Annotated in this window: 53 protein-coding genes and 1 pseudogene (1 of these 54 running past the window's edge); 18 read left to right on the top strand and 36 right to left on the bottom strand. The window is 57.0% G+C overall.

What is annotated here, in order from left to right:
* On the top strand, positions 1–249 hold the 3' portion of the coding sequence (locus QEP11_RS14605; RefSeq protein ID WP_284337386.1) for a CinA family protein. The gene continues 243 nt to the left of window position 1, outside the view; the window shows 249 of its 492 coding nt (coding positions 244–492); its start codon lies beyond the left edge, outside the window; its stop codon occupies positions 247–249.
* A gap of 34 nt (positions 250–283) precedes the next feature.
* Here the strand turns inward: QEP11_RS14605 and QEP11_RS14600 are convergent, their stop codons facing one another.
* From QEP11_RS14600 to QEP11_RS14540, 13 genes are all read right to left on the bottom strand, one after another.
* Positions 284–2,452: a TadG family pilus assembly protein gene (locus QEP11_RS14600; protein ID WP_284337385.1), complete on the bottom strand. Its 2,169-nt coding sequence runs from the start codon at positions 2,450–2,452 to the stop codon at positions 284–286.
* Positions 2,453–2,462: 10 nt separating this feature from the next.
* Entirely contained in the window at positions 2,463–2,921 is a 459-nt protein-coding gene (locus QEP11_RS14595) for a TadE/TadG family type IV pilus assembly protein (RefSeq protein ID WP_284337384.1), read from the bottom strand.
* A 1-nt stretch (position 2,922) separates the two neighbouring features.
* Complete coding sequence (locus QEP11_RS14590; RefSeq protein ID WP_284337383.1) at positions 2,923–3,420, bottom strand: TadE/TadG family type IV pilus assembly protein; 498 nt, start codon at positions 3,418–3,420, stop codon at positions 2,923–2,925.
* Positions 3,421–3,437: 17 nt separating this feature from the next.
* Entirely contained in the window at positions 3,438–3,782 is a 345-nt protein-coding gene (locus tag QEP11_RS14585; RefSeq protein WP_284337382.1) for a DUF3613 domain-containing protein, read from the bottom strand.
* A complete protein-coding gene (locus QEP11_RS14580; RefSeq protein WP_284337381.1) occupies positions 3,782–4,675 on the bottom strand; it encodes a tetratricopeptide repeat protein in 894 nt (297 codons plus the stop codon). Before QEP11_RS14580 ends, QEP11_RS14585 begins: the two co-directional genes overlap by 1 nt.
* 14 nt (positions 4,676–4,689) lie before the next feature.
* Positions 4,690–5,676 (bottom strand): type II secretion system F family protein, encoded by a 987-nt coding sequence (locus tag QEP11_RS14575; RefSeq protein ID WP_284337380.1) that lies wholly within the window; start codon positions 5,674–5,676, stop codon positions 4,690–4,692.
* A 17-nt stretch (positions 5,677–5,693) separates the two neighbouring features.
* Positions 5,694–6,650: a type II secretion system F family protein gene (locus QEP11_RS14570; protein ID WP_284337379.1), complete on the bottom strand. Its 957-nt coding sequence runs from the start codon at positions 6,648–6,650 to the stop codon at positions 5,694–5,696.
* A 39-nt stretch (positions 6,651–6,689) separates the two neighbouring features.
* Positions 6,690–8,006 carry a CpaF family protein gene (locus QEP11_RS14565; RefSeq protein ID WP_284337378.1) on the bottom strand — a complete coding sequence of 439 codons (1,317 nt, stop codon included), beginning with the start codon at positions 8,004–8,006 and terminating at the stop codon, positions 6,690–6,692.
* A complete protein-coding gene (locus tag QEP11_RS14560) occupies positions 8,007–9,419 on the bottom strand; it encodes an AAA family ATPase (RefSeq protein WP_284337377.1) in 1,413 nt (470 codons plus the stop codon). It lies immediately after the preceding gene.
* Between the two features lie 8 nt (positions 9,420–9,427).
* A complete protein-coding gene (locus QEP11_RS14555) occupies positions 9,428–10,795 on the bottom strand; it encodes a type II and III secretion system protein family protein (protein WP_284337376.1) in 1,368 nt (455 codons plus the stop codon).
* Between the two features lie 19 nt (positions 10,796–10,814).
* Positions 10,815–11,846: a Flp pilus assembly protein CpaB gene (gene cpaB / locus QEP11_RS14550; RefSeq protein WP_284337375.1), complete on the bottom strand. Its 1,032-nt coding sequence runs from the start codon at positions 11,844–11,846 to the stop codon at positions 10,815–10,817.
* A 102-nt stretch (positions 11,847–11,948) separates the two neighbouring features.
* Positions 11,949–12,464 (bottom strand): A24 family peptidase, encoded by a 516-nt coding sequence (locus tag QEP11_RS14545; RefSeq protein WP_284337374.1) that lies wholly within the window; start codon positions 12,462–12,464, stop codon positions 11,949–11,951.
* 7 nt (positions 12,465–12,471) lie between these two features.
* Positions 12,472–12,651, bottom strand: a complete 180-nt coding sequence (locus QEP11_RS14540; RefSeq protein WP_284337373.1) for a Flp family type IVb pilin — start codon at positions 12,649–12,651, stop codon at positions 12,472–12,474.
* Between the two features lie 376 nt (positions 12,652–13,027).
* On the opposite strand from QEP11_RS14540, the gene QEP11_RS14535 reads away from it, so the two are divergent.
* A complete protein-coding gene (locus tag QEP11_RS14535) occupies positions 13,028–14,185 on the top strand; it encodes a L,D-transpeptidase Cds6 family protein (protein WP_284337372.1) in 1,158 nt (385 codons plus the stop codon).
* A gap of 98 nt (positions 14,186–14,283) precedes the next feature.
* Positions 14,284–15,441, top strand: coding sequence for a L,D-transpeptidase family protein (locus QEP11_RS14530; RefSeq protein WP_284337371.1), 1,158 nt, complete (start codon positions 14,284–14,286; stop codon positions 15,439–15,441).
* Positions 15,442–15,507: 66 nt separating this feature from the next.
* On the opposite strand, the gene QEP11_RS14525 is transcribed toward QEP11_RS14530, so the two are convergent.
* Positions 15,508–16,986 carry a SulP family inorganic anion transporter gene (locus QEP11_RS14525; RefSeq protein ID WP_284337370.1) on the bottom strand — a complete coding sequence of 493 codons (1,479 nt, stop codon included), beginning with the start codon at positions 16,984–16,986 and terminating at the stop codon, positions 15,508–15,510.
* Positions 16,987–17,348: 362 nt separating this feature from the next.
* Positions 17,349–18,173 (bottom strand): UPF0149 family protein, encoded by an 825-nt coding sequence (locus QEP11_RS14520; protein ID WP_284337369.1) that lies wholly within the window; start codon positions 18,171–18,173, stop codon positions 17,349–17,351.
* A gap of 184 nt (positions 18,174–18,357) precedes the next feature.
* Here QEP11_RS14520 and QEP11_RS14515 point away from each other — a divergent pair, with 184 nt between their 5' ends.
* From QEP11_RS14515 to QEP11_RS14505, 3 genes are all read left to right on the top strand, one after another.
* Positions 18,358–20,073 (top strand): FMN-binding glutamate synthase family protein, encoded by a 1,716-nt coding sequence (locus tag QEP11_RS14515; protein WP_284337368.1) that lies wholly within the window; start codon positions 18,358–18,360, stop codon positions 20,071–20,073.
* A gap of 49 nt (positions 20,074–20,122) precedes the next feature.
* Entirely contained in the window at positions 20,123–20,935 is an 813-nt protein-coding gene (locus QEP11_RS14510; protein ID WP_284337367.1) for a BUD32 family EKC/KEOPS complex subunit, read from the top strand.
* Between the two features lie 242 nt (positions 20,936–21,177).
* Positions 21,178–22,281: a calcium:cation antiporter gene (locus QEP11_RS14505; protein WP_284337366.1), complete on the top strand. Its 1,104-nt coding sequence runs from the start codon at positions 21,178–21,180 to the stop codon at positions 22,279–22,281.
* Between the two features lie 76 nt (positions 22,282–22,357).
* Here QEP11_RS14505 and QEP11_RS14500 read toward each other — a convergent pair whose 3' ends face one another.
* Positions 22,358–23,674, bottom strand: coding sequence for a dicarboxylate/amino acid:cation symporter (locus QEP11_RS14500; RefSeq protein WP_284337365.1), 1,317 nt, complete (start codon positions 23,672–23,674; stop codon positions 22,358–22,360).
* A gap of 216 nt (positions 23,675–23,890) precedes the next feature.
* Between QEP11_RS14500 and QEP11_RS14495 the strand changes: the two genes are divergently transcribed.
* From QEP11_RS14495 to QEP11_RS14480, 4 genes are all read left to right on the top strand, one after another.
* Positions 23,891–26,539, top strand: coding sequence for a hybrid sensor histidine kinase/response regulator (locus QEP11_RS14495; RefSeq protein WP_284337364.1), 2,649 nt, complete (start codon positions 23,891–23,893; stop codon positions 26,537–26,539).
* 89 nt (positions 26,540–26,628) lie between these two features.
* Positions 26,629–26,904: a hypothetical protein gene (locus tag QEP11_RS14490; RefSeq protein ID WP_284337363.1), complete on the top strand. Its 276-nt coding sequence runs from the start codon at positions 26,629–26,631 to the stop codon at positions 26,902–26,904.
* A 177-nt stretch (positions 26,905–27,081) separates the two neighbouring features.
* Positions 27,082–27,387, top strand: a complete 306-nt coding sequence (locus QEP11_RS14485; RefSeq protein ID WP_284337362.1) for a hypothetical protein — start codon at positions 27,082–27,084, stop codon at positions 27,385–27,387.
* A 185-nt stretch (positions 27,388–27,572) separates the two neighbouring features.
* Positions 27,573–28,679, top strand: coding sequence for an acyltransferase family protein (locus QEP11_RS14480; RefSeq protein ID WP_284337361.1), 1,107 nt, complete (start codon positions 27,573–27,575; stop codon positions 28,677–28,679).
* A 206-nt stretch (positions 28,680–28,885) separates the two neighbouring features.
* On the opposite strand, the gene QEP11_RS14475 is transcribed toward QEP11_RS14480, so the two are convergent.
* Positions 28,886–29,524, bottom strand: a complete 639-nt coding sequence (locus QEP11_RS14475; RefSeq protein ID WP_284337360.1) for a response regulator — start codon at positions 29,522–29,524, stop codon at positions 28,886–28,888.
* Between the two features lie 1,025 nt (positions 29,525–30,549).
* Between QEP11_RS14475 and QEP11_RS14470 the strand changes: the two genes are divergently transcribed.
* A complete protein-coding gene (locus QEP11_RS14470) occupies positions 30,550–30,870 on the top strand; it encodes a heavy metal-binding domain-containing protein (protein WP_284337359.1) in 321 nt (106 codons plus the stop codon).
* An 11-nt stretch (positions 30,871–30,881) separates the two neighbouring features.
* Here QEP11_RS14470 and sugE read toward each other — a convergent pair whose 3' ends face one another.
* The 3 genes and pseudogenes from sugE to QEP11_RS14455 all read right to left on the bottom strand — a co-directional run bounded on the left by sugE (position 30,882) and on the right by QEP11_RS14455 (position 32,960).
* On the bottom strand, positions 30,882–31,202 hold the full coding sequence (sugE, locus tag QEP11_RS14465; protein ID WP_284337358.1) for a quaternary ammonium compound efflux SMR transporter SugE: 321 nt from the start codon (positions 31,200–31,202) through the stop codon (positions 30,882–30,884).
* A 209-nt stretch (positions 31,203–31,411) separates the two neighbouring features.
* Positions 31,412–31,933 carry a nucleoside deaminase gene (locus QEP11_RS14460; RefSeq protein ID WP_284337357.1) on the bottom strand — a complete coding sequence of 174 codons (522 nt, stop codon included), beginning with the start codon at positions 31,931–31,933 and terminating at the stop codon, positions 31,412–31,414.
* Positions 31,930–32,960, bottom strand: a pseudogene (locus QEP11_RS14455) (ABC transporter substrate-binding protein). The gene QEP11_RS14460 and the pseudogene QEP11_RS14455 overlap by 4 nt, the downstream one beginning before the upstream one ends.
* 422 nt (positions 32,961–33,382) lie before the next feature.
* On the opposite strand from QEP11_RS14455, the gene QEP11_RS14450 reads away from it, so the two are divergent.
* Together QEP11_RS14450 and QEP11_RS14445 are read left to right on the top strand one after the other, a co-directional pair.
* On the top strand, positions 33,383–34,381 hold the full coding sequence (locus QEP11_RS14450; protein ID WP_284337356.1) for an isopenicillin N synthase family dioxygenase: 999 nt from the start codon (positions 33,383–33,385) through the stop codon (positions 34,379–34,381).
* Between the two features lie 110 nt (positions 34,382–34,491).
* A complete protein-coding gene (locus QEP11_RS14445; RefSeq protein WP_284337355.1) occupies positions 34,492–35,151 on the top strand; it encodes a hemerythrin domain-containing protein in 660 nt (219 codons plus the stop codon).
* A 71-nt stretch (positions 35,152–35,222) separates the two neighbouring features.
* Here QEP11_RS14445 and QEP11_RS14440 read toward each other — a convergent pair whose 3' ends face one another.
* From QEP11_RS14440 to QEP11_RS14365, 16 genes are all read right to left on the bottom strand, one after another.
* A complete protein-coding gene (locus QEP11_RS14440) occupies positions 35,223–36,335 on the bottom strand; it encodes a 3-deoxy-7-phosphoheptulonate synthase (protein WP_284337354.1) in 1,113 nt (370 codons plus the stop codon).
* Positions 36,336–36,447: 112 nt separating this feature from the next.
* Complete coding sequence (locus QEP11_RS14435; protein ID WP_284337353.1) at positions 36,448–36,942, bottom strand: putative toxin-antitoxin system toxin component, PIN family; 495 nt, start codon at positions 36,940–36,942, stop codon at positions 36,448–36,450.
* A complete protein-coding gene (locus tag QEP11_RS14430) occupies positions 36,939–38,219 on the bottom strand; it encodes a THUMP domain-containing class I SAM-dependent RNA methyltransferase (protein ID WP_284337352.1) in 1,281 nt (426 codons plus the stop codon). Before QEP11_RS14430 ends, QEP11_RS14435 begins: the two co-directional genes overlap by 4 nt.
* Positions 38,220–38,339: 120 nt before the next feature.
* Complete coding sequence (gene rbsD / locus QEP11_RS14425; protein WP_284337351.1) at positions 38,340–38,738, bottom strand: D-ribose pyranase; 399 nt, start codon at positions 38,736–38,738, stop codon at positions 38,340–38,342.
* Positions 38,735–39,649 (bottom strand): ribokinase, encoded by a 915-nt coding sequence (gene rbsK, locus QEP11_RS14420; RefSeq protein WP_284337350.1) that lies wholly within the window; start codon positions 39,647–39,649, stop codon positions 38,735–38,737. The genes rbsD and rbsK overlap by 4 nt, the downstream gene beginning before the upstream one ends.
* 19 nt (positions 39,650–39,668) lie before the next feature.
* Positions 39,669–40,655 carry an ABC transporter permease gene (locus QEP11_RS14415; RefSeq protein WP_284337349.1) on the bottom strand — a complete coding sequence of 329 codons (987 nt, stop codon included), beginning with the start codon at positions 40,653–40,655 and terminating at the stop codon, positions 39,669–39,671.
* Between the two features lie 18 nt (positions 40,656–40,673).
* Complete coding sequence (locus tag QEP11_RS14410) at positions 40,674–42,245, bottom strand: sugar ABC transporter ATP-binding protein (RefSeq protein ID WP_284337348.1); 1,572 nt, start codon at positions 42,243–42,245, stop codon at positions 40,674–40,676.
* Positions 42,246–42,255: 10 nt separating this feature from the next.
* Positions 42,256–43,200 (bottom strand): sugar ABC transporter substrate-binding protein, encoded by a 945-nt coding sequence (locus QEP11_RS14405; protein WP_284337347.1) that lies wholly within the window; start codon positions 43,198–43,200, stop codon positions 42,256–42,258.
* Between the two features lie 177 nt (positions 43,201–43,377).
* Positions 43,378–44,955 carry an RNA polymerase factor sigma-54 gene (locus QEP11_RS14400; RefSeq protein ID WP_284337346.1) on the bottom strand — a complete coding sequence of 526 codons (1,578 nt, stop codon included), beginning with the start codon at positions 44,953–44,955 and terminating at the stop codon, positions 43,378–43,380.
* 58 nt (positions 44,956–45,013) lie between these two features.
* Positions 45,014–45,784: an LPS export ABC transporter ATP-binding protein gene (gene lptB, locus QEP11_RS14395; protein WP_284337345.1), complete on the bottom strand. Its 771-nt coding sequence runs from the start codon at positions 45,782–45,784 to the stop codon at positions 45,014–45,016.
* Complete coding sequence (gene lptA, locus QEP11_RS14390; protein ID WP_284337572.1) at positions 45,784–46,422, bottom strand: lipopolysaccharide transport periplasmic protein LptA; 639 nt, start codon at positions 46,420–46,422, stop codon at positions 45,784–45,786. Before lptA ends, lptB begins: the two co-directional genes overlap by 1 nt.
* A 118-nt stretch (positions 46,423–46,540) precedes the next feature.
* Positions 46,541–47,188, bottom strand: coding sequence for a thiol:disulfide interchange protein DsbA/DsbL (locus QEP11_RS14385; protein WP_284337344.1), 648 nt, complete (start codon positions 47,186–47,188; stop codon positions 46,541–46,543).
* Between the two features lie 58 nt (positions 47,189–47,246).
* Positions 47,247–47,903: an SPOR domain-containing protein gene (locus QEP11_RS14380; protein ID WP_284337343.1), complete on the bottom strand. Its 657-nt coding sequence runs from the start codon at positions 47,901–47,903 to the stop codon at positions 47,247–47,249.
* A 32-nt stretch (positions 47,904–47,935) separates the two neighbouring features.
* Positions 47,936–49,645, bottom strand: coding sequence for an arginine--tRNA ligase (argS, locus tag QEP11_RS14375; RefSeq protein ID WP_284337342.1), 1,710 nt, complete (start codon positions 49,643–49,645; stop codon positions 47,936–47,938).
* Positions 49,646–49,700: 55 nt separating this feature from the next.
* Positions 49,701–50,147 carry a DUF2214 family protein gene (locus tag QEP11_RS14370; protein WP_284337341.1) on the bottom strand — a complete coding sequence of 149 codons (447 nt, stop codon included), beginning with the start codon at positions 50,145–50,147 and terminating at the stop codon, positions 49,701–49,703.
* The gene (locus QEP11_RS14365) at positions 50,144–51,076 is read right to left on the bottom strand and encodes a LysR family transcriptional regulator (protein WP_284337340.1); all 933 of its coding nucleotides are present in this window, start codon (positions 51,074–51,076) and stop codon (positions 50,144–50,146) included. Before QEP11_RS14365 ends, QEP11_RS14370 begins: the two co-directional genes overlap by 4 nt.
* Before the next feature lie 238 nt (positions 51,077–51,314).
* Here QEP11_RS14365 and QEP11_RS14360 point away from each other — a divergent pair, with 238 nt between their 5' ends.
* The 5 genes from QEP11_RS14360 to QEP11_RS14340 all read left to right on the top strand — a co-directional run bounded on the left by QEP11_RS14360 (position 51,315) and on the right by QEP11_RS14340 (position 57,622).
* Positions 51,315–53,507, top strand: coding sequence for a malate synthase G (locus tag QEP11_RS14360; protein WP_284337339.1), 2,193 nt, complete (start codon positions 51,315–51,317; stop codon positions 53,505–53,507).
* A gap of 637 nt (positions 53,508–54,144) precedes the next feature.
* Positions 54,145–54,906 carry a ChaN family lipoprotein gene (locus tag QEP11_RS14355; protein ID WP_284337338.1) on the top strand — a complete coding sequence of 254 codons (762 nt, stop codon included), beginning with the start codon at positions 54,145–54,147 and terminating at the stop codon, positions 54,904–54,906.
* Between the two features lie 129 nt (positions 54,907–55,035).
* Positions 55,036–55,251, top strand: a complete 216-nt coding sequence (locus QEP11_RS14350) for a cysteine-rich CWC family protein (RefSeq protein WP_284337337.1) — start codon at positions 55,036–55,038, stop codon at positions 55,249–55,251.
* A 47-nt stretch (positions 55,252–55,298) separates the two neighbouring features.
* Positions 55,299–56,759 carry a DHA2 family efflux MFS transporter permease subunit gene (locus QEP11_RS14345; protein WP_284337336.1) on the top strand — a complete coding sequence of 487 codons (1,461 nt, stop codon included), beginning with the start codon at positions 55,299–55,301 and terminating at the stop codon, positions 56,757–56,759.
* A gap of 77 nt (positions 56,760–56,836) precedes the next feature.
* Complete coding sequence (locus QEP11_RS14340; protein ID WP_284337335.1) at positions 56,837–57,622, top strand: class II glutamine amidotransferase; 786 nt, start codon at positions 56,837–56,839, stop codon at positions 57,620–57,622.
* The last annotated feature ends 49 nt before the right edge of the window (positions 57,623–57,671 follow it).

The following is a 57,671-nucleotide window of genomic DNA, read 5'->3' as shown; positions in this document are numbered from 1 at the left end:
CAGGAGGTCGCAGCCGCTATGGCCGCCGGAGCGTTGTCGCGCTCCAACGCCCATGTTGCACTGGCAGTCACTGGCATTGCAGGCCCCGGTGGTGGCAGCCTTGAGAAACCAGTAGGCACCGTGTGGTTTGGCTGGGCAATCGGCAACACTGTTCACACCGCCTGTATTCAATGGGAAGGCGATAGAGCAGCTGTTCGCGCCCAGACCAGCCACCATGCACTGCAAGGCTTGCTGCAACTGATTGGTTGACCGCTCCTATCCAGCACTGATGTAGTGGGCACGCTCAGTACACCAACTGACCGCCCCCACAACCCACCGATGTCACGTGGACATCGTTAATGCCCAACTCTATGCCCAGCAGATCACGCAACAGCGGCCCCGCCAGCAAGTTGCCAATGGGATCCAAAAGCCTGTGCAACAACTCGGTCAGCGGGCTCAGCAGCACCTGCAGATAGTTGGGCTTGGAATTGGGTGTTTCGAGCAACGCTTCCTTAAGCTCACGCGCCACACACTGGTTAAAGCGCGAAACATCGGTCGCATTGCCCGCTGCTCCCACAGTCACAAAGCCCTCAGGGGTGCTCCCCCAGCAGGCCCTTCCCGATGCGATATTGGCAGACTGGATGTCACTGGCCCATGCAGCCCACTCGTTGTTTTGCCAGCACAGAATCTGCAGTAAAAGGCACGACTGCGAAGTGCGATCTATATCGGCTTTCAGCCGGTCACGCAAACGCCCAACGTCGTAGGCACCTGCCGGACCCAACAAACCCAAACTCTGGTCTTTGGGAATGGCGCCATTGGGGTGTATTTGCGAGCCAATGCCCAGGTAATAATTGGCCAGCTTCTGAGCAGATGCCTCGTTTTCAGAAGCACTCCAGTTGCCATCTGTTGGTGCTCCCAGCAGCTCGCCCAACAAGCGCAGCAGTTCATTCACCAGATTCGACAAAGTGGTGCCCAGATTCAAACTATTGCCGGGAGAGCTCCAGGTTTCACCCGCCAGGAGTTCTGGGGAGAGGTAACTGTCCTCCAGCGCATCAATCTCGATCTTGTTGTGGATCTTGATGAGCCCCAGCGCACTGATCAGCGTTTCCTTCTGGATCGACTCGCAAATAGGTGTCCGTGTAGAAAACGGATCACCGTCTACCTTGCCAATGCATGCTTGCGCCACGGAGGCATCCACTTGAATCTTTGCCGTACTGTCTTTGAGTGGCACTTTGCAGGACAGCTCTGTCAGCGTTGCTTTGGCGCGCGTGACATCGACAAAGATGGGAAGCTTGATCTTTGTACCCAGTAACTGCAGCAGCCCTCCCAGAACGCCACCACCGGTGTCTACATCAATGTAGAGACGAATCTGCGCGTTGTAAGCCTTTGCGCCCACGCCGCCAATCGCAATTGATGGCGGCTCGATGAGACCGGCCTTGACTTGCAGCAGATTGGGTAGAACACCCGGAATTTTGACCGACAGACCTGGAATGGACAGACCACGCCCCGTAGTTCCCACACCGACTGCTGCCGTGATGATGTCTAGCACCCCCACCTGCACATCCAAAGCCGATGCCGTCGCCGCATCTGGCGCATGGATGCCAGCAAAGATGCCAGGGCCGTTCACCCCCGAACCCAGAGGCACTTCCAGATTCAACGCATCAATGCCCAGCTTGAGACCCAGCATCCGCAACAATTCGGCATTCACATCCAGCAACTCGCTGTGACCGCCAAGTGTTGCGGCCGCATCCAAAATAGCGCCCAGCGACACTTTTTCGGCAACCAACAAGTTGTTGATGTCCAGCACCGTCAAATCTGCCTCCAGCGGCAGACCCAGGGCCCGCAACAGGCCACTCGCAGACACTGTGGCCGTGGCCAGTCCGTCATAACCATTCACGGTCACGCAGGGATCACCCACCCCGACAATTTTCAAAATCTGTATCAGAGGCGCCAGCTCCTGCCGGCAACCTACAGAAACCAGCTTGCTGCCCACGGAGAAAACCGCCAGCGGCTCTCCACGCTTGGCAATGGCCTGGGCAGTGATTTCCCGGCTCCATGTACCGGGAAAAAATGTAGGTGATTTTCCTTGCAACACCACACGCGCCGCATTCACCTCGCTGGAGCTTGCGCTGAAATGCTGTGGCCCGGTATAGCGACCTGGGTTCCACTCGCCACAGGTCACAGTCTTGCCCATCGCGGTGATTGGGTCTGTGTCCGGCCAGTTTGCATTGATGCTCTCCAGTCCTGCTTTTTCGCAGGGTGCGGCTCGCAGATCTCCGGTTGCTGAAAAGTCAAGGTACTGCACGGCATGCAGCGCAGACAGGTCAGCATTGCGCTGCAATTCACGTTTGGCATAGAACAGGTAGCCTAGATCGATCACGCCCAAAATGGTCACAATCACACCAAGCAATAAAGCGAACTGCACCAGCACACTACCTTTCTGGTGCTTTGATCGGGGGGATGGCTGGCACATCGGACTCACCTCAGGGCGAAGGGCTCAGGTTGACAACAGATGTAGCTTGCAAGTGCTTGGGCATCCCTAATCGCGGCAGCAAACTGCCAAATAATTCGTAGGGGTATGCGACCCGCAGTGACACCTGACGCGTACCCCATATCACCTGAACCTGGGCCTTCTCCGAAGCAGGCAAGCCTGCCCCCTTCAAACTTTGCAGCACCGTCTGCGCCACCATCGCCTGAATAGATGCCTGGCCTGAACCAACACTTGAATTGAAATTCTCAAACTCGCCCTGCGCTAGTTGCTGCAACATGCGCGCACCATCGCCCGTTGCTCGCGAGACACTTTGCTGCGCCTGCAGCATGTGCCAAAAACCCAGAACACCACCAAATATCAGCATCAGCAGCGTCAGCACCAGGGCAAATTCCACCGCAGCAGCACCCTGCTGCGCATGCCATGGACCACGCGCATACTTGGATCGAGTCATTTCAAAGCCCTCCCGGGTCCGCCAATACACTGGCGGAAGCGGTCAATGTTGCCGGCAACAGCAAGCCCAACCCAGGAATCGCGGGAACCAATGGTGCTTGCGCATAGGCAATTTCCAACTGCACATTGACCAAACACCGGCTATTCACAACCGAACCACAAATCAGATTCGGTGCACACTCCTGTGTACTACCCAGACGACACACATCCACGTCCATCACCAGGCCCTCCGCCGTCAACCTTTGCGGCAACCAAGCCAAGTTCTGCTGCACCACTGCGCGTGCCTGTTCCAAACGATCCGCACGTGTCTGCTGGTAACGCAAGGCCGCTCTGGCACCTTCTTCAGCGGCCAACTGCATAGACTCCCGCACCAGAAAGGTCAGGCCATAGCTGATCAATGCATAAATCAGCATGAAAAAAACCGGGAACACAATGGCCCACTCCACGGCATACACACCGTGTTGCCGCAGCTTGCTCCATGGGGCTGGATTGCGTTTCATATCTATGCGTGACGGATTTAGTCTTTCTTGGTACTCAAATCATCGGCATCAAATTTTTCAGGAATCGGATGCTCAAAGCTTTTGAGGTAGCGCTCATAGCTGCGTGCAGCCTGCTCACCATCAATCGGACGTGGCTTGCTGGCGGACATTGCACGTTGTGCAGCAAACAGTTTGTCGGTCGCCTGTCCCACTGCAATACGCTGCGGCTGCTGAGAACTCTCTGCCGCTGCCGTACTCGCCCCCGCAGTGGGTTGCGCAGATGGAACCTCCTGCACCTGCTGGTCGTTCGCGGAAGAGACACCCACACCTGTCAGCCACAAAGCCGGCACCATGACCAATGCGAAACGAAGACTTTTTCTCATCACTTTTCCTTAGTTTGTGGGGAAGGTTTGTCTACTTCTGCCTTCACAGCGGTTGCCTCTTCCACCGTAGCTACGGAGACTTGCACCACCTGCCCAGTGGCACTGCCCATGAGCTGCTGCCTGGGTGCGCTATGGCGAGCCTGTACGGCTCTTTTCACAATAGCCACCTGCTCGTGCAAGCTTTGCAGCGCAGCGTGCCCTATCGCCGTGCTACCGGATTTGGCCTGCGGCTGCTGCAACTTCTGAATCACTTGGCTGGCCAGCGCATCCTCGCCACTGACCAGCCAGAACAAAGCCAGATTGAGCTGAACCCGCGCACTGCTGGGCGCAAGCTGTGCGGCCTGCATGATGGGTAGTTTGGCCTCCGAAATTTGGCCGTTGCGCATATAGGCATAGCCCATGTCGCTGAGACTATTGGCATCAATGGGGTTGAGCCTGCGTGCCTGCTCTAGCGCACCAATAGCCGCGTCATAGCGGCCCTGGCTTGCCTCCAGCAAGCCGAGACCACGGTATGCGCGTGCGCCCTGTGAAGACCTCAGCAACGGCACATAAGCTTTCCTGGCCAACTCATACTGCTGGGTATTGCGCAAGGCGTCTGCACGCAGCAGTTGCACTTCCGGGCTGCTGCCATGCTGTTTTTCATACGCTTCCGTATGCGCCAGCGAGGCATACCAGTGCCCTGCTTGCTGCATTTGCTCAATGAGCCCCCGGTAGGCGCTGGCCGTGTCCACCTGGGTGGATTGCTCTGCAGCAGCAAACTGCGCCTGCGCCTGTGAAGCAGTGCTTTTTGCCACTCCGTAGCCTTGTGGTGCTTTGGCAGCACACCCCACAAGCAACGCCGTCAAAGCAATGCCTACAAATCTAGCCATTGCCACACCTTGTTTTTTATCCATGGATGGCTTCACCTTCATCTCGTGCCTGCCAGCGTGCGCATCACGGCCGTAAATCCAGGACCCGCAGTAATCACGATCAATGCAGGCAGGAGGGTCAGCACCATGACACCCGTCATCTTGACGGTGATAGTGCCAATTTTTTCCTTGAAAGAAGCCTGACGCTTTTCACGCAGGCGCTGTGCAAATTGCGACAAAGGTTCCTGCACAGCACCACCGTGCTTGTCCACCTGCACCAGCAGATTCACAACCGATACCATGTCATCATCACCACTGAGCACAATCAGCCGCTGGAAAGCCTGTTCACGGCTACGCCCTGTGGCATAGAGTTGATTGGCCAACACCAACTCCGCACTCGTCACAGGCAGCACACGGCTAAATTCAGTGGCCAGGATGTGCAAGCTCTGGTCAATACTCAGTCCGACACCTTGCAGCAAGCGCAGCATGTCGACAAAAAGAGGAAGCTCTTCCCCCACCTGCTTGCAGCGCTTGAGGGCTTTGGAGCGCACCACCCATTTCGGCAGCATCACACCAATGCCGAAACCGAAAAAAGCGGCCCCCCATGCTCTGCCTCCAGACAGATCTGCCACGTTCAACACCAGCAATGGCAGCAAAACGGCCAAGACCACACGGCTGACCACATAGACCACCGCGCCTTCGCCCTGCATGGAAATACCAGCCTGCCCCAGGAGTTCCCTATCTTCATCCGGCAACAGTGCTCGCGCCCACCCCGTCTGCAACCATGGTGACTGGAGCTTGGGGAGGCCAGACAGTTCCTCTTGACCTCCCTGCGTAGCGGGTACTGCGGGTGTGCCCCACAATGCTCCATCTGGCACCGCTGTATCCACGACAGTACGCTCTGCCGTGTAACTCCTGAGCGCTTCTTCCATGCGCGTACCTGCTTTTTGCATTCGCCACACGCGCCACAGCAAGGCACTCGCCAGCAAGGTGATACCTAGAGCGCCTAAGCTCAAGCTGAAAATAAAAACCTGCGAAGCAGTCATTGCATGCCCTCTCTTTTTCAGCGCAGCCTGGCCAAGCGATACAACAATGCCACACCCACGACTTCCAACCCCGCAGCCAGCATGATCATCCGGCGGCCACTTTCGTCGTTCCACATCCGCAAAAAATATCCATCGTTGACAAACATGATGAGCCCGCCCACCACAATGGGCAGCAATGACAACACCCAGGCAGACAAGCGCACTTCGGCGGACATGGCATGCAATTCACGCTCTGCGGAATGCTTGTCGCGGATATAGGCCGCCACCCGCTCTAGCACCAGATCGGCGCGTCCGCCATATTTCGTACTCATGCGAAACACTGCGGCCAACAGCCCAAACTCTGGCAGCCGCCAAGAGTCTTCCAATTGCTCCATGGCATAGCCCAGATTGGAGCTTGCCGACAGTACTGCGGATGCCTGCTGCAAGGCATCGCCCAATGGCTGAGGCACACTGTCCACACTCATCTGGAAAGCTGCATGCGGGGATGTTCCAATGGTGATCAGGCGCACCATGTTGTCGAGAAATCCAGGCAACTGCTCCAGCATCTTTTTCCGCTTGTTCTCCCGCTTTTTCCAGAAAAAAAACGTGTTCCCAAGGGCAAAGATCAACACCGCCATGACGGCCATGGAAGCACCGGCCTTAAGCCAAGCCAGCAAAAATACAACCAGTCCCACCGCCATCAAGCCAACCACCGCTTTGCGGCTGATGCCCCTGGCTTGGGCCCCGATAACAGACAACCAGCTTTGCCAATAAACCGGCTTCGCCTGAAGGGCTTCGGCCTGCCAGGTCAACATGCCGCCTGCTGGATTGGCGTTGCCCGCTGCGGCCAGCATCCGGCGTTCAATCGTACGCTGCATGTGTGCACTCTGGGCTTTACTTTCAGCCTGTCGCTGACCATATGCCCACAGGCCGATACCCAAGGCCAACAACAAACAGGCCACGGCTGCCAAACCAATAACAATCGGAGGAAACATCGTCAAGCCCTCCATTCACAGACAGTGATTACGGGCATATCAGGACCCACTTTGGAACTTCTGTTGATTGCGCCACCACGCCTGTAACTTGGCAGAGTGCGGCGCAATCCCCAAAGTCACCCAGTGATCGACCTCCTGCCCATTGCTGTCAATTTGCGGCTCGTACCGGAACAGCTCCTGAGTCGCAATCACGCTGTCCGTCATGCCTGTCACTTCCGTCAACGACAGCAAACGGCGCTTGCCATTGGACAAACGTCCAATTTGCACAATGAAATCCACCGCATTGGCAATCTGGCGACGCAAACTGGTTTCACTGCCCTGAAAACCCGCAAAGCCTGCCAGCATTTCTGCGCGATACAGGCACTCTCGAGCAGAGCTGGCGTGTATCGTGCCCATTGATCCATCGTGGCCGGTATTCATGGCCTGCAGCAATTCCAACACCTCACCTCCACGCACCTCACCCACAATAATGCGGTCTGGTCGCATACGCAGGCTGTTGCGCAAGAGATCACGGATGCCCACATGACCCACACCATCAAAACCACCTGGGCGACTTTCCAGGCGCACCACATGCTCATGGTTCAGTGACAACTCCGCAGTGTCCTCAATCGTGACGACACGCTCAGTTTCTGGAATGAAGTTGGCCAAAGCATTGAGTAACGAGGTCTTGCCAGAGCTGGTGCCGCCGCTGACCAAAATATTGCACCGCGACTGCACGGCCATTTCCAGGATTCTTCCGATATCGCTATTGAAGGCACCCAAGGCAATCAGATCACCTGGTGTCAGTGGCTCCTTGCGAAATTTGCGGATGGACACCGAAATACCATCGATGGCCAGTGGTTCAATAACGACATTGATGCGCCCACCGTCTGGAAGCCGGGCATCCACCATGGGACTGGACTCATCCAGGCGGCGCCCCAGCGGTGCCAGAATGCGGCGAATGATGCGCAACACATGCTCGTCGTCTTTAAAGCCAGAGGCATCACGCTGCAGCACACCACGACGTGACACATAGACGTTCTGGTAGCCATTGATGAGAATATCCTCTACGGCAGGGTCATCCAGCAACTCCTGCAAGGGGCCCATGCCCGTGAGTTCACGGGTCAGTCCACGCGCCACCTGCATGACTTCTTGCTCATTCACCGGAATGGTGTGCCCCCGAATGAAGCTGTCCAGTTCCACCTTCACAAAATGTGCCACCGCAGTTTGCGACAAGCGCCCGAACGCGGCGCCCAGCTCCTCGATACGGTTTAGCAAATGCTCATGGGCACGCTCTTTGATATCGGCATAGAGTGCCGATTTTTCAAAATTGCTGGACGGCTCATGCGTGGTCTGTGCATACGTATGTTTGGACATTTATTCCCCTCTCACACGTTGCAGCAGCGTGGTCAACACATTTTTTTTCGGTGCAATACGCTGGCCTTCGTTGTTCAGCAGAATGTCCACCAGTTTCTGAATCGCTTGCCCATAGGGCTCGCGACGCGCAGTGGGTGACAACAACTGCCCCTGATTGACTGCCTGCAAAAGCTCGAAGCGCCGCTCGGGAATGGTCATCAAAAGCGGTAGCTGCAACTGGTCTGCAATGTGTTGTGCCGACAACTCCAGGTTGCGGTCATGGCGGCACACAATCAGCTCCATCACGCTGCGGCTGACCTGCTGCACCTCCAGCTGCTGCAAGAGCTCGGTGGTCGAGACAACGCTGGCCAGACTCTGGTCACAGATCACCCAGATCTTGCTGGCTTTGGATGCCACCCGAATCGCCAGATTGGTCTGGCTCACGCCCCCCAGATCCGCAACGATGTACTGAAAATACTCGCGTAGGCGTCGCACCAGCAGATCCGCTTCGTCATAAGCCACCTCGCACAGCAAGTCACTTTGCCGGGGCAGCGAGAGCAAGCGCAATCCACTGTCGTGCTGGGTCAGACCTGCCGAAGCCAGTTTGCGGTCAAAGCGTCCCAGGCTCTGAACAGCATCTGCGAAACTGAACTCACTGACCAGGTCCAGATACAACGCACCATCGCCCAGCGGCGCGCCCAAGTCCAGCAGCAAGGCGCCCAGTGCTTCCTGCTCCTGGACCTTCTGGCCCGTGTGTGTCATCTTCAGCGCACGCTGCAAAAAAACGGCCAGGTGCGCCGCCAGCAAGCTGCTGCCCATACCTGCACGCCCCGACAAAATGGCTGTCATAGGCGCTGTACCACCTGACGTCACAACCTCGGGCTGTTTGCCTCGCACCAACAGCGTCTTGAAGCTACGGCGCAAATCTGCCTCAGAGCCATCCACATCCACAAAATCCTGCACGCCTGCACGCAATGCCGACAACATAGACTGGGAATCCTGCGTACTACCCAATGCAAAAATCGGAAGATGCGGCAAGCTCTGCTGCAGCTGTTTGGCCAAGACAATAGCCGCATCCAAGGTACTGGACGAAAACTGGATCATCACGGCATGAGGGCGCCGAAGATGCACCTGCTCCACCACAGATGCCTGCAACGAAAGCCATGCAAGGCTGACAACATCTGCAACGCACTGCAATTTTGTTTTGACACAGCTACCGCACACCATCTCTTCGTGCACCACCACGATCAAGGGCAACTCCGGTCCCTGTGCCTTCGTCTGCACTGCTGCTTCCTGCGCCTGGGACGACATAGCTTCCGAAGACAGCTTGGCCACAGCGTTATGACGCAGGGACAGCATTTGCTCCAATGAAACCGCATTGGTGGCAGGCGTCAGGTCTCCTCCGTGAGAAGCGGGCGTCTCTGGATACGTCATCAAATCAATCAGTAAGAGAAACCTGGAACCGCTGTATTGGCACCCACACCCATCAGGTAGGGTACCCACACTTGAGCACGCTGCTGGCGTTCGGCGGTGGCACCTGGCATATGGGCTTCCAGGTTGGTGCCAGCTGGCAACGGCTGCACCAGACTTGGCGTCACCACGATCACCAGTTCCGTCTCATCTTGGGAGTAGCTCAGATTTTTGAAGAAGCTTCCCAAAATTGGTAAGTCCCCCAGCACGGGGACCTTGTTAACGTTGGAAGAGGTGCTGCGGCTGACCAATCCCCCGATGATGAAGCTCTCACCATCAGCTAACTCGACCATGGTATCCGCTCGGCGCGTGCGAATGGCAGGTACCGCGACACCACCAATAGCCACCGCATTGTTGAAATCCAGATCGCTAGATTCTGGTGCCACCTTGAGGGCAATACGCTCGTTAGAAAGTACCGTTGGTGTGAGCTGCAGCTTGACGCCGAACTCCTTGTACTCGATTCCGATATTGCCATCGTTGGCACTCACGGGAATGGGAAGCTCGCCACCTGCTAAGAAACTGGCACTTTGTCCTGAATGAGCCACCAGCGTAGGTCTGGCCAACACGCGTGCCAGGCCATTGCCTTCCAGCAAGCTTAAACGTGCCCCCAGCCCGGCACCACTGAACGCATTCCCAAAACCCAGTACCAAATTCATCGCATCGGCAAACGGTGACTGCGTCCCTCCTGTGGAAGGGCTGTACATCCCAAAGCTGAAGCCTTTGTCGTTGGCACCATTGCTGCTGAAATTCAGGCCCACTTTTTTCATTGCGGACTTTTTAAACTCGACCACCTGCACATCCACCTGCACAGTATTGCTTTTGACGGCGATCTGCGAACGGTCGATCAGGGCGCCCCCCTGAGGCAGACCTGCCTGGTAATAGCTGCGTACCTGTGCATGCTCCTGCATGCTGCTCAGGCGCCTATCCAGCACCAATGGGGCACCACTGACCACCTGAACATTCCATTGCACGGGCTCTCCACCTTGCTTGGACCAGATCATCAACGAAGTGCTGCCTGTGCCCTTGCCCGTCAACAAAATCTGAGAATGGGTGCTCCCCGGCTGGGCGCTGCTGCGCAACACCTTGGCATCCAGGACTGCAGGATTACCAATGGCGATACGTGACGGCACAAAATCCGGCGCCAGTGTCTGCTGTCGGCCGGCACTCAGGTAAATCAACTGACCTGTTTCTGGAATCGGGGCTTGTGCCACAGCAGAGGATGAGGTGCGTGTGAAATCTTGTGCCTGCACAACACCCGTTGCCATGACCAAAGCAAGTGCGCCACGCAGAAGATTTTTTTGAAACGCTTGAGCGACGAAATAGTGATTTTTCAGATACATGACATTCCCTTGCCCAGGCTCAATAGCGCACGGTCTGAACACTGGTGCCATTCACCAACTCCACTGTCTGACCACCGGAGTTAGACGCGCCGGGCTTGGCTGCGCTACGTGGCGCTTTGGCGGCCACCGTCTTCGGCTTGCCACCACCATCGGCCAGGTCCGAGAAACGCAAGCCGGCATACGCACGGTCCATGCCGTTCAGCGCGCTCTCAGCCCCCCCCTTGACAGGCAACGGCCTCAGCGCAGTAGGCAAGGCTGCAAACAACGTGGCATCAGGCATCTCCAAGTCATCGGGGTGACGCAATGCCAACGTCAGTTGGCCGTACTTTTCGGCCAGCGCCAAGCGCTGCACATCATTCAAAGGCACGGCCAATACGGCAGTATTTGCAATTTCCGCACGGCCTCGCTGTTCTTCACGGCTGCCAGAGCGCTGGTTGCTTTCTTTAGCTTGCTCAGCCTTGCGCTGCGCAAGCGTTTGCGGAGGGTTTTCCACCGAATTGGCGCCATAAGCCAGGACACGGGCGCGTGCCATCAGCAGGCGGGTTTGCGTATCAACTTTGATCTTCTGGGCCTCATCCTGGAGCGTGAAGAAGACATCAACAAAGTCCCCCGGACGAATATGATGACCTGCAGCCATGGGTTCTTTGACGGCCACAGAAACGGCACGCTGGCCGCTTTCCAATTGAAGTGAAAGACCTGCCACCAAAAACTGCTCTTGCAATACTTGCCCAGGTGTAAACGCAACCAGCGTGGTTTTTCCTACCAGGTCATCGGTATGCGCAAAAGCACCTGGCACGTTTTCCGTTTTCTCCACGACTTCCAGGTCTGCGGCCGAGATCTTCTGCCCTGCAGCAATGGTGCTACTGGCAGCCACCACGGAATATTTGACCGGCTGCTTACTATTGAGCATCTCTGCGGCTAACGAAGGGGATAACGAAGCTTCTACCGGATGCACATCACGCGGCACATCCCGACTCATCATCCAGGCCAGTACAGCCAACCCAAGCGCCAGCACCAACAGACAACCTGCCAATATCTTGGTGAGCCTCATGAATCTCGCCCTTCGTACAATTTGTTTCTCATGTAATGATTAGCTTCTTTTTTTCTAATTTGAATCAGCATCCAGAAACAGCAGCGGCATGCAGGATCATCCTTACACATAAACCACGTTTTCTGCTCCCCCCAGTATCCAGGCAATTGCAGCAACAGCCATATAGCCTGCATAAGGAATTCGCTTGTAAATTACACCGACTTTCGTTGGAATTTTTATCCACTTACTCCATGCGTTCATGGCCAAGGTGATGCTCTCCCAATTCATAACCAATATGGCATGCAGCATTGCTGCCAGTGATGCACCTATAAAAGAAAATAAAAAACCGCTCGAAATACCTAACCAAAAGCCAAGCGCAGCAGCGAATTTCACATCCCCTGCACCCATCCAGCGTAATTTATAAAAAAATATGAATGCACAAAATGCGAAAGCAAAGCCTAACAAGCTCTGCAACCACCCAATGCCATACGGACTTGCAGTAAGAATCAGAAAACCACTGCCTGCCAGCAGCATCAACAAGAAAATATGATTCTTGAATTTACGATGCCTGAAATCAATGACTGCCACTGTGATTAACAGCAGCAGACATATCAGCTTGACAAATGCAAAAGAGTTCACACTTCTATTAAGAAGCTGGTTTACCCTTCAATCCATCAATAATGCTCTGAAAAGTAGCTTTCAGGTCAGTGCCTAGAGTGGTCAAAACACTCACGATCACCACCGCAATCAGACCTGCAATCAAACCATATTCAATGGCTGTTGCACCATCTTCATCATTCCAAAATCTTTGAATAGCTTTCTTCATGATAGCCACCTTCCATTAAATAAACTTTCAGATTCAAAAAACCAGCAACTTAGTATTTCAAGTTGGTCACAGAATTTAACAAAGTGAGCCTTGGCAACTTGTAGGAAAAGAACTCGCGAAACAATAAGTCAAAAACCACACAAATATTTACAATCTAACAACAGGCAAATATTGATTTGGATTTTCTATTTCCACTTTTAAAAATGCCTTGCTTATCCATTTCCACCACATCCTCGCAGTAGATGCTGGATATTCCGTTTAAAACACCCTGGATAGAGAGTCAATCAACCGAATCCGCATAAAATTTTCAGCTTTGGCATCCAGCTTCAAAGCAAAGATGCAGCCAACCACCGACTGTTCGTTGAAAGTGCCCTACATGTCTCTCGCGCCCGTGCTTTCCCTGGTCTCTGGCACCGATCACTGCCGTCGTCTTGCAAGATTTGTCACTGCTGCAAGCATGGTGTGCACACTAACCTTGGCAGGAGGCAGTGCCTGGTCCCAGACTTCGGCCAGTGAAGAGGTAAGCAGATTGCTGGAGCAAGGCAAGCTCTCAGAGGCTGCCAAACGTGCACAAAGCCATCTCAAACAAAATGCCAATGACGTGCAAATGCGTTTTTTGCAAGGCGTGATTGCCGCCGAGCAGCGCAAGTACGATCAAGCGATCCAGGTCTTCACCTCACTCACGCAAGACTATCCCGATTTGCCCGAGCCCTATAACAACCTGGCCGTATTGCATGCAGCCAAGGGAGAGGAGCGCAAAGCCGCACAAGTCCTGGAGCAGGCCATTCGCACCAACCCCAGCTATGCCACAGCGCATGAAAACTTGGGGGATTTGTATGCGCGCATGGCCAGTGATGCCTACGCCAAAGCCCTGCAACTGGATGGCAGCCGCCAAACTATTCAGCCCAAGCTCTCGCTCATTAAGCAAATCTTCCCGACTTCACCAGTTTCCGGGGCTGTCACTGCAGCGGTAGTCCCCCCATCCACTGCGCCTGCCGTCACTGTGACACAGGCAGCGCCTGGGCTCAAGCCAACTTCCACGCCCGCACTCGTGACGCCTCCCCCTGCAAAAACTGCCGAGGCCACGCCACCCGCTGCTTCCTCACCACGCGTTGAGCCTGAACGCAAGCTCGAACCCGAGAGCAAGCCTGCAGTGGCCGTCGCCAAAGAACAAAGCAAAGCAGACGATAGCAAGCGTGCCGTGGCAGCTGTGGAAAAAGCGGTCGCCGCCTGGGCTAAGGCTTGGGAAAACCAGGACATGAATGCCTATTACGCGGCATACAGCAGTCAGTTTGACCCCCAAGGCTCTTCACTGACTGAGTGGAAAACCGAGCGCAAAGCGCGCATTGTTGGCAAGCCAGCCATCACGGTAGAGGTGCGAAATCTGAAAGTGGCGATTCAGGGTGACCGCGCGGACGCCAGCTTCCGCCAGCACTATGCATCGGGCGGGTACAAGGCCTCCACCCGCAAGACGTTGCGCATGCAACGCGAGGGCGAAAGATGGCGCATCATCCGTGAGGAAACTGGTCGTTAATGTTGCCTTTCTCTCCTTGCCAGAAGCTAGGTGCAAGCTCGCGCGCTGTGCGCGTGCTGCTGCTCCTTTGCGTATTGGTATTTTGCGTCTGGGGCCATATGGCGCACGCAGATACCACACAGCAGACACACGCAGAAAAACGCCTCGTTGAAATCCTGGCGCTTATCGAGCACCGCAAGATTAATGAAGCCTTCCGTGCTGTCTCCGAACTGACGGAAGAAGTGCCCAACTTCCGTGCTGCCCAACTGCTGTATGCCGACATGCTACGAATGCGCTCTGGTGAGACACCGATGGGCGAGCAGCTGGCCAGATCGCAAACCGAACCCAGCAAACGCAATATGGGGGTCGCAGACCAGGACATTGCGCCGCCAGAGTTCTACCAAGGTCTGCACAATGAAATACAACGCCGGCGTCAGGCAACAATTGATCTGCCACCTCCAGGCAAGGTACCCAGCAATCTGATGCACCTGGGCACGTCTGTGCGCCATGTGCTTGCTGTGGATACCAGCAAATCTCGCCTTTATGTTTTCGCTAGCGGCCTTAAGGGTCTGGAATTGATCGGCAACTTCTACGTGACGATCGGACGCAATGGCGTGCACAAACGCCTGGAAGGCGATCAACGCACGCCTTTAGGGGTTTACTTCGTGGGGCGCCAGATTCCACGGGAACGTCTCCCTGACCTGTATGGACAAGGCGCACTCACCGTAAATTACCCCAATGACTGGGACCGCTTGCATGGGCGTACAGGCAGTGGCATCTGGCTGCACGGCGTTCCTTCCGATCAGTTCTCGCGCGTACCCCAGGCCAGCGATGGGTGTGTAGTGCTATCCAATCCGGACATCGCTTATCTGATGGCATTGATCGACCGGCGCACCCCCGTGTTGATTACAGAAAAACTGGATTGGGTGGCACCGCAATGGCTCATGCAGCAAAACCAGAAAGATGGATTCAAAAATGAAATCGAGCGCTGGCAAGCTGCTTGGCGCCAGGGGAACACGCAAAGTCTAGGCAATTTGTACAGTCGCGATCTCGCAAGCCCCGAAACACTGGATAAGCGCCGCGCCCGCATGGGTTCTCTAGGCCCGCTTTCCCAACTAACGGTTCAGGATATGTCCATCTACCAATGGAAAGAAGAGGCTGGCGAAGTGCGCATCGTGAATCTCCATGTCGCAAAGAATGCATCCACCACGGTACGCCAATACTGGCGCAAACAGGACGGTCGCTGGCAAATCTTTGCTGAAGACCTGCTGAGCTAGACAGGCCCCATATTTCGCATCAAAAAAAGCCCGCGATTGCGGGCTTTTTTCTCGCACTCCAATCATTCAAGTCTTGATGCGCTCTACCAAACGCTGGCTCTGCACATCCATTCCGCGCAGCTCCACCATGCAGCCATGCTGCTGCAAGCGCTCCACCACCTTGTCCAGAGCACCGATGGCCGTGATGTCCCAGAAATGAGCTTCACGCACATCAATGCAAACAGGCTGGCCTGCCACTGCGCGCACATCAAAGCTCTCCACCAAGGCATCGGCCGATGCAAAAAACACCTGCCCGCGCACATACCAAGTGCGTTGTCCGGTGTGGGCATCGTCTTCGTGCGTCACCTGCAACATGTGCGCCACCTTGAAGGTAAAGAAAACGCCGGACAGCAGCACACCCGCAATCACGCCAGCCGCCAGATTGTGTGTGGCCACAGTGATCACCACGGTAGCCAGCATCACAACGCTGGACAGGCGCGGATAGCGAACGACATTGCCAAGCGATTTCCAGTCAAAGGTAGAGGCTGACACCATCACCATAATGGCAACCAGCGCTATCACCGGCACCTGCGACACCCATGGTTTAAGCAACACCATCAGCACCAGCAAAAACACCCCGGCAAACAGGGTGGACAAGCGCCCTCGCCCGCCATATTTCACGTTCCCCACGGCTTGACCGATCATGCCGCACCCGGCAATACCACCAAATACGCTGGACGCCATATTGGCCACGCCCAGGCCAGTGCATTCTCGATTTTTATCGCTGGGCGTATTGGTCATTTCATCCACCACGGCAGCCGTCAGCACCGACTCCAGCAAGCCCACCATGGCAATGGCCAGCGCAGGCAGCAAGATAATGCGCAGCGTCTCCATGGAGGCGGGCACCCCGGGCAAGCCAAACAGCGGCAAAGCGTCGGGCAATTTGCCCAAATCAGCCACTGTTGCCACAGGCAGCCTCAATAACGCGGCAACAGCGGTCAGTACCAACACACAAATCAATGGTGAGGGAATCACCGTGAGTGCCTTCAACTCCCATTTCTGCCCCAGCCATGGCAAGGCATAGATGATGAGCAGGCCCAACGCCAACATGGCCCAGGTAGGCAGGTTGGCTCCTGTCAGATGCGGCAATTGCGCTGCAAAAATCATGATCGCCAAAGCGTTCACAAAACCTGTGCGCACCGAACTGGACACAAAGCGCATCAACACACCCAGCTTGCACAGCCCAAAGACAATTTGCATGGCCCCTGCCAGCAGGCCGGCAGCAAACAAATACTGAATCCCGTGCGAAGCCACCAACGGTGCAGCCACCAGCGCCACCGATCCGGCTGCGGCGGACACCATGGCTGGCCGCCCACCAAAAAACGCAATCACAATGCTGATGACAAACGATGCGAACAGCCCGACTGACGGGTCGACACCTGCCACAAACGAGAAAGCGATCACTTCCGGAATCAGCGCAAAAGTGGCAACAGCACCTGCGAGAAGTTCTCGCGGAATGCTCGGCGCCCATTCAGCACGCAAACGGGTTATCAAAGGCAGGGACATGGTTCAGACATGGCAGACACGGGGACAGCGCTCTCGCTGCAGCTAGGGCGCGATATTACGCATTGCGTGATCCCAATGCTTGGGCCATGAGCATGCCCCGAGCAAACTGCAGCGGTACAACAGACATATCCGCAACAACAGCCGCTCCCCTTCAGCTCCTTGAGCGTGTGTCTATGGCATAAATCACTCAGGATATGCATGCCTTAACGCGTACATTGCCTAGTGCGGGCACCCAACAAAAAAAGAGCTGCCAGCGCAGCGCCATGTCGGATTTCAGCAACTCAACGCCTGAAATCGCATGGTCAGCACCCACAGCTCTGTCTGAGATTGAAGGCTTGCGCCCTCAACTATTGCTCAGCGCATCAAGCACCGCAGCACTTCTTGAATTTCTTGCCGCTACCGCAAGTACAGGGGTCATTGCGTCCGGGTTGCTCGCCCTTGACCACCGCCTCCACACGGGGGCCCATGCTGCGCCACAACTGGCGCAGGTCATACACGCCCCAGACGGCTTCACCAAAGGCATCCAGACGATCCTGGCTGGTCGAGGCAGGGCCGTTTTCGTGATACAGATTCAGCGTGGGTTCACCATCATCGTCCTCGGTCAGGTTGACAATGAACTCCATGGCTGCATCCAGCCATTGTGCAGCTTCCTTGTCGCGGGGAGCAGCCCATTCTTCGGCCCAGTTTTCCACCACAAACATAAAGCCCAGTGCCCATACCTGGCCCAGTGAAGGAATCTCTTCGTCTTCAAGCTCCGCACGTTCCGCCTCTGGCAGCATCAGCAGAGCACCACGGGTGTCCATGACTTCGGGCTGGAACGCTGCCTGATCTTCGAGCGACTTGATCTCGGTATCCAGTTGGCTGCGCACTTCGTCCATACGCAGCTGCACCAGCTCCAGAAAACGTGCTTGCTGCGCTTCATCCTTGAAGGCATCCAGCTTGGGCAAAGGCTGGCCATCAGCAACTTGCAGGGTTTCGCCATCGCCCAGCAACATGGGCAGCCATTCAGCGGCAGGAATCTCGCGGCGTGTGCAAATCACAGCCGTCAAGAAACCATCGCAGAACTCCCACTGGGGAATTTCTTCGGCGCGTGTGCGCATCTCTTCGAGCATGTTGTCCAGCTCTTCGAGCATTTCAGTGCTCAGCGCAGCCTCAACTTCAGGAGCGTCAATGTGTTGGTTTTCCATGGCGTATAGTCAGTTAGCGGGCTTATGCCCATGTACGAATTCGGCGGTCTCCTGCGTGGCGATAACGCCGTCATTCGCACAATCAATGCAAAGGGGCGGGACTGCATGCGGATGCATGCGCGGCCGATAGCTGGCAGTGTAGCCCGCGCGCCAAGCCCGTGCCCGTTACACAGGAGTTGTCTGCATGCTTCATGGTTCATCCTTTTCCCGCGGTCTGTTTCCCATTCGCTACACGGTACTGGCGCTGTGCATGGTCGCCGTTGTACTGGGGCTGGTCGCCGCGCTGCTCTGGGGACGCTGGTGGTGGCTGCTGCCCATCGTTGCTGCCGTGTTGACGGTGATCGGTCTCCAAGATCTTCGTCAGTCGCAGCATGCCATCTTGCGCAACTATCCGGTAATCGGGCATATGCGCTACCTGCTGGAGTACATCCGCCCGGAGATGCGTCAGTACTTCATTGAGGGTGACCGCGAAGCACTGCCGTTTTCACGCGCCCAACGCTCGCTGGTCTACCAACGCAGCAAGGGTGAGCCCGACAGCCGCCCTTTTGGCACCTTGCTGGATGTGTCTGCGCATGGCTACGAGTGGGTCAATCACTCCATGACGCCCACCAAGCTGGATAGCCAGGACTTTCGTGTCTGGATTGGTGGGGCGCCAGGGCAACCCATGGAGGGACAAGATGCATGTACCCAGCCTTATCACGCCAGTGTCTTCAACATCTCTGCCATGAGTTTTGGCGCTCTATCCGCCAACGCTGTGCTGGCATTGAACCTGGGGGCCCGTACTGGTGGTTTTGCCCACGACACAGGAGAAGGCTCCATCAGCCAGCACCACCGCGTACACGGCGGTGACCTGATCTGGCAGGTGGCATCGGGGTATTTTGGATGCCGCAATCCAGACGGCACCTTCAGCGAAGAGCGCTTTGTGGCTAACGCTGCCGACCCCCAAGTCAAAATGATTGAGCTCAAGCTCAGCCAGGGGGCCAAGCCGGGGCATGGTGGCATGCTGCTGGGCGCCAAAGTGACGCCCGAAATTGCTGCGGCACGCGGCATACCCGTCGGCGTGGACTGCATCAGCCCCAGCAGCCACAGCGCATTTCACACACCGGTGGAGATGATGCAGTTCATTGCCAAGCTGCGCCGCCTCTCTGGGGGCAAGCCTGTAGGCATGAAACTCTGTGTCGGGCACCCATGGGAATGGTTTTCCATGGTCAAGGCCATGATGGAAACCGACATCACGCCCGACTTCATCGTGGTTGATGGTGCGGAAGGCGGAACTGGTGCGGCACCTGTCGAATTCACCGACCATGTCGGCGTGCCCCTGCAAGAGGGCCTGCTGCTGGTGCACAACACGCTGGTCGGCGTGAATTTGCGCCACCGCGTGCAAATTGGTGCCGCAGCCAAAGTGATCACGGCCTTTGACATTGCGCGCATGATGGCTCTGGGTGCCAATTGGTGTAACTCCGGACGCGGGTTCATGCTCGCGCTGGGCTGCATTCAGGCTCAGACTTGCCACACCGGCCACTGCCCAACAGGCGTCACCACGCAAGATGCACTGCGCCAGAAAGCACTGGTGGTGCCTGACAAGGCCACACGCGTTGCCAACTTTCACCGCAGCACCATGCACGCGCTCAAAGAGCTGGTGCAGGCGGCGGGCCTACACCATCCCGGAGAGATCACCGCCCACCACATCGTGCGACGCACCAACGACTCCCATGTGCACCAGTTGGCCAACACCGTCCTGCGCGTAGAACCCGGAGCTTTGCTGGGATCGCTGGATGAGCAGCACAACGTATTCAAGATGTACTGGAACCGTGCCAGCGCACATACATTCCAAATCTCTCCACCACCGCTCAAGCCCTCGGCGACCATGGCAAGAGAACAGGGCACAATCAGCACCTAGCCCGCCAAGCCTCTGGCTTGGTGCCCCGCTTGCTTTGCCAGATGTGCCTGTGCCCGACTCCAACGCTTTCGACTACTCCGCTTTTTTGCAAGCCCATGTACTGAGCCAGCCGCGCAGCGTGATGCGCTATGAGCAAAACGGTGAAAGCTTGTGGGTCAAGCGCGCAGGGGCACTCAATCCCAGTTGGCGTTACCGGTTGCTGGGAGCATTGGCCAAAGCCTTCAAAATGCCGGTACTCAGCCCCGTTCCCAACCCAGGCGGCAAGGTGGCGGTGGCCACCGAGGTGCAGCGGCTGCAAGACTTTGCAGCACGTGGCTTGCGTGCTCCGCAGGTGCTGGCCGCCTCCGAAGATGGCTTTGTGATGCGCCACCTGGGTGCTCCCGGCGAGCCCACGCCCAGTTTGGGCAACGAAATGGAAGCTGCGATAGCTCGGGGCCCCAACGTAGTGCTAGCACTCTGGAAGCAAGGCTTGCAATCAATCAGCAAGGTGCACAAAGCCGGAACCACCCTCAGCCAGGCTTTTGCCCGAAACCTTGTGCGCTGCCCCGATGGCGTGATTGGCTACATCGATTTTGAAGATGACCCGTCGGCCCATTTGCCATTGGCAGTTTGTCAAGCGCGCGATGCACTGTGCTTTGCGCATTCCACCGCCTGGATTCTTGAGCGCGCTGACGCATTGGCACAAGCCCGCAAGCACTGGAGAGCCTGGACGCAGACCTTGCCTCCGGCAGCCCGTGAAGTGCTGCACACCTCCATCGCCCGCATGGCTTGGGCAGGCCGATTGCCAATGGATCGCAAGCTCGGGCGCGATGGACAACGCATCCGCATGGCATTTGAGTTGGTACGGGCCGACCTGCCCTGAAGCCTTCGCACGGGCTGGGTATAAATCAAGCATTACCACCTCGCTCCATCAGGAGCCTTTGTACATACAACTGCCAAGCCCTCGCCATGCTTTCTGCCGATATTTCGGCACTGTGTGCACAAGCCTGCTCTCTACCTGAGAGCGACCCGTAGCGCACCTACCTACACTTTCAGCGTCTATTGCAAGACACATTAAGGCAACACTTTCGTGCACCATGGGTCTTTTCGTGATGAGGATGGCGTATGGCATTCGCAACTAGCAACCACAATCCCGCCTGGACTCGGGTGATTCCCCTTGCAAGTTGGGTCGTCTTGCTGATGTACTGGTCAATGCCCGAAATGCCCGGTGTGGAGGCACTACTTTGTGCGGGTCTGCTGGGTAGCGTGATCACCGCCGTACACCATGCCGAAGTAATTGCCCTCAAAGTGGGAGAGCCGTTTGGCACATTGGTACTGGCCCTGTCCGTCACCATCATTGAAGTGGCCCTGATTGTTTCCATGATGCTTTCAGCAAGCAATCAGCAAGAAGCCATGGCACTACCTCGTGACACCATTTTTGCTGCCGTCATGATCATTCTGAACGGAATCATCGGCTTGAGCTTGCTGGTGGGCGGGCGAAAAAACGGCATTCAACAGTTCAATCTGGAGGGGGTCACAGATGCACTGTGCACAACGACAGTCATTGTCGTCATCGCCCTGGTTCTGCCCAATTACGTCATCAGTGCTGAAGGCCCTGTCTACTCGCGCAAGCAACTGGGCTTTGTAGCCCTCATCACCCTGGTGCTGTTCACGGCCTTCACCCTGTTTCAAACCATGAGCCGCCGGGAGTACTTCGTACCCATCAAAGCACCGGCGCAACTCCAGGTGAGCCACTCGCACCATGAGCCCAGCACGAAAACTGCGCTGACCAGCCTGGCTTTTTTGCTGCTGGCCTTGATCGCTGTCGTTTTGAGCGCAAAAGGCATTTCGCCCACCCTGGAAGCATTGCTTGGACGCTGGGGCGCACCAGCTAGCATCTTGGGCATCGTGATTGCCGCGATTGTGCTGATGCCCGAATTCACCGCCGCCATGCGTGCAGCCCGAGACAACCGCTTGCAGATCAGTCTGAATTTGGCCATTGGATCTGCCATTGCCAGCATCGGATTGACCATTCCAGCAGTTGCCATCGTGGCCTTGATCATGGGCTGGCCTCTCACACTGGGGCTTGATGCGAAATCCACTGTGTTGCTTGTGCTCACGCTTTTTGTTACAGCCATGTCCTTGCGCACAGGCAATACGACCTTCCAGCCTGGTCTGGTTCACCTGATGATCTTTGCGGTCTACCTGTTCTTCAGCTTTGTTCCGTGAAGCACTGGGCCCCACAATAAAAAAGGCCTCTTTCGAGGCCTTTTCATCGAGCGGGAAATACAAATATCAAAAGATATCAGGCATTGGCCTGGGCAATTGCAGGCAAAGGTTGTCCGTCCAGTGCTGCATGCAGGCGGTCCATATCCACGCCCTTTTCCCAGCGCGAAACCACCACGGTCGCCACGGCATTACCAATGAAGTTGGTCAGCGAGCGGCACTCTGACATGAAGCGGTCCACGCCCAAAATCAACGCCATACCGGCAACTGGCACTTCGGGCACCACTGCCAGCGTTGCAGCCAGGGTGATAAAGCCTGCGCCTGCCACACCTGCAGCGCCCTTGGACGACAGCATAGCCACCAGCAGCAGCATGATTTGGTGACCCAGCGTCAAATCAGTATTGGTAGCTTGCGCAATGAACAAAGCCGCAAGTGTCATATAGATGTTGGTGCCATCCAGGTTGAAGGAGTAGCCCGTTGGTACGACCAGCCCCACCACCGACTTCTTGCAACCAGCTTTCTCCATCTTTTCCATCAAAGAAGGCAGTGCCGATTCCGACGACGAAGTGCCCAGCACCAGCAACAGCTCTTCTTTGAGGTAACGGATCAGCTTGATGACTGAAAAGCCGCAAGCGCGAGCCACAGCTCCCAGAATCACCACCACGAACAGGAAAGACGTCAGATAGAACGCCAGCACCAGCTCTGCCAGGTTCAGCAGGGAGCCCAAGCCAAACTTGCCGATGGTGTACGCCATGGCACCAAAAGCACCGATGGGAGCCGCCTTCATGATGATGCTCACCAGCTTGAACACAGGCTTGGTCAGCGCTTCAAAGAAATTGAGCACAGGTTTGCCCGCTTCACCCACCATGGCCAGCGAAACACCGAACAGCACTGCTACCAGCAACACTTGCAGGATGTTGTCGCCCACAAATGGACTGATCAGGGTTTTGGGAATGACATCCAGCAAGAAGTTGGTCAAGGTCATGTCATGGGTTTTGGCCACATAGCCACTCACCGCACCTTGATCCAGCTCTGCAGGATTGACGTTCATGCCTGCGCCGGGCTGCACCACGTTGGCAACCACCAGACCTACAACCAATGCCAGGGTCGAAAAAGTCAGAAAGTAGGCCATGGCCTTGCCAAACACACGGCCCACGGTGCTCAACTGCGTCATGCCCGCAATGCCGGTCACGATGGTCAAGAAGATCACCGGCGCAATGATCATCTTGATAAGTTTGATGAATGCATCGCCAAATGGCTTCATCGCCGCGCCGTAAGCAGGCTCGTAGTAGCCCAGCAGCACACCGGCAACAATGGCCACCACCACTTGAAAGTACAACTGGCGATAGAAAGGAAGTTTGAGCTTGGCTATTGCCTCGGCTTGGACGGCATGCATACAGAATCTTTCGGAAATCCAAACACAAATGCACCACGAAAGTGCGACTGCCGGGTTTGTACTGCTGGGCTGTCCAAATGCCGATAACCTATTGGTATTAGTTGCCTGCACCACCTAAGGGAAATAGCTGTTTTATACGTAGAAATACGAATTCGCGGGACCACACAACAAGCAACAAGACAGGCACGCACTGGTGATCCGGGGCACACTTGCAGCATGTTCGCCCACCTTCGCCGTCGCCCCATCTGGACTGTTGCCATCCTCATCATCGGCATGCTGTTGAGCATGCTTGCCGTGGGCTGGCTGACATGGCGGCAAGCGCTGATCAACGAGAGCGAAATATTCGAGCGCCAACTCTCGGTACGCGCCCAGGCACTGACACAGCGCGTGGACCGCTACCGCACGCTTCCCGAAGTGCTCTCCCTGGACCCTGAATTGCGTGCTGCGCTGCAGCGTCCACTCAATCACTATGATGTGGACTATCTCAACCGGAAGCTGGAGCGTGCAAACGGAGCCAGCCAATCCTCCACGCTGACACTGATCGACCTGAACGGCATTGCCGTGGCAGCCAGCAACTGGCGCGAGCCACGCAACAACGTGGGCGAAAACTACAGTTACCGGCCTTATGTGCAGGACGCTCTGTCCAACGGCAGTGGCCGCTTCTATGGCATTGGCACCACCACCGGACAGCCTGGCTATTTTCTTTCCCAAGCCATTTACGACAACCACGACAAGATCATCGGACTGATCGCCATCAAGATTGCGCTGCATGAGCTGGAACGCCAATGGCCGAGCACCAGTGACATCGTTGTAGTTTCGGATGCCTACGGCGTGACTTTTCTGACCAGCCGCGCATCGTGGCGCTACCGCTTGCTGCACCCTTTGAGCGAGCAGGCCAAGGCCGAGCTGGCAGCCACACGCCAGTACCAGTCGGAATCACTCACACCATTGCACTTCAAAGTCCGCAAAACACTGGAAAACGGTAGCCGACTGGTCACGGTCAAAGACCCTGAACTTCCGCGCAACATGCTGCTGCAAAGCGTGGAATTGCCCAACAGCAATTGGAAGATGCATCTGCTGCATGACACCCGCTCCAGCGCCACCACCAGTTGGTGGGCTGCTGCGGCGGCGGCCGGCTTATGGCTGGCAGGAGGATTGCTGGTGCTGTTTGTGCGCCAAAGACAACGCATCAACCGCCTGCGTCTGCGCAGCCGCCAAGAGCTTGAGACCGTGCTCAAGCAGCACGCCCAGGAGTTGCGTACCGCCCAGGACGGCCTGGTGCAAGCGGCCCAGCAAGCTGATACCGGCCTGTCACGCAGCCTCGAACACCTGCCCCAGGGGGTGGTCATCATCGATGCCAATATGAATCTTGTGGCCTGGAACTCTCGCTATATCGCTTTGTTCCGCTACCCGCCGGAAATGCTGCGGGTTGGCGCCCCGATTGAAAGCCTGCTGCGCTTCAACGCCAAACGTGGCCTGCTTGGCAACGCACCTCTGGAAGAAGCCATTCAACGACGTCTGCGCCATTTGCGCAGCGGCAAACCCCATCTGCATGAAAGCGAGAAAGGGGACGGCACAGTGCTGGAGATTCGCGGCAATCCATTGCCTGATGGAGGCTTTGTCACCAGCTATGCCGACATCACCAGCTACAAAAATGCGGCCCGCGAATTGCGTTCACTGGCCGACGCGCTGGAGCAACGTGTGGCCGAGCGCACACGTGATCTGGATGCCGCCCGTCAAGACGCAGAGCAGGCCAACCGCTACAAGACCCGGTTTGTGAATGCTGCCGTGCACGACCTGCTGCAACCGCTCAATGCCGCGCGCATGTTCACCAGCTTGCTGCCCAGCCATGTACACGACGACGCAGGACGTCATGTGGTCGACAGCATCGAAGCAGCGCTGGCTTCCCAGGACGCCATCCTCACCAGCATGCTTGATATTGCACGCATGGAGTCGGGGCAACTGGAAGTGCACGTGCGCGACTTTGCACTCGACTCTCTGCTGCACGTGGTGCATAACAACTTTGCCATGCTGGCCGAGAATGAAGGGCTCAAGCTACGCACTCGCGCCAGCAGCTACGTGGTGCGCAGCGACGAAGCGCTGCTGCGCCGCATCTTGCAGAACTTTGTCTCCAACGCCATCCGCTACACGCGCAAGGGACACATCCTGGTAGGCTGCCGCCGCAAAGGCAGCCGCGTGCGCATTGAGGTGCATGACCAGGGCCCGGGTATTCCGGAGAGCTTGCAGCAGGAAATTTTTGAGGAATTCCGACGCCTTGATGAAGGCCACGCGGATGACCGCGGTACAGGCCTGGGGCTGGCAATTGTCGAGCGTTTGGGCAAATTGCTTGGGCATGAAGTGGGCCTGCGCTCCACGCTGGGCAAAGGCAGCGTTTTTTGGGTGGAAGTGCCACTGGGCGATGCCCAGAGCCTGCAACCCGCCGAGCGCCCCAGCGCCCCTGTACAGCTCGATGATGCACCCTTGCAAGGCGGTGTGGCCTGGTATATCGACGACGATCCGCAAACCTGTGCAGCCACGCAGGCTTTGCTGGAGCGTTGGGGCTGTGCCGTCCCTTACGCGGGTGGCCCGCATGATGCGCTGGCACTTGCCAACGCGCAACAGGTGCCGCAGTTGGTGCTGCTGGACGTGCATTTGGGTAACAACCTCTATGGCCCTGATCTCTATGCACAGCTGTGCGAGCGCTGGGAACAGACCCCACCCGTCATTTTGGTAACGGCCGAGCGTGATGCATCCCTGCGCCGACAGGCTGCGGAGCGAGGCTGGGGCTTTTTGGCCAAACCTGTGCGCCCCCCTGCGCTACGCGCCCTGATGAGTCAGACACTGCTACGGATTCGCGAGGACTAAGCAAGCCCGGCAGGTTCATCATCCAGCCAGCACCTCATGGCAATGGCCTATGACGGGCTGGCTGCGCTACGAGCGCCTGCACCTCTATCATGCCAAGTCACCAACAACCACAAGCCTGCCACATGCGCTGGATCTCGCTGTCTCTGTCTTTTCTCACTTTACCGCTGATGTTTCTCATCTTGCCCGCACTGGTGTTTTCTCCGGCAGCGCTTGTCACAGGCATCATCGCCTGGCAGCGAGCACGCCAGAGTGCCAGCGCACAGTGGAACATCTGGCTCGCCGCTCTGAACGCCATCCCCATCGTGCTGGCCTTGCTGGTCGGCGGGTTGGCGTGGTGGATTCTGAGCACGCAGTATCGCGCCTGAACTCCGGCGCTGCGCAGCGCTGGCGTGTCAGCCCCTCCTGACACGGCGGCAACAGCTCGCCCGACAAAGACATGCTTGCCGCATCCGATGCACTGCGGTCAGAGCCCAGCAAACAATCAGGCATCACTTGTCTTTGTTCCTATTCGTGCCACAAGAGCCAACATTGGAGTGCTGTGTATGCTGAGCCTGGAGCCAGGAATGTACCTGCGCGTGGAGCAATTGCCCCATGGCCCCAAACCCTTGCCTCTAGAAAGTGGCTTCAGCCTGAATACGGCCTATCGCGCCATGGGGCTCTTCAACCCCTCAGAAACATCGGATGCCTATTTCATTTTCTCCAACGACCGCGATGAAATATGGTTCATCTGCAACCGCCATTTGCGTTGCCTCGGACTGATCCCTGAGAGCCGATCTACCCGTCTGCCGCTGCCAACAGCTGTACAGCTGGTGGAGCAAGCTTTGGGCACTCATCCTGCGCATCCTTAGTACTGCGTTGTGCTTCACCCTATCCGCATAGGATCGAAGCCATGGCACACGGCTGATGCTGGGTTGAGCAGCCCCTGTTTATCCAAACCTGGCGGCCAATTTGCGTTTTGTGACCAAAAGCAGCGCCACTCTGTCAGCGCTCGGTATCACTGAGTCGTTGGATAGAGATACCTTTTGCGCGCTTCATGAACACCCGTAATACAACCCTCGACCAGGTCAAGGCTGTGGCATGCCTTGTGATCGTGTGTCACCACCTTGCTTTTTACGGCCCAATGGCCGATATGCTGCGCCCTGTATTGCCTGGGCTGCTGCAATGGCTGGACGAGTACGGACGCATGGCAGTACAGGTCTTTCTGGTACTGGGAGGCTACTTTGCTGCCGCGGCTCTGGCCCCACAGGGGGTGGGCAAGCACCCGCAATTCTGGCCCGCATTGAACAAGCGATTTGTGCGATTGAGCCTGCCCTACAGCGCCGCATTGCTGATGGCGATTGTGGTTAACGAGACAGTACGCGGCCTGGGCTTTCAGCACGAATCGGTATCAGACACACCAACTTGGTCCAGTGTCATAGCGCACTTGCTGCTTTTGCACAGCATTGCCGATTTTGAGTCCATCTCTGCGGGTGTCTGGTATGTCGCCATTGATTTTCAGCTGTATGTGCTGTGCCTGTTGTGGCTATGGCTGTGCAAGCAGCAAACTCGGTGGACAGGCTGGGGCCAAGCGGGCATTGCGCTGGCCACTGCTGCATCGCTATGGGTATGGAACCTCGACCCCGATTTGGACGTGTGGTTCTTGTATTTCTTAGGTGCCTATGGCCTTGGCATGATGGCTTGGTGGGCCACACACAGCGAAGACCGTGCACAGCGTACCCTCTGGATCGTGGCAATTGCGACCTTTGGCATCATCGCACTGAGCGTGGCCTGGCGTGACCGCATTGCCTTGGCTCTCATAAGCGCTTTGGTGCTGGCCATTGCTGGCAATTTACGCTGGCCTGAAAGTTTGCGCCATGCGCAAATTGCACCGCTGACATGGATAGGCCAGCGCTCGTACTCCATTTTTCTGATTCACTTTCCCATGAGTTTGCTGGTGAATGCAGAAGTCCATTCCCAATGGCCAAATAGCGTTGCAGCCAACAGTATCGGAATGCTGGTGGCGGTACTTCTATCCATTGCTGCGGGCGCTGTGTTGTATGAATGGACGGAGCGTGCCAGCGCCACTTGGCAACGCCTGCGTCGCTGGCATTTGGGCGTGCTCTCGACCGGCCTTATGGCCTTATGGCTACAACAGATCTAGATCCAGATTCGCTGAGCACACCTTTATCTTCAGCCGCATGCGCATAGACTGAGCAGCAAGTCACTTGCTCATGTGCATCGTTCTTTTTAGTGCTTTGCAGCAACTTGAAAGCAACGCTTGAGAGCGATCACTGCCTCGTTCGACACAAACTGCGCTATCGAAAAGTAATTTTCAACAGTGCGCTCGGAGGCGCACAGGCATTGCATTCAAATCTCGTTGTCGTTTTCGAGACTTTTGACCAGGACCGCAGCTTGCGTGCGTGAGTAGCATTCCAGCTTTTTCAATATGGCGGTGACATGCACCTTGACCGTGTTCTCGGCCAGGCCCAGTTCGTGGGCAATCTGTTTGTTGAGCAGGCCATCCGCCAGGCAAAGCAGCACGCGAAACTGCTGAGGCGTCAGTTGCGCCAAGCGTGCAGCCAGATCAGCATCCGCTTCCGAGCGCTCGGCTGCCATTGGAGGAAACCAGCTTCCACCGTCCAGCACCGCATCGATGGCGCTGGCAATATCTTCCGCAGGTGCTGACTTGGGGATGAAACCTGCCGCACCAAACTGCTGAGCGCGGCGGATGACACGTGGTTGATCATTTGATGAAATGATGATCACTGGAATTTCAGGATACTCTCCGCGCACATGCAGCAAGGTGGAGAAACCTCGGGCACCAGGCATGGTCAGATCCAGCAACACCAACTCCACGTCGGGGTGCTCCTGCAAGGTGCTGCTCACCGTAGCCGCGCTGGCTGCTTCCAGCGTTTTGTATTGTGCAAAACGCTCGCGCAGTACATGCAGCACGGCTGCGCGAAATAGCGGATGGTCGTCCGCAACAAGCAAGGTGGATTCTGACATGGAGCAAGTCTGCCATGCTCTGTGCATAGCTGCTGCCCACACACGCAAAGTCAATGCGCAAGCGCAAACAAAAATGCCCTGCAGCCATTGCTGGAGGGCACTTCATATACGTTTATTTAGGCAGCCCGCATTGGCTGCAATCAACACCAGATTACTGGTTCGCGATATCCAGATGTGCAGCGCGTGCTTCTTGGATGAATTCGATCAGGGAGTTGATGGCTTGACGCATGACAGTTCTTTCTGTGTACGAGATGCCTAACTAATGGGTTGTGGACATGCATCTCAACTGTCTCACAACTACGCGTTAACCTCTAAGTGATAACCCGTAGACGTAAGTATAAACCACATGCATATTTTTTGCACATCCCGATGCGATTTGCTCAACTGAACCCGCGCCACCGTACGTTCACGCTGTGGATGAAGCCCCTCAGCCCCAGAAACTACGCGGCATCACGCCGAGAGACATCGTCCCTTTGTCTGTACGACACTCCATGCAGTAACTGGACAAGGCTTGAATTGCCATGCACAAAACCCATGTGGCAAAAAAGGGCAATAGCCACATAGCAGCACTGGATGTGCATCAAATAGCTCGCCAGCATACTCGGGCAGCCTCATAAAAACATAGCGAGCCAGAGCATTCAAAATTGGGACCAAAGAGCGATCACCCAGCGCCAATCCGGCCCCTCTCCTGCGTGGCGTTTGGCAGGAGAAAAGTCTCTTCGCGTATGACAATCTGGCGAAAAAATAGTGCCTATTGAGGAGGCATTTCGCCTGGCGGCATGGGCTGAGGTCCTTGATCCGGCTCAACAGGCTGCCGTCGTGTGACATGAATGCGAATACTTGGCGCAAAGTTGCGGATATCAATGCAGCACATAAGAGCCTCGTGAAGATAGGAGTGGACACAAGCGCAAATATGAAACCATTCGTGTAAAAAAGCGCGCTTGCGCATGTTTTCAGGCGCCACTCCTACAGCGCCGATCTACCGCTTCCGTGGAGCATGCTTCAAACCTTCCAGGAGGCAGACCATGATCGTCACAACCACTCCGAGCGTAGAGGGCAAGACCATCACCAAGTATTGCGGTGTGGTTGCAGGCGAAGTCATCTTGAGTACAGATGTATTCAAGGACATGTTTGCCGGCATCCGCTATCTGACAGGCGGGCGGTCAGGATCGAACGAGAAAGAGTTGCAAAAAGCACGGGAAGTGGCATTGACCGAGCTACAGGCCCACGCCACCAGAATTGGCGCCAATGCGGTGGTAGGAGTGGATCTGGACTACGAGATTCTGGGAACCACACACAGCATGTTGATGGTCTCAGCCAGCGGAACGGCAGTCATTGTCAGATGACCGTCGCTCCATCAGTCCACAGAAGACAGCTTCATCAATATCAAGCCACTGACGATAAGTACAGCCGCGCCAATTCGCATCACCGACACCTGCTCACCCAGCACAGTGATACCCACCACGAACGCGCCCACTGCACCGATACCGGTCCAGATGGTGTAAGCCGTGCCCAGAGGGAGGGTGCGCATGGACATTGAAAGCAAGCCGAAGCTGGCAATCATTGCCACGATGGTGATGATGCTGGGTGTGAGGCGTGAGAAGCCATGCGACTGCTTCATGGTGTATGCCCACACCACTTCCAGCAGACCTGCCACAACGAGAAAAAGCCAAGCCATAAGAGACTCCTTGCATTTGAAATTCAATGCGGGCCGTCCCTCTTGGAAAATTACCAGCCCAGGTCGTCCCGGGCTGGGCAGCGTTGCACTGCAAGAATCGCACCATTGTAGGTAATGAGTCCACAGAGCTCACAACGCAGCATGAGCGGCCCAGAAGTGCTTGGGTGGTTTCTGCGCCACAGCTTGACAAGCTAATGGCGCTGGCCAGCTCACTTCCAGGCCCCAAGGTGCGGCGCACGCGCTTCCTCGATCAACGCAGGCCCTATGCAATCTATAGGGAACGGCGCTGCACGAAACACATCTCGGCAAGACCATTCAACATCACGTTGATCCAGTCGTTCACCGCGAAAGACACGCAAACGCTGGTCGTCGATGCCATACACCACACGCCGGATATTGGCCCAGAAAATTGCGCCAGCACACATGACACAGGGCTCTCCCGAGGCATAGAGGGTGGCATGCTCCATCACGTCCCTGCCGTGGCGCTGACAAGCGTCCCGGATCGCCTGCACCTCCGCATGCGCCGTGCAGTCGCCTGTCTCCGCATTGCTGTTCCAGCCCTGCCCCAAAACCTCACCATCGAAGCCCACAATCAATGAGCCAAAAGGCCTGTTCCCCCGCTCACGTGCTGTGCACGACAGCGCAATCGCCTGGCGCAGGTACATGCCATCGCGCTCATCCACTGCCTGTTCTTGTATCCACCCGCTGGGCAAACCCGCTGACCCGATCATGCGGCACTCCCGGTGGTGACCAGTTCCGGCAAGAAGCCTTGGTTCCACACCGTCGATATAGCTGGCGCATGTTTCAGCGCAAACGTTTTGCGCACTTGATGGATCTGCGCTTGCAGCACCTGCATGTCCACACGCCCCAAGCCTAAACGCGCAGTTTCTGCTGTTGCCAGATACGTGCGTGTGATCGCCCAGCGAGCGCTTTCTTGGTCTGCGCGCAGCATCGGCTCGCGCGCACGCACAGCTGCCAGCGCAGCCTCAGGATTGGTCAAAGTCTCCTGCAACGCACGCGGGTTGCCCGCAGGAAAGCACGCACCACATCGGGCTTTTCAGCCATCATTTTCTGACTCGCCAGCACCGCATTGCCATACAGGTGCACGCCAGCATCGGCGTAACTCAGCACACTCAGTTGCTCCTCAGGCATGCGCATCAGCAAGGTGATGGCCGAATCGTGGAAATATGTGGCGGCATCCACATCGCCACGAACCATCACATTGTCACGCGCACTGAAGTCGGTGGTGACCCACTGAAAGAAGGGCTCGTCGAATTTTTGCTGTTCAGCCACCATCGGCCCGCAGCGGCGTGTTGCCTCCACTGCGGCGGCGGCCACCTTCTTGCCTTTCAAGCTCTCCCAGCGGGTGGTGATGCCTTTGTCTTTGCGTCCGATGATGGTGAACGGCGCACGGTTGTAGTACTGGTAGACCGCCCGCACCGGCATAGCGCCATTGGCATGTGCCTCAATCAACGAGCTGATATCTCCAAGGCCCAAATCGTAGGCCCCCGAGGCCACACGCGTGATGGAGGCTACCGAGCCCGCACCCACATCGATTTGCACATCCAGGCCTTCCTCCGCGAAATACCCCTTGGAGGCTGCCAGGAAAAAAGGCGAAGTCTGGCTGGTGACCTTGAAGTCCAGGGTGAATTTCACGGGAGTCAGCGCTTTGGTGCTGGACTGCGCCCAGACTGTAGCGGGCAGAACGGCGGCAGCAGACAAGGATGAGACGGTGCGCAAAAATTGGCGGCGTTGCATGGCAAAACTCCTTCATTGTTGCTTGCCTGCTCAGCACGATGGAGCGTGTGGACGCAGCCTGGGCCCACCCCGTCCAAAGCCATCTTGCAGGCGCTGGGGGCTGAGCAATTTCCGGGCGGCATGACCAGCGAGTCATACATGCGCTGAACGCTTCTACTCACAGAAGGCGCATGCACATCCTGTGCCAGCACGGTGCCATGAACTTGCCAGACATCCAATTACCAAACTGGCACGGTTCTGGCATCGCATTGGGCGCACGAGTAGAAGCGTTCACCCTTGGCTGCGTGGTCGAGGCCGGAAATTGCTCAGCACGTGCTGCAACCTGCAGCACGCCAGGCCTGAAGGTCTGCGCTGATGCACCACACTTGTGCACTCGCCGACTTTCAGCAGGTTCCAACCTCATGCATACAGGAAGTCCGCATATGCCGACCACACCCGCCAACAACACTCTCGCATACGCACTGGAAGAACTGCGCAAAGAATCCACCATGGGCAGCGAAGGCACCACGGTGCAACGCGAAATCCGCCGCATTGATATGTCCGACTTCGCGAAGCGCAAAGCAGAAATCACCGAGCAGCTCTGGAGCGCAGCCACTGAAATCGGCTTCTTTCAAATCTACAACCATGGCATCAGCACAGAGACGGTGCAAAAAGCTTTCGAACTGTCAGAAGCCTTTTTCGCCCAATCGCCAGAACGCAAAGCGCAATGGCCTCTGTCACGCAATGCCGGCTGGGAAAGCTTGTCGCAAATCCGCCCCTCTACCGGAACAGCCGATCAGAAAGAGTCCTACCAAATCACACGCCCCCGCCTGCAGGGCAAATGGCCCAGCGAGAACAGTCTGCCAGGCTTTCAAGCTGCTGTGCTGGACTTTGAAGCACAGTGCTGGAAGGTAGGCATGCAAGTGCTTTCATGCTTTGCCGACAAGCTCGGGTTTGCCAGCGACTTTTTCACACGCGCCCACAACCCTTCCAGCCCACACTACCAAAGCACACTGCGCATGCTGCATTACTTTGCCCAGACGCCCGACACTCCCAAAGGCATCTGGCGTGCTGGCGCTCATACCGACTACGATTGCCTGACGCTGCTGTTCCAGCGTCCTGGTCAGGGTGGTCTGCAGGTGCTTCCTGGAAAAGACATGGAAGGCCGGGCGTGGACCCCGGTCGAGCCAGCCGAGGGGGTGATTACCTGCAATATCGGCGATATGTTGATGCGCTGGAGTGATGATCGCCTGCCCTCCAACTTCCACCGTGTCAAAAACCCTGCCCCCCATGAATACCAGGGCGCGCGCTACAGCTTGGCGTTCTTTTGCCAAGCTGATGAGGATGTGCTGATCTCCAGCCCAGGCGGCCAATACCCTGATATCACCGCTGCCGAATATCTGAAGCAGCGCATCAGCGCCAACTTTTCCAACAAGTATTGAGCACGGCTGCGTGCAGCCCTTTCCTACAGGGCTGCACCTCCTCTTCCCACCCTCGGTGGATGGCAACCTTGGCTACAACATGGGCTGTTGCAACTTGAAAACAAGACGCCATGCCAACTTCTACACCACGTAGCAAAGCCACCCCAAAGACAGCGCCTGCACCACGCACCAAAGCTTTGGCAAAAGCCAGCAAACCCATGGAAGCCAAACGTGCCGCTATTGCAAAAGCCAAAGCCTTGGCGCCAGATGTCGCTGCAAATATCGGCAGTACGCCAGCCACCCAGTTCCGCGGTGACCCCGACATCTTTGGACGTCTCGTGCAGGACCATGATCGCCATCGCGCCCTGCTGGCCATGGTGTGCGACACCTCAGCCAAATCACCAGACCGTGAAAAGCTCTTTCATGAACTCACGCTGGAGCTGAAAAGTCATGCTGCCGCTGAAGAGCAAGCGCTGTGGTCCACGGTGATGCGCAATCCTGCGACCACGGATGATGCACGCCACGCGGTCAGCGAGCATAAAGAGATCGATGACATGCTGGCCGATCTGGCTGCACGCGACATGGCATCCCCAGCATGGATGCGCCGTTTTACAGCCTTGCGTGATGAATACCTGCACCACATTCGCGAAGAGGAGCAAGAGCAATTCGTCGCAGCGCAAAAGCAACTCTCACCCAGTGATGTGCGTTATATGAAACAAGTTTTCAATCGACGTAAAAAAGAAGAAAAAGCGAACACTAAAATTGAGAAAAAAATTAAACTCAAACAATAAATTTAAAAATCTCTGGCACAAAAAAGCCGCATGCAGCTCACTTCTGCATGCGGCTTTTCTTTTTTCAGCGACTAGCGCTTCACGTTGCGGCGTGCACGCACGGCGGCGGCTAGATGTTGCAGCACAGGGATGGTCTGCTCCATGCTGATGCAGGCATCGGTGAGCGACACACCATGCTGCAGCGTTTGTCCATCCACAATGTCCTGGCGACCTTCGTTCAGGTGGCTCTCGATCATCACGCCCGTGATCCGTGCATCACCTCCCGCAATTTGCGCTGCCACATCGGCGGCCACATCAATCTGACGACGATGCTGCTTGCTGCTGTTGGCATGGGAGAAATCAATCATCACTTGCGGACGCAAACCGGTTTTTTCCAGCAGCTCCGACGCAGCTTGCACATCAGCCGCCGCATAGTTGGGTTGCTTTCCACCGCGCAATATCACATGGCAATCCTGATTGCCACGGGTTTCAAAAATGGCGCTTTGTCCCATCTTGGTCATGCCCATGAAAGCATGCGATGACTGCGCCGCCAGGATGGCATCGCAAGCCACTTTCACGCCACCATCAGTGCCGTTCTTGAAGCCCACCGGACAGGACAAGCCACTGGCCAGTTGGCGATGGCTCTGGCTTTCGGTGGTGCGCGCACCGATGGCGCCCCAGCTGACCAGATCACTGATGAACTGTGGCGAGAGCAAATCCAGAAACTCTGTGCCTGCGGGCAATCCCAGATCCAGCACGTCCAGCAACAGTTGACGCGCCAGCTTCAGCCCTTCGTTCACATTGAAGCTGCCATCCCGATAAGGGTCGTTGATATACCCCTTCCAGCCCACGGTGGTACGCGGCTTTTCAAAGTACACACGCATGACCACCAACAGATCTTGCGACAGCGCATCAGCCTGCACCTTGAGCTGACGCGCATACTCCATGGCTTGGGCATGGTCGTGGATGGAGCATGGCCCCACCACCACAATCAAGCGGTCATCCTGGCCATGCAAGACACGTGATATGGCTTGGCGACTGCTTTCCACCAAGGCCTGGGCCTGTGTACTCGCGGGCAACCATTCCTGCAAAAGGGCAGGAGTCAACAAAGGGCGGACGGCCTTGATTCGGGTGTCGTCAATGCGGGTCGTGTCGAGCGTGGACAAGGTCGTGGGCTTGGTAAAAGTGGATGTGGAGATGGTCATCCCGCCATTGTCGCCGGGTCAGCGAAAAGCTGCCATGACCAAGCACACTCCATCCCCCTGATCTGTCGTAAAAACCAAGCATCACGTGCACCACAGCTAGGCAGAGCCATCTTCAGGCTGCCAATGCATGTGCTTGCGACTCCAGCATCAGGATGTTGCCCACCGTGGCACCATAGTGCTGCGCCACACGCTTGCGCTGTTTGAGCACCGCCTTGTCTTTGCTGACCAGCAGCGCCTTGTGCTGGCTGGCCAGATCAAGGAAATGCTGGTCATCAGGGTCGGTGCAGGTAAAGCGAATCTTGGGCGCTGCGTCCACATATTCCACCGCAGCATCAAATGCAGCCATCACGCCTTCCGGTGTCTTGCCGTAGAACGACACGCGCGGGGCAATCTGGCTGTAGTGCAGCACGCGCTCCAGCTCGATACGCTGTGCCTGATCGGCAATCCAGCGCACGGCACCCTGAGCAACCAACTCCCGAATGGGTGGAATGTGCGGGTCATCAAAGATCAGCATGTCCAGCACCACATTGGTGTCCAGCACCATGGGCCGCGGCTGAGCCCCCGCGTAGCCTGCATTGCATGCAGGCCACTTCAGGAAGATTTTCATGCGCAAGCTCCACTGTCAGCAGAACCTTCCTTGCGGGGTTTGACTGCCCCTTTGATCATGTCAAAGCGGAACAGGCGACACTCGATCGGGCCATTCCACATAGGGGTACGGCGCGATTCTTTCAGGCGCATCTTGCCCGGCAATTTCAGGTCTGGGGTGAGCATCCAGCCACTCCAGCCGCTGTAATTTTTCTTCCAGTGGCTGGCCAGCTGGCTGAAGAACTCGCCACCATCTTCGGTCTGCGCGGTTTCGCGGCCTGCACGCTCCACCACATTCATACGCTCTGCAGCATTGCGGCCAAAGCTGCCGGCTGCGGCAATGCGCTCACCATACGGAGGATTGAGCAGCATCATGCCCGGCTGCTCGCAAGGCGGCATGCGTTGCAGGGCATCACCGCCACGCAGATTCACCGTTTCAGCCACACCAGCGCGCTCGGCATTGCGCTGAGCGAAGTCCACCATGCGGTGCGACACATCGGAGCCGTAGATGGGCACCGGGCTTTCGTCCAGAATCTTGGCTTCTGCCTCATCCAGGATCTGCTCCCATACATGGCGCTGAAAAGGCACCAGCTTCTCAAAGGCAAAACTGCGCAAGATGCCTGCCGGAATCTTTCGCGCAATCTGTGCAGCCTCGATCACCACGGTGCCCGAACCACAGCAGGGGTCGTACAGCGGCTGCGGATTAGGTCCATGCGGGTCCCAGCCCGTGGCAGCAATCATGGCTGCCGCCAGGGTTTCCTTCAGGGGCGCATCGCCCTTGTCTTCGCGCCAGCCACGCTTGAACAGTGCCTCCCCCGACGTATCGATATACAGCGTGCAACTGTCGGTGGTCAGGTGCATGTGCACGCGCACATCGGGGCGGTTGGTCTCCACACTGGGACGCACACCGTTGCGTTTGGCGCGGAAGCGATCGGCAATGGCGTCTTTGATGCGTAGCGCTGCAAAGTTCAGACTGGTCAGAGGGCTGTGCTGGGCCGTCACTTCAATCTTGAAGGTTTCTTTGGGCGTGAACCAGATTTCCCACGCCACTTCACTGGCGGCGCGGTACAGATCGTTCTCGCTGCGGTACTCGGTGTACGAAAGCTCGACCAGTACACGCTGGGCCAGGCGGCTGTAAAGGTTGAGCAGCATGGCATCGCGCCACATGCCACGCACCATGACGCCGCCGCGCCCGGTGAGCACGTCGTCCTTGCCAACGCCGGTAATGGCGCGCACTTCGTCGGCCAGATAGACCTCAACGCCAGCGGCGCAGGGTAAAAACAGATGCAGTTGATTCATAGCAGAAGGCCAAGCATACGCGAGTCACCCTGCCCTTGTGCGGCTGTTGGTTGACTCTGACGGAAAGCAAAAACGCAGCCTCGCGGGCTGCGTTTGCACTTTCTATCGAAAAGAAAGATTTTAAAAGGCCACGCCGGCAACCAGCATGACGTTCGCATACGGCGTGCACTCACCCGTGCGGATCACCGCCCGCGCTTGCGCATTGCGCTGTTTGAACACTTCGTGCGAGACCTGCTCCGTAGGCAGATCGCGCCAGGCAGCAGGCAGCCACGCAGGCATTTGACCACCATGGGCATTCAGCGACTCGGTGGCCAGCACCAGGCGCTCGACCTGCATTTCGCTTTCCAGCGCTTCCAGCACCTGATTTATGCACGGCAAGCCACGCATCACCGCCAGATCGATACAGGGCACACCGGGCGGCACGGGCAGACCCGCATCCCCCACCACTATCAAGTCGTTGTGACCCAGTTGCGCCACCAGATGCGAAAGCGCTGCGTTCAACAGCTTGGTTTTTTTCATGCTTGCTCCACTTCAGCGCGCTGCGGGATGGATGGTTGTGCGCCTGCACGACCAATGCATAGACTGGCAGCACGAATGCCCCACTCCACCGCATGTGCCAGCGTGCAACCTTCGCCCAGACGGGTAGTCATGGTGCCGAGGAAAGTGTCCCCTGCCGAGGTCGTGTCCACCACATGCACCTTGGGCGCAGGATGCACGCTATGCCCTTGGGTATTCAGCGCCATGGCACCTTGGCTGCCCAAGGTCACCACCACTTGCTGTACACCCAGCGCCAGAAAATGCTGGGCGGCGCGCAGTGCGGTGTCCGCATCCGTCACGGCCATGCCCGACAGCTCTGCCGCTTCGTGCTCATTGACCACCAGCGTGTCCAGCAGGGGCCACCAGGCACTGGGCACAGACTTCACTGGAGAAGGGTTCAACACCACTTTGCAGCCCACCTGATGCGCCTGCATGAGCGCGCGGTCCAGCACTTGCAGCGGTGTTTCAAACTGCACCACCAGATAGTCTGCATGCGTGAGCACCTCGATAAAGTTCACAGGCAGATCCGCCTGCGCATTCGCGCCGGGAATCACTGCGATGCGGTTGCTGCCATCGGCCTCCACCATCACCACTGCCGAGCCTGTGGCGACGCCATCACGCACCGCCACATGGGTCACATCCACGCCATCGGCAGCCAGTGCGCTGCGCAGAACCTCGCCATGTGCATCACGGCCCACGCAGCCCACCAGCGCCACATCAGCTCCATGGCGCGCACACGCCACCGCCTGGTTGCCGCCTTTGCCACCGGGGATGTAGCTCAGGTCCTGCGCATGCACGGTTTCGCCGCGAGCGGGTATGGTGTCGCAACGCAGCACCACATCCATATTCAAACTGCCCAGCACAACGATACGGGTCTTGGAAGATTGCGTCATAAAAGCAGCGCTCCAGCGATCAATGTTTGCGCGCGCTGCGGCGCTGGCGAATAGTGTCCACCACCACGGCCACCACAATCACTGCCCCGGTAATAATGCGCTTGCTGGGTTCGCTGGCGCCAATCTGTGCCAAGCCAGCTTCAAGCACGGCGATGATCAACACTCCAAAGAAGGTGTTGATGACGGAACCTCGGCCGCCCATCAGACTGGTGCCGCCGATCACCACGGCAGCAATCACTTGCAGCTCCATGCCAGAGCCTGCATTGGGGTCCGCGGCTTCCAGACGCGCCGATTGCATCAAACCCGCCAAGGCAGCCAAAAAGCCCATGACGGCAAACACGGTGATGCGGATGGGACGAGGGTCGACACCCGCAAGACGCATGGCTTCTTCGTTTGTGCCAATACCCACCACATAGCGGCCAAACACGGTGCGCGACAGCACCAGCTGGCCAATGATGACCACCACGATCGCGATGAAAAATGATGCCGACAGGCCTGCCACCCACGGTGTGGCCAGGCCACCCATGGCATCGCCCACATACTGGGTGCGCGAATCGGTCACCAGGTAGGCGCCGCCGCGCACCGCCTCCAGCATGCCCAGCGAAACAATGAAGCTGGGCAGTTGCCAGGCGACCGAAATGCCGCCAGTGATGGCTCCACAGACCACACCCACCATCAAGCCCAGCACGGCTGCGCCCCAGGCTCCCCACTCCCACTGCAGCATGGCCGCTGCCGCTGCCGCTGCACTCAGCGCCAGCACCGAGCCCACGGACAGGTCAATGCCCGCAATGATCAAAATAAAGGTCATGCCGACGGCCATCACCGCCAGGGCGGGAATTTCATTGGCAATCGACAGCAAGGTGTCCTTGGTGAAGAAATAGTCCGACAGGGAGCTGAACAACGCCACCATGGCAATCAGCACCACAACCAGGCCGATATAGGTGCCCATTTCCTGGCGCCAGGGACTGCGTGCTGCGGGTGGAGTAGAGGTAGAAGTAGAAGACATGGGTCGTAAATATTGTTGTTAGGCCGCTGCAGCAGCAGAGGCTTCATCGGCTACATCGCCAAACGCGGCGGCCAGCAAGGCTTTCTGGCTCCATGCACCGCGTTCAAAAGTGGCCACGATGCGGCCTTGATACATCACGGCGATTCGGTCGCATAGCTCCATCAGCTCACGCAAGTCGCTGGAGACCACCATCACGCCCTTGCCCTGGCTGGTCATGGTGTTGATTTCGGCATACAGGTCCGCGCGAGCGCCCACATCGACACCACGGGTAGGTTCATCCAACAGCACCACAGGGCAATCGCGGTGCAGCCAACGCGCAAAAATCACCTTCTGCTGGTTGCCACCGCTGAGCGTGCCCACAGGTTGCTCTGCATTGAAGGCACGCACCCGCAAGCGCTGGACCATGTGTTTGGCCAGCTGTGCTTCGCGCGAACGGTTGAGCCAGCCACCACCCGAGACCGAGCCCAGATGGCTGAGCGACGTATTCACACGGATCGACTGCGGCAGCAACAGCCCTTGCGCCTTGCGATCTTCAGTAATCAAGCCAATGCCTGCACGTACCGCCTGCATGGGGCTGCGCCAGTTGGGAGTTACGGTTTGCGCTTGCTGGTCAGGGTGCTGCCCCGTCAGTTCAATGTTGCCGCTATCGGCCTTGTCTGCGCCGTAAAGCAGACGCAGCAACTCGGTACGGCCTGCACCCACCAGACCTGCCACACCCAGCACTTCGCCAGCATGCAGCTCCAGGCTCACGTTCTTGACCACCTCGCCACGCGACATGTTTTCCGCCCGCATCAATACAGGGCCAGCCTTGCGGCGCGGTTTTTCGTCCAGCGTTTCCACATGACGGCCCACCATGCGCTCTACCAGCGTAGCCTCGGACAGCCCCTGCATCGGCAATACATCGACCAGGCGGCCGTCACGCAGCACCGCCACGCGCTCGGCTACGCGCTGCAACTCTTCCAGGCGGTGCGAAACGTAGACCAAGGCCACGCCTTGCGCCTTCATCAGATCAATCTGCGTGAACAGGTGCTCGATTTCCTTGGCCGTCAGCATGGCAGTGGGTTCATCGAGCACCAGCACCCGGTTGCCATCGCGCAGATTGCGGGCAATTTCCACCATTTGCTGCATGCCGATGCCCAACTCGGACACCTGGGTGCGAGGATCGATATGGTCCAGCCCCATCTTGGCCAATTGCGCGCGCGCCATTTCGTTGAGTCGGTGGCGATCAACCATGCCAAAACGGTGAGGCAACCGATCCAGCAACAGGTTCTCGGCCACGCTGAGCGTATTCACCAGCCCCAGCTCCTGCAGCACCATGCGAACGCCCTGACGCTCGGCATCAGTGCGTGAGACCGGCGCAAATCGCTGCTCCATGAGCGTCATCTGCCCACGCGTGGGTGCGACCAGACCGCACATGATCTTGGAGCAGGTACTCTTTCCCGCACCGTTTTCGCCCGTCAACGCCAGTACCTCGCCCGCGCGCAGATCCAGGCTGACGCCATCCAGGACGGTGCTGTCACCGTAGTCCTTGCCAATGCCTTGCAGGCGCATGACCACGCTGGCGCGATCTGCTGGATTGGGGTGTGACATGACCCGCCTCTTACTTGGTCACCAGAACCACGTCGGTTTTCACCTCGGCTGGCAACTGGGCTTGGGGCGTCTTGTCCTTGATGGCTTTCAATGCCACATCAATACCGAAAGCCGCTTGCTTGGCGGCAAACTGGTCGGCTGTAGCCAGCACACGGCCGTCCTTGAGCATGGGCTTGATGGCCTGGATGTTGTCATAGCCCACCACAAGCACCTTGCCAGTCTTGCCTGCAGCCTTTACCGCAGCCACAGCTCCCAGCGCCATGGAGTCATTGCCTGCCAGCAGTGCCTTCAGATCAGGATTCTCGCGCATCATGCCTGCCGCCACGGTGTTGCCGTTGGCGATTTCCCAATTGCCCGACTGCACACCTACGATCGTCATCTTGGCGGCGTCCATGGCATCCTTGAAACCAGCTGTACGCTGCTGCGCATTGGTGGTGGTGGAAACGCCTTCAATAATGCCGACCTTGTCACCAGCTTGCAGCTGTTTGGCCAGATGTTCGCCCACAATCTTCGCGCCCAAGCGGTTGTCGGGACCGACGAAAGGAATGTTCAGACCCTTTTCCTTCAGCGCTTCGGGATCAAGGCGGTTGTCGATGTTCACCACGATCACGCCCTTGTCCACCGCACTCTTGAGCACGGGCACCAGTGCCTTGGAGTCAGCCGGTGCAATCACAATTGCCTGTGCCTTCTGAGCCACCATCTGCTCGACCATCTTGATCTGGGCAGCCGTGTCCGTCTCATTCTTGATGCCGTTGCTCACCAGCACATAGTTTTTGTGCTCCTTGTTATGAGCCTTGGCACCATCTTCCATGGTGCGGAAGAACTCATTGGCCAGCGACTTCATGACCAGCGCCACCTTGGGCTTTTCTTCGGCATGGGCTACGGGTGCCAAAGCACCGAAAGCAGCCAAAGTAGCGGCACCAATGGCCAAAAGAGTGTGACGACGTTGTTGCATGGTAGTACTCCGAGCGCTGCTCGCGCTCAACTGGTTAACACTAGCCGGGAAAAGAAAAGCGCCACCCGGAGGTAGCGCATTTCGTGATGGATGTCCGCGCGATTTTATCGGGCAGCCTCCAGCTTAGCCAGCGAGTTAGCACAAACCAACATTGTCGCTACGGGTTGATCCTTTGGCTTACAACGCTTTTCGCAAATTGGCGGGCGCAATCTTCAGCGCTTCTCGGTATTTCGCCACCGTGCGGCGGGCACACTCAATGCCCTGCTCTTTGAGCATTTCTGCAATCTGGCTGTCCGATAGCGGTTTTTTCGGACTTTCTGCCGACACAAATTGCTTGATCAAGGCACGCACCGCCGTGCTGGAAGCATTGCCTCCAGTTTCCGTGCCCAAACCCGAACCAAAGAAAAATTTCAGCTCATAGGTCCCGTGCGGTGTCGCCATGTATTTGGCCGTGGTTACCCGGCTGATAGTGGATTCATGCAAGCCCAGTTCATCGGCAATATCGCGCAACACCAGCGGACGCATGGCCAATTCGCCATGTACAAAGAAGTTTTTTTGCCGATCCACGATGGCTTTGGACACGCGCAAGATGGTGTCAAAGCGTTGCTGCACGTTTTTGATAAACCAGCGTGCTTCTTGCAAACGTTGCTGCAAACCGGCGTGCCCTTCACTGCCCTTGTGGCCTCGCAGCGCCCCCGCGTAGATCTCATGCACGCGTAACCGGGGCATCACATCCGGATTGAGCTGCACGCTGAATTGCATCAGGCCGTCTGCACCACGGCGGTTGGACTTTTTCACAATCACATCGGGCACGATGATATGGCGCTCTACATCGGCGAAGCGGCGTCCAGGCTTGGGCTCCAGCCGCGCAATCATCCCCAAAGCAGCGCGAACCTTGGCTTCGGGCAACCCGCAGACCTGCATGAGCTTGCGCACATCTCTTCGTGCAAGCATTTCCAGGGGTTGGGCGCACACGGACAAAGCCATATCAACCAGTTCGCTGTCATCCCCCTGGTTACGCATATGCTGTAGTTGCAGACGCAAACACTCTGACAAATCGCGCGCTCCAACCCCTACCGGCTCCAGGGACTGCAACAAGCGCAGTGCTACAGTGAAGCGGTGCACCAGCTCTTCCAGTTGCTCCAGATCTTCTGAGCCCGCCAGCCCCTCGGCCAGTTCTTGCAGCGAATCTTCCAGATAGCCGTCATCGTTCAGGTTTTCTATCAAGAACCGTAGCGCACAGGCATCCAGCTCCGACAAGCGCAAGGTCATTGCTTGCTGGTGCAGAAAGTCCGTCAGCGACTCATGTGCCCCCGCCAACTCCAACGCCGTTGGCGCATCTTCCTCGTCATGGCGGCTGCCACGCGCTGGGGCTTCGCTGCCCCATTCACCTTCGTCAAACGATGACATGTCCACACTGCCGTCGCCTTCCCAGTCATTGGGCAGATCATTGTCTGCACCAGAGAAGTCCGGCTCCGCACTGTCTTGCGCAGTGACCGTGCTGTCGGCTGAGGCATGGTGCGATTCATCAACGGCGGATGCGTCGTGCTCGGGTGCGGCATCTGCACGATCCACCCCAGACTCTTCACGGGGGACATCGTCGGTGGACAGTTCCAGGAAAGGGTTGTCGTCGAGCATTTGCTCGACTTCTTGAGAAAGCTCCAGCGTTGATAGCTGCAAGAGGCGAATGGATTGCTGCAGTTGCGGTGTGAGCGCCAAATGCTGTGAGACCCGCAGTGACAAACCTGGCTTCACGCTATACCCCTCTTACTCTCTCTGACCTTGTTGTTCTTTATGACACCGCGAAAGAGGGTTACATGCGGAAGTGTTCGCCGAGGTAAACCCGACGCACATCCGGGTTCTCGACAATTTCCTGCGGTGTCCCTTGTGCCAGCACTGTGCCATCACTGATAATGAACGCGTGGTCACAAATACCCAGTGTTTCGCGTACATTGTGATCGGTAATCAGCACGCCAATACCGCGCTCTTTGAGAAAACCAATAATGCGCTGAATTTCGATCACCGCGATCGGGTCAATACCGGCAAATGGCTCGTCCAGCAAGATGAATCGCGGATTCGTTGCCAGGGCGCGGGCAATTTCCACACGGCGTCGTTCACCGCCCGAGAGCGCCAGGGATGGTGACTTGCGCAAATGCTCCACACGCAACTCTTGCAGCAGTGTGGTGAGTTGCTGCTCAATGGCATCTCGGGACAAAGCCTTGCCCGCCTCGTCGCGCTGCAACTCCAGCACTGCACGCACGTTGTCTTCCACATTCAGCTTGCGGAAGATGGAAGCCTCTTGCGGCAGATACGACAGGCCCAGGCGTGAACGTTGGTGAATAGGCATGCTGCCCACAGAGTGCCCATCTATAAAGACATCCCCTCCGTCACTGCGCACCAGTCCCACAATCATGTAGAAAGAGGTGGTTTTGCCTGCGCCATTGGGGCCGAGCAAACCCACAACTTCACCTTTTTGCACCGTCATGGAAACATCTTTGACCACCTTTCGGCTGCCATAGGACTTGGCCAGATGGCGCGCCTCAAGCTTGCTGCCCCCTGCGCTGTCTTGGATGTGGTCTGTCATTACTTACCTTGCAAATTCAATTCGCTGGAAGGCTGCAAGGGCTGCGCAGGTGCAGTCGATGGCTGCGTGGAAGAGCTGGCCTTGGGTGCCAAAATGGCTCGCACTCGCCCCCCTGAGCCAGCAGGCGCCGATGAGGGTTGGTTGGTGCGCTTTTCGCCATCCACGGTGAAAACATCCGTCAAGTTGTTATAGGTAATGATGCTGCCCATGATGTCGTCGCTGAGCTTGCCTCCGGTATAGCGGCGTAGCTGCGCCCGGCGAATCAGCTTCACATCATCCGTCTTGCCGTTGTACTCGATGACTTCGCCTTCTCCTTCGACAAACTCATCGGGAGCCCCTGGCGGGGTGTCACGCTTTTGGCGAAAGTAGGCCCGCTTGCCCGTGTCTGCCTTGATTGTGCCGTGCTGATAACCCTCTGCATCCTGGCGCACATCAAGCTGCGCGCCGCGCAGCACAATGGTGCCCTTGGTCATCACCACGTTGCCCGTGAAGACGCTGGTTTGCTTGAGCTCGTCATGACGCAAAGCATCCGCTTCGATATTCATGGGTTTGTCACGGTCAGCGCGCTCCGCGTGTGCAACGCCGTAAACCCCGCTAAGGGCTGTCAACAAAAGGCAGGTGATGAGTTTAGGTGTCATGGCAAAGGCACGTTTCTTGCTGGACATTGTAGTCACGCATCCTTGTTTTCCATCAAAAAAGCCCGCACATGGCGGGCTATGTCGGAATGAACCGCTGAGCAATGTTCAGGCTGGCTTATCAAGCCTTGGCGCTTTGTGCCGCCAGATATTCCACCACATTCAGCACATTGGTCATGCTGCCAGCACGAGGTCCATCGGTGTAAAAGCGCCCTGCCACACCCATGGAAGGTACGCCTTCCACGTCATAGGCTTGCTGCAGCGCCGTAGCTTTGCGCACCTGGCTGGATACGTTAAACGAGTTGTAGATTTCCTTGAACTTGTTCACATCAACACCTTGCTTGGCCACCCAGTTGAAGATGTCCTCATCCTTGGCCAGACGGTTGCGCTCTACATGGATGGCGTGGAACACCTTCAGATGCATGGCCTCGAAATTGTCCATGGCTTGCAGGGTGTAATACAGCTTTTGCTGAGGCACAAAGCTGGCATTGAAGGCCACAGGTACACGGCGCACCGTCACATTGGCAGGCTTTTTTTGCAACCAGGCTGCGAATGTGGGCTCAAACGCATTGCAATGCCCGCAGCTGTACCAAAAGAACTCCACCACTTCGACTTTACCGGCAGGGGCCTCGGTCGGAGCGGGTGTAGACAGGCGCAGATATTCCTTGCCTTCCTTGGGCGCAGCCTGTTGCGCCAGCGCAGAATTGGCACCGAAAGCCATGGTGGTAGCAGCTGTGGCTGCAGCCAAAGAGAACTGGCGGCGTTGCATCAAAAGAGCTCCTTATCGAGATATGAGGGGATGTATGAGCGCTGAAAGCTCAAAAAGTTCACTGGCGCACACGAACAAGAGCTGAGTCCACACCCGCTCCGTCCAGCTTTTGTTTGAGCTGTTCGGCATCACCACGCTTGCTAAATGGACCTACACGCACGCGGAACACAGGACGTCCATTTTGCTCACGCTCACTGATGCGGGCTTCCCACCCCAGCATGGCCAACTTGGCTCGCTGAGCATCGGCATCGCCTTGGGTGCGGAAAGCGCCAGCTTGCACAAAGTAGCTGGAGCCATCCGCAGTGGCGGCCGTAACAGGTGCAGCTGCACTGGCAGCTGCTTTAGCCTCGGCGGCGGCTTTGGCCTCGGCAGCCTTGACTTTCGCATTTGCCAGGTCGCCCAGAGGATCTGCGGAGGATGCAGGCGGCTTCGCTACAGGGTCTACCGGCTGCGAAGGCGTCACAGCAACGCTGGGAGGCTCAGGGGCAACCACCGGTGGAGGCAGCGCAGGCGAAGATCCGCGCAAAGGGGAGTTGGGATCCCAGTTGCGGTTGCGCTCACTTTCACTGGCTTCCGTGTTGCGTGCATCCCCTTTATTGAGAAAAGGCACTGGCACTTTGGTGACGTACACCGCCACACCCAGCGCAATACCCAAGCCGAAAATCAAACCGATGATGAGCCCAAGAATGGTGCCACCACGTTGTTGCTTACCCATAAAACCGCCTGTCACGTTGCTAGTTGTTGAGCTTACATGCGCTCAGGTGCGCTCACACCCAGCACTGCCAAGCCATTGTGCAGCACCTGCGCTGTTGCAGCGACCAGTGCCAGACGCGCCAACTTCACGGCCTCGTCGTCCACCAAGATACGCTCTGCATCGTAGTAGCTATGGTAGGCGGAAGCCAAATCACGCAGGTAGAAAGTCACGTCATGTGGTGCATTACCAGCCGCAGCTGCAGTCAGCATTTCTGGGTACTTGGCCAGCAGCAGCATCAGCGCCTGAGCCTGCGGGCCTTGCAACGCGGACAGATCCACATCCTTGAGCACCGTCACGCCGGCGCCGCCTGCCTCTTGCCAGGCGCGCAGTACCGACTGAATACGCGCATGCGCGTATTGCACGTAGTACACCGGATTGTCGTTGTTCTGCGCCACGGCCAGATCCACATCAAAGGTGTACTCGGTGTCAGGCTTGCGGCTGAGCAGGAAGAAGCGCACGGCATCCTTGCTGGTCCATTCGATCAGGTCACGCAAGGTCACATAGGAGCCGGCACGCTTGCTGATCTTCACCTCTTCACCATTGCGCACCACGCGCACCATGGTGTGCAGCACGTAGTCAGGATAGCCGGCAGGAATGCCCACATCCGCAGCCTGCAAACCAGCGCGCACGCGGGCAATAGTGCCGTGATGGTCTGTCCCCTGAATGTTCACCACCTTGGTGAAGCCACGCTTGAACTTCTGGATGTGATAGGCCACATCGGGAACGAAGTAGGTGTAGTTGCCATCGGTCTTGCGCATCACGCGGTCTTTGTCGTCACCGTAGTCGGTGGACTTGAGCCACAGCGCACCGTCTTGCTCGTAGGTGTGCCCATTGGCGATTAGGCGGTTGACCGCATCTTCCACATAACCGTTGGTGTAGAGGCTGGATTCCAGATAGTACTGGTCAAACTTGAGGTTGAAAGCCTGCAGGTCTTTGTCTTGCTCATTGCGCAGATAGGCGACGGCAAAGTTACGAATATTTTCATAATCGTCCACATCGCCGTTGGCAGTGAACTCACGGTCATCGGCCTTGACGGTCTCCTTGTTCAGGAACGCCTGCGCAATGTCGGCAATGTAGTCACCGTTGTAGAAATTCTTGGCCAGCGGATTCTCGCTGTCGGTCGGCCAGCACTCGTCACCGGGCTTGAAGCCCTTGGCGCGCAGCTGCGTGCTCTTGGTGAGGGTGTCAATTTGCACGCCGGCGTCGTTGTAATAGAACTCGCGGTGCACACTCCAGCCTTGGGTGACATACAGATTGCTGATGGCGTCCCCAATGGCAGCCTGACGCCCATGACCCACGTGCAAAGGGCCGGTGGGGTTGGCAGACACAAACTCCACCAAGACTTTTTCGCCACGATCTGCCTGGTAGCCGAACTTTTGCGCTTGGCCCAGCACTTCACGCACCACTTCCTGCTTGGCCGCAGGCTTGAGACGGATGTTCAAGAAGCCGGGGCCTGCAATTTCAATGGCATCTACCCACTTCTGGAAAGCCGCGGTCGCTTCCAGCGCAGTCTTGAGCTGCTCGCCCAAGGCTCGGGGATTGGCCTTCATTGGCTTGGCCAACTGCATGGCCGCTGTACAGGCGAAGTCGCCATGGGCAGCCACCTTGGGGTTTTCAAACGCAGCGCGCGCACCTGCGCCGGGCGACAATGTTTCGAGCTCAGCAGCCAAAGCTGCGAGCAAATCCTGTTTAACGGAGAGCATCGGGCGATTTTACGTGCCCAGGCCACAGCTTGCCCAAGCTGTGGCTTCCATGCGCTTACATCCCGCGTGCCCAGAACACTGCGATGACAGCAATCACAGGAATGATGTGCGCCTGCACCATGATCCACTTGCGCACAAAGCGCACCGACTCTGGCTGTGGCAAAGTACCTGCGACATTCAAGGCTTTCACCCATTTGCGTATGGTGAATGTGGGGCGCAAAGACATGACGGCTGTTACAAAAAACAGCAACATCTTCAGGTGAAACAAAGGCTGCGAGACATACCAGGTCAGCCCTTTTGCCCCCCAGACTATGCGCGCAATACCCGTAAGCAAAAGTGCCAGCGCTGCCAGCCCGTAAATCATGTCCAGCCTTGCCAAGCGGCGCACCACCGCTTCGCTCATCCACTCCACGCGACACAAAGCCGCCTCGCTGGAAAGAAACACCACCAAGGTCAAAATAGCCAGCAAATGCAGGCTGGCCAAAATTGCTTCCAGGGTCATCGTTGTACGCCTTTGCTCCAAAACTCAGGGCGCTCATACTGGCCCTTGAGATAATCCATCCATAAGCGTAGCCGCAAAGTCATGTGCTTGCGCTGTGGAAATACCAAGTAGATACCGTTAGGCGGCGCAGCAAAGTCAGCCAACACCTCAACCAGTCGGCCCGCAGCAATTTCTGCCTCCACCTCCCAGGTACTGCGCCAGGCCACGCCCCAGCCACCCAGGCACCAATCATGCAGCACCTGCCCATCGGAGCAATCCAGCGGCCCGGCAGGTTTGAAGTGCACAACCTCCGTCCCCCCATCGCGGCTGGGCAGACGAAACGCCCAGCCCCGGGTTTGGGAAGCATCACTGGACAGCGTCAGACAGCGGTGCTGCGCCAGCTCTGACGGATGCTTGGGTGTGCCATGGCCTTGCAGATAAGCAGGCGTCGCCACACACAGGCGTCGATTGTCTGCCATGCGCACGCTGATCAAGGATGAGTCCGGCAAGTCGCCCACCCGCACCGCACAGTCATAGCCCTCTCCAGCCAGATCAACTACGCGATCGCTCAGATTGAGCGAAATGGTGACATCGGGGTGCATGTCATGAAACAGCGGTACCAGCGGGGCCACATGGCGACGGCCAAAACCTGCAGGTGCCGTCAGTCTCAAATGTCCCGTGGCTTTCACCCCTCCTGCAGATACGCTGGCCTCCGCATTGGCCACATCGGCCAGCAAACGCTGGCAATCCTCCAAAAAGGCGCTGCCTTCATGGGTGAGACTGATGCGCCGCGTGGTGCGCACCATGAGCTTGACGCCCAAATGCTCTTCCAGGGCATCCAGACGCCGCCCCATGATGGCAGGCGCCACGCCCTCAGCCTTGGCGGCTGCTGTCAAACTGCCTTTGGTGGCAACAGAAACAAAGGATTCAAAGGCTTTGAGCTTGTCCATGGCAGCAACAACTTATGCATCAGACTGGCTCTAACGCTGATAACGACAGCATTAGAAGCTATGTTTTCAAGATCGCAGGCACCCTGCATGACAGCACAAGTGTTGCTCACTTTTGCATAAAAGTCATCAGTTCTGCACTTTTTGCACGATTTATTAACTCCTGGATTTGCAATACAGTGGCAGCGAAGGCTCCAAGCTATGGAGCCATGGCTTATCAATGATCCAAGGAGCACCCTCCATGACTGCACGCACCCAAGTCCACGGTTTGCAAGTTGCCAACGAACTGCACACCTTTATCAATGAGCAAGTGCTGCCCGGCACAGGCGTGGATGCAGCCACGTTCTGGAAGGGCTTTGATGCCATCGTGAGCGATCTGGCTCCAAAAAATGCTGCACTGCTGGCCGAACGCGATCGCATTCAGGCAGAACTGGACACCTGGCACAAAGCCAACCCTGGGCCCATCGCAGACATGGCGGGATATCAAAAGTTTCTGGCCCAGATTGGCTATCTGGTCGAACAACCCAAGGATGCCAAGGCCACCACTGAAAACGTCGATGCAGAGCTGGCAACCATGGCTGGCCCTCAACTGGTGGTTCCCATCCTCAATGCACGCTACGCCCTGAACGCAGCCAACGCCCGCTGGGGATCCCTGTATGACGCGCTGTACGGTACCGACGCCATCAGTGAAGAAAATGGCGCAGAAAAAGGCAAGGGCTACAACCCTGTGCGTGGTGCCAAAGTCATTGAGTTTGCACGCAACTTCCTGGACCAGGCCGCACCTTTGGCTGCAGGCTCGCACAAAGATGCCACCGCCTACAAGGTGGAAGACCGCAAGCTGACCATCGCCTTGAAAGATGGCAGCACCACCCACCTGAAAGACGCTGACAAGTTCGTCGGTTACCAGGGTGATGCCGCAGCGCCCTCTTCGGTGCTGCTGAAAAATAACGGGCTTCACATTGACATCATCATCAACAAGTCCACCCCCATCGGCCAAAGCGATGCAGCTGGCGTGTCCGACGTGGTGGTGGAAGCAGCTGTGTCGACCATTCTGGACCTGGAAGATTCTGTCGCGGCCGTCGATGCTGAAGACAAGGTGCTCGGCTACAGCAACTGGCTGGGCATCCTGAAGGGCACACTCACAGAGTCATTCGACAAGGGCGGCAAAACCGTGACCCGCGGCCTGAACGGCGATCGCACCTACACCGGCGCCAATGGTCAGCCCGTGAAGCTGCATGGCCGCTCGCTGATGTTTGTGCGCAATGTGGGCCACCTGATGACCAACCCCGCCATTCTGTGGGGTGTTGAGGGCAAAGAAATTCCTGAAGGCATCATGGATGCCATGATCACCACCACCATTGCCATCCATGACCTCAAGGGCCTGGGAGCCAATGGCATCCGCAACAGCCGCACCGGAAGCGTCTACATCGTCAAGCCCAAAATGCACGGGCCCGCCGAAGTGGCCTTTGCCAATGAGCTGTTTGCGCGTGTGGAACAGGTGCTGGGCCTGAAGGAAAACACCGTCAAGCTGGGCATCATGGACGAAGAGCGCCGCACTTCCGTGAACCTCAAGGCCGCGATTGCTGCGGCACCGGCCCGCGTGGCCTTTATCAACACCGGCTTCCTGGATCGCACTGGCGACGAAATGCACACGGCCATGCATGCAGGCCCTATGGTGCGCAAGGGCGACATGAAAGCATCCGCTTGGCTGCAAGCTTATGAAAAGAGCAACGTGCTGGTTGGCCTGACCATGGGTCTGCGTGGCCGCGCTCAGATCGGCAAGGGCATGTGGGCCATGCCCGATCTGATGGCCGCCATGCTGGAGCAGAAGATTGGTCACCCCAAAGCTGGCGCCAACACCGCCTGGGTGCCTTCGCCCACCGGAGCCACCCTGCACGCCCTGCACTATCACCAGATCAACGTTGCCGATGTGCAAAAAGAGCTGGAAAAGACCAGCGCTGATACCGAACGCGCCAACATTCTGGCCGACCTGCTGCAAATTCCTGTGGCCAAGGATCCCAAATGGACCGATGCAGAGAAGCAGCAAGAGCTGGACAACAACGTCCAAGGCATTCTGGGCTATGTGGTGCGCTGGGTGGATCAGGGCGTAGGCTGCTCCAAGGTTCCAGACATCCACAACGTGGGCCTGATGGAAGATCGCGCCACATTGCGCATCTCCAGCCAGCACATTGCCAACTGGCTGTTGCACGGCGTGGTGACCGAGGCGCAAGTGCGAGAAACCTTTGCTCGCATGGCCAAGGTGGTGGACCAGCAAAACGCCGGTGATGCAGCTTACAAAAGCCTGGCTGCCAACCCCACAGGAGCAGCCATGCAAGCGGCGCTGGACTTGGTGTTCAAGGGCGTGGCCCAACCTTCTGGCTACACCGAGCCACTGTTGCACGCATGGCGTCTGAAGGTCAAGGCTGGTGCTTAAAGCGCGACGCTTCTGGCACTTCATGCATAAGGGTTAGAGACCCGTGCATTTGGAAAAAGGCACCTTCGGGTGCCTTTTGTTTGGGAGCGTGGAGCAAGCAAAGTTCTGCACCCCATCTTTCTGCACATCATCAACCAGAAACCGAAAATGGCAGCATCTCTCCCAGAGAGTGCACAATGATCCCCAGAGCTACGCACCTTGATACGTCAATCCAGTTGAGGGATATGGTTGTGGCATTCAGAGAGTGTGGCTGGATTGTTTGAGTCGCCCAAAACAGCATTGAAGGCTCCCACCTACGCATACTTCACCCAACACATTGCCCGCAGGTGAAAGCAAGATGGGCGAAAGCCTGGCTCTTGGCATACCCGGGCGGCGCTACCTTGCTGCGGATTCGGTCTATAACGAAGCTGCACTTCGAACGAAAGGGCTGCTACCCTACACAAGCATCCGTGCGAACGTCCGCTTCCACGTGACATCACAGAGCCCTCGCATAGGTCCCAGGTCCATTGATACCATGCGCGCTTCATACCCACAGGCAAATTTGGCAAAGCTGAGGATCAAAATCATGCATGCGCTTCGCCCCTTGTTTTCCGCTCTTGTCAGTGGATGGATTCTTGCCGCATGCAGCACTGTGCACATGCCATCCTTCATGGACTCCGTGCAATGGCAGCAGCATCTGAGCACAGCTTCCTTGCCTGCCATCCTGCTTCTGGGCGAGCAACACGACGCTCCCGAACACCAGCAATGGCAGCTGGCCACTATCCAGGGCCTGATAAAACGCCAGCAGCTAGGCGCCGTAGTACTGGAGATGGCGGACCATGGCTATGACACTCAAGGCCTAGCTGCCACTGCAACAGAGTCTGAGGTACAGCAAACCCTGAAGTGGAATGACGAGGGTTGGCCGTGGAAAGCCTATGGCCCATCCGTGATGGCTGCCGTGCGCGCCGGGGTGCCGATATTCGGGGGAAATCTGCCGCGCATGCATATGAAAGAGGTGATGCAACAAACCCTCTGGGACAGTCACCTGCCTGCTACTGCATGGGACCGTCAGCGCGATGCCATTCGGTCCGGCCATTGTGATCTGCTGCCTGAGCACCAGATTGCGCCCATGGCGCGCATTCAGCTAGCCAAAGATGCTCGCATGGCACAAACAGCCACCAGCCTCTTGCAGCCCGCTAAAACGGTGGTACTGATTGCAGGCCGTGGCCATGTTCTGCGCAGCATTGGCATTCCTACCTGGCTCCCTGCTCATGTGCATGCCACCGTTGCCATTGGCCAGGCGGGCGATAAGCCACAATCTGTACCGCAAGACAGCGACTTCATCGTGCGTACCCCCGCGGTACCGGAGAAAGACCACTGCACTGCGCTGAAAGCACAGTGGCATCAATTGAAAAAATAAGCAGTATCCAATCCAGTGCATGGAGGGAGCCCGGGGCAGGCTTGCTACTTCTGTCCCACCCAGGCTCAGGCGTGCGCTATTCCCCCTGGAACACTCAAACTTGCGCGCTCGCACCTACACTGCTGCCCCATGCTATCTGCAATCAATCCTCAGGCTTGCCCCTTGTGTGGTCAAGCAAACCAATGCGCTGTCGCAGCAGGCTTGCCTGCCGAAACGTGCTGGTGCATGCAATCCAGGATTGCCCCGCAGGCCTTGGAAAAAATTCCTACTGAGTCACGTGGCAAGGCGTGTATCTGCGCGCACTGTGGACAAGTGTCACCAACTGACATGCCAAGCGATACGTAAACGCGTAGGCTGCGAACCCTTTCGCCTTTTTTGAGTTTAGGTTTCTCATGTCCTTGTTCGCCCCCAGTCCCACTGACGCTCTGAAAACACGTTATGGCGAACACTACCGCTGGCTGCTGCTGATGGCGCTGATGGTAGGCACGATTGCATCCATCATTCCATCCACCAGCGTCAATGTCGCCATCCCTGCTATCAGCGACTATTTCCACCTGGGACAAGAACGGGCGCAGTGGATCACTTCGGCATTTATGGTGGCATCTACCGTAGCCATGCTCATAACGCCATGGATGCTTTCGCGCTTTGGCTATCGCGCCACGTACGCCTACGCTATTGGCCTGCTCATGGCCGGCGGCATTGCTGGCGGCATTGCCCAGCACTTTGAACTGCTACTCCTGTCTCGCCTGGCAGAAGGGGTTGCCGCAGGCATCATCCAGCCAATTCCGGCCGTCATCATCCTGCGCGCTTTCAAACCTACAGAACAAGGACGTGCTGGTGGTATGTTTGGCATGGGTGTGGTGCTGGCACCTGCAATTGCGCCTGCTTTGGGGGGCATGCTGGTGGACTGGATGGGCTGGCGCAGCACATTCTTCATGGTGGTGCCGCCGTGCCTGCTTTCTCTTTGGCTGGCCTGGAAATTCGTACCGACCTCATCCCCCGACGGGACTGCACAAGCCAGCGGAAACAAGCTCGATGTGCTGGGCCTGGGGCTGGTGACTGTGGGTACCCTCGGCATGCTCAATGCTTTGGTCGCCTTCCACCACAACCATGTCCATGCCGCATTCCTGTTGGCAATTTCACTGCTCTGCCTGATTGGTTTTGTCATGTGGCAACGGCGTTTGCTGCACACCCAGCGCAAACCGTTGATGGATTTGCGACTGTTCGCCTACAAGCCTTTTGTCATGGGTTGTATCGTCGCTTTCATTTATGGCACGGCGATGTTTGGCTCCACCTATCTGCTGCCCCTATTTATTCAAATGGGCATGGGACTTTCGGCCAGTTATGCCGGTAACTTGCTGCTGCCTGCAGGCATCGTACTGGCCATCACCATTCCTCTGGTAGGCCGCATGGCTGATAAGCAGCCCACCCACTGGCTGGTCAGCATCGGCATGCTACTGCTGGCAATTTCTTTTGGCCTGATGCTGTGGGCAGGACCAAGCATGGCACTGTGGCTGCTGGCCAGCTTTATTGTGGTCGGTCGTGTTGGCCTTGGATTTATCTTGCCCAGCTTGAATCTGGGCGCCATGCGCCCACTGGACAAAGCACTCATCGCCCAAGGTGCCAGCACCATCAGCTTTATTCGTATGCTGGGCGGAGCCATTGGTGTAGGCCTGTGCGGCATCGTTCTTGAATGGCGTCTGGCGGTACAAGCCGCCAATCCAAGTTTGACTGACTTACAGGCACGCGTTGCCGCGTTTCATGAAAGCTTTGTCATGCTCACCGTGCTGTGCTTGCTGGCTTTCGCCGCAGCAACCCAGCTACGCTCTCCCAGCAGCAAAACCGCTTCTTAAGCTGTAGCTTGCCACAAGAACACCTACAAGCACGTTAGGCTATATACCTTTGATTGCTTGAGACGGAATCCGCGCCTATGTGCCAGCTGCTAGGAATGAACTGCAACACCCCCACCGATGTGCGCTTTAGCTTCAGCGGCTTTGCGCAGCGTGCGGGCAATACGGGTGATCACACTGATGGCTGGGGCATTGCGTTCTTCGAGGACAAAGGTCTGCGTCATTTTGTGGACCACGAGCGCGCCATTGACTCCCCTGTTGCACAGCTGATTCGCCAGTACCCCATCAAAAGCCAGAATGTCATCGCCCACATCCGCAAAGCTACTCAAGGAGTGGTCAGTCTGCAAAACTGCCACCCCTTTGTGCGTGAATTGTGGGGACGGAACTGGGTATTTGCCCACAATGGCGATTTGAAGAACTTCGCGCCCAAACTGCACACGCACTTTCACCCTATTGGCAGCACTGACAGTGAATTGGCATTTTGTTGGATCATGCAAGAGTTGTGGAAATCGCACGCTGGCGTACCCAGCATTGAAGAGCTCACCCTCACGCTGCAAGAGCTGGCATCGCGCATCTCACCGCACGGCACGTTCAATTTCCTGCTCTCCAACGGCGAGGCTCTATGGTCCCATGCCACAAGCAACCTCTTTTATACCGAGCGTTGCCACCCCTTTGCCTCAGCCCATCTGGCCGATGAAGACCTGAGCGTGGACTTCTCCAGCGAAACCACGCCCAATGACAAAGTCGCAGTCATTGTCACTGCACCGCTTACCAAAAATGAGTGCTGGACACAGTTTGAACAAGGTGTGGTGAATGTGTTTGTGGACGGTCGCCTGTATCTGGGCCAGAAATCCGAGACTTCATGAAAAAGGAGCGCCTGGATCCCCCAGTTCTTTATCTCACCCCCCCTCAAAT

This window comes from Comamonas halotolerans, from assembly GCF_030162935.1.
Lineage (GTDB): Bacteria > Pseudomonadota > Gammaproteobacteria > Burkholderiales > Burkholderiaceae_C > Comamonas > Comamonas halotolerans.
The sequence above is the reverse complement of the archived record's forward strand: the minus strand, read 5'-3'. Positions and strand labels throughout refer to the sequence as shown.

Excerpts from the sequence above, each read along its gene's own strand:
- QEP11_RS14435 (WP_284337353.1), bottom strand. The coding sequence starts at position 36,942 with ATGAAAATCTTCCTGAAGTGGCCTGCATGCAATGCAGGCTACGCGGGG.
- QEP11_RS14365 (WP_284337340.1), bottom strand. The coding sequence starts at position 51,076 with ATGGACAAGCTCAAAGCCTTTGAATCCTTTGTTTCTGTTGCCACCAAA.
- QEP11_RS14490 (WP_284337363.1), top strand. The coding sequence starts at position 26,629 with ATGCCAAGTCACCAACAACCACAAGCCTGCCACATGCGCTGGATCTCG.
- sugE (WP_284337358.1), bottom strand. The coding sequence starts at position 31,202 with ATGGCTTGGCTTTTTCTCGTTGTGGCAGGTCTGCTGGAAGTGGTGTGG.
- rbsD (WP_284337351.1), bottom strand. The coding sequence starts at position 38,738 with ATGAAAAAAACCAAGCTGTTGAACGCAGCGCTTTCGCATCTGGTGGCG.
- QEP11_RS14570 (WP_284337379.1), bottom strand. The coding sequence starts at position 6,650 with ATGTTTCCTCCGATTGTTATTGGTTTGGCAGCCGTGGCCTGTTTGTTG.
- QEP11_RS14585 (WP_284337382.1), bottom strand. The coding sequence starts at position 3,782 with ATGAGAAAAAGTCTTCGTTTCGCATTGGTCATGGTGCCGGCTTTGTGG.
- QEP11_RS14360 (WP_284337339.1), top strand. The coding sequence starts at position 51,315 with ATGACTGCACGCACCCAAGTCCACGGTTTGCAAGTTGCCAACGAACTG.
- QEP11_RS14405 (WP_284337347.1), bottom strand. The coding sequence starts at position 43,200 with ATGCAACAACGTCGTCACACTCTTTTGGCCATTGGTGCCGCTACTTTG.
- QEP11_RS14430 (WP_284337352.1), bottom strand. The coding sequence starts at position 38,219 with ATGAATCAACTGCATCTGTTTTTACCCTGCGCCGCTGGCGTTGAGGTC.
- QEP11_RS14515 (WP_284337368.1), top strand. The coding sequence starts at position 18,358 with ATGCTTCATGGTTCATCCTTTTCCCGCGGTCTGTTTCCCATTCGCTAC.
- QEP11_RS14460 (WP_284337357.1), bottom strand. The coding sequence starts at position 31,933 with ATGATCGGGTCAGCGGGTTTGCCCAGCGGGTGGATACAAGAACAGGCA.
- QEP11_RS14580 (WP_284337381.1), bottom strand. The coding sequence starts at position 4,675 with ATGGATAAAAAACAAGGTGTGGCAATGGCTAGATTTGTAGGCATTGCT.
- QEP11_RS14350 (WP_284337337.1), top strand. The coding sequence starts at position 55,036 with ATGCTATCTGCAATCAATCCTCAGGCTTGCCCCTTGTGTGGTCAAGCA.
- QEP11_RS14560 (WP_284337377.1), bottom strand. The coding sequence starts at position 9,419 with ATGACGTATCCAGAGACGCCCGCTTCTCACGGAGGAGACCTGACGCCT.
- QEP11_RS14575 (WP_284337380.1), bottom strand. The coding sequence starts at position 5,676 with ATGACTGCTTCGCAGGTTTTTATTTTCAGCTTGAGCTTAGGCGCTCTA.
- lptA (WP_284337572.1), bottom strand. The coding sequence starts at position 46,422 with ATGACACCTAAACTCATCACCTGCCTTTTGTTGACAGCCCTTAGCGGG.
- rbsK (WP_284337350.1), bottom strand. The coding sequence starts at position 39,649 with ATGACGCAATCTTCCAAGACCCGTATCGTTGTGCTGGGCAGTTTGAAT.
- QEP11_RS14445 (WP_284337355.1), top strand. The coding sequence starts at position 34,492 with ATGCCAACTTCTACACCACGTAGCAAAGCCACCCCAAAGACAGCGCCT.
- QEP11_RS14440 (WP_284337354.1), bottom strand. The coding sequence starts at position 36,335 with ATGACCATCTCCACATCCACTTTTACCAAGCCCACGACCTTGTCCACG.
- QEP11_RS14495 (WP_284337364.1), top strand. The coding sequence starts at position 23,891 with ATGTTCGCCCACCTTCGCCGTCGCCCCATCTGGACTGTTGCCATCCTC.
- lptB (WP_284337345.1), bottom strand. The coding sequence starts at position 45,784 with ATGACAGACCACATCCAAGACAGCGCAGGGGGCAGCAAGCTTGAGGCG.
- QEP11_RS14565 (WP_284337378.1), bottom strand. The coding sequence starts at position 8,006 with ATGTCCAAACATACGTATGCACAGACCACGCATGAGCCGTCCAGCAAT.
- QEP11_RS14600 (WP_284337385.1), bottom strand. The coding sequence starts at position 2,452 with ATGTGCCAGCCATCCCCCCGATCAAAGCACCAGAAAGGTAGTGTGCTG.
- QEP11_RS14450 (WP_284337356.1), top strand. The coding sequence starts at position 33,383 with ATGCCGACCACACCCGCCAACAACACTCTCGCATACGCACTGGAAGAA.
- QEP11_RS14485 (WP_284337362.1), top strand. The coding sequence starts at position 27,082 with ATGCTGAGCCTGGAGCCAGGAATGTACCTGCGCGTGGAGCAATTGCCC.
- QEP11_RS14595 (WP_284337384.1), bottom strand. The coding sequence starts at position 2,921 with ATGACTCGATCCAAGTATGCGCGTGGTCCATGGCATGCGCAGCAGGGT.
- QEP11_RS14535 (WP_284337372.1), top strand. The coding sequence starts at position 13,028 with ATGTCTCTCGCGCCCGTGCTTTCCCTGGTCTCTGGCACCGATCACTGC.
- QEP11_RS14555 (WP_284337376.1), bottom strand. The coding sequence starts at position 10,795 with ATGTATCTGAAAAATCACTATTTCGTCGCTCAAGCGTTTCAAAAAAAT.
- QEP11_RS14530 (WP_284337371.1), top strand. The coding sequence starts at position 14,284 with ATGGCGCACGCAGATACCACACAGCAGACACACGCAGAAAAACGCCTC.
- QEP11_RS14370 (WP_284337341.1), bottom strand. The coding sequence starts at position 50,147 with ATGACCCTGGAAGCAATTTTGGCCAGCCTGCATTTGCTGGCTATTTTG.
- QEP11_RS14475 (WP_284337360.1), bottom strand. The coding sequence starts at position 29,524 with ATGTCAGAATCCACCTTGCTTGTTGCGGACGACCATCCGCTATTTCGC.
- QEP11_RS14340 (WP_284337335.1), top strand. The coding sequence starts at position 56,837 with ATGTGCCAGCTGCTAGGAATGAACTGCAACACCCCCACCGATGTGCGC.
- argS (WP_284337342.1), bottom strand. The coding sequence starts at position 49,645 with ATGCTCTCCGTTAAACAGGATTTGCTCGCAGCTTTGGCTGCTGAGCTC.
- QEP11_RS14520 (WP_284337369.1), bottom strand. The coding sequence starts at position 18,173 with ATGGAAAACCAACACATTGACGCTCCTGAAGTTGAGGCTGCGCTGAGC.
- QEP11_RS14355 (WP_284337338.1), top strand. The coding sequence starts at position 54,145 with ATGCCATCCTTCATGGACTCCGTGCAATGGCAGCAGCATCTGAGCACA.
- QEP11_RS14540 (WP_284337373.1), bottom strand. The coding sequence starts at position 12,651 with ATGAAGAAAGCTATTCAAAGATTTTGGAATGATGAAGATGGTGCAACA.
- QEP11_RS14505 (WP_284337366.1), top strand. The coding sequence starts at position 21,178 with ATGGCATTCGCAACTAGCAACCACAATCCCGCCTGGACTCGGGTGATT.
- QEP11_RS14385 (WP_284337344.1), bottom strand. The coding sequence starts at position 47,188 with ATGCAACGCCGCCAGTTCTCTTTGGCTGCAGCCACAGCTGCTACCACC.
- QEP11_RS14415 (WP_284337349.1), bottom strand. The coding sequence starts at position 40,655 with ATGTCTTCTACTTCTACCTCTACTCCACCCGCAGCACGCAGTCCCTGG.
- QEP11_RS14500 (WP_284337365.1), bottom strand. The coding sequence starts at position 23,674 with ATGCATGCCGTCCAAGCCGAGGCAATAGCCAAGCTCAAACTTCCTTTC.
- cpaB (WP_284337375.1), bottom strand. The coding sequence starts at position 11,846 with ATGAGGCTCACCAAGATATTGGCAGGTTGTCTGTTGGTGCTGGCGCTT.
- QEP11_RS14410 (WP_284337348.1), bottom strand. The coding sequence starts at position 42,245 with ATGTCACACCCCAATCCAGCAGATCGCGCCAGCGTGGTCATGCGCCTG.
- QEP11_RS14470 (WP_284337359.1), top strand. The coding sequence starts at position 30,550 with ATGATCGTCACAACCACTCCGAGCGTAGAGGGCAAGACCATCACCAAG.
- QEP11_RS14345 (WP_284337336.1), top strand. The coding sequence starts at position 55,299 with ATGTCCTTGTTCGCCCCCAGTCCCACTGACGCTCTGAAAACACGTTAT.
- QEP11_RS14380 (WP_284337343.1), bottom strand. The coding sequence starts at position 47,903 with ATGGGTAAGCAACAACGTGGTGGCACCATTCTTGGGCTCATCATCGGT.
- QEP11_RS14480 (WP_284337361.1), top strand. The coding sequence starts at position 27,573 with ATGAACACCCGTAATACAACCCTCGACCAGGTCAAGGCTGTGGCATGC.
- QEP11_RS14590 (WP_284337383.1), bottom strand. The coding sequence starts at position 3,420 with ATGAAACGCAATCCAGCCCCATGGAGCAAGCTGCGGCAACACGGTGTG.
- QEP11_RS14525 (WP_284337370.1), bottom strand. The coding sequence starts at position 16,986 with ATGTCCCTGCCTTTGATAACCCGTTTGCGTGCTGAATGGGCGCCGAGC.